Origin of the sequence: Neobacillus kokaensis (assembly GCF_014656545.1) — a bacterium.
Taxonomy (GTDB): domain Bacteria; phylum Bacillota; class Bacilli; order Bacillales; family Cytobacillaceae; genus Neobacillus; species Neobacillus kokaensis.
Genome location: NZ_BNDS01000012.1, coordinates 1 through 57,671, shown reverse-complemented (window position 1 = coordinate 57,671; position 57,671 = coordinate 1). Strand labels below are relative to the sequence as shown.

The 57,671-nt window shown below is 41.1% G+C and carries 45 protein-coding genes and 2 pseudogenes (1 of these 47 running past the window's edge); 7 read left to right on the top strand and 40 right to left on the bottom strand.

Going from position 1 to position 57,671, the window contains the following annotated elements; genetic code table 11:
• Positions 1-830, top strand: the 3' portion of a protein-coding gene (locus tag IE222_RS14740) for a sigma-54 interaction domain-containing protein (RefSeq protein WP_191274070.1). Its footprint begins 559 nt before the window's first position; the window shows 830 of its 1,389 coding nt (coding positions 560-1,389); its start codon lies beyond the left edge, outside the window; it ends in the stop codon at positions 828-830.
• Positions 831-897: 67 nt separating this feature from the next.
• On the opposite strand, the gene IE222_RS14735 is transcribed toward IE222_RS14740, so the two are convergent.
• The 12 genes from IE222_RS14735 to IE222_RS14680 form a co-directional block, all read right to left on the bottom strand.
• The gene (locus tag IE222_RS14735) at positions 898-1,350 is read right to left on the bottom strand and encodes an OsmC family protein (protein WP_191274068.1); all 453 of its coding nucleotides are present in this window, start codon (positions 1,348-1,350) and stop codon (positions 898-900) included.
• A 302-nt stretch (positions 1,351-1,652) separates the two neighbouring features.
• Positions 1,653-2,621, bottom strand: coding sequence for an ROK family glucokinase (locus tag IE222_RS14730; RefSeq protein ID WP_191274066.1), 969 nt, complete (start codon positions 2,619-2,621; stop codon positions 1,653-1,655).
• Positions 2,622-2,788: 167 nt separating this feature from the next.
• Positions 2,789-4,171 carry a M17 family metallopeptidase gene (locus IE222_RS14725; protein WP_191274064.1) on the bottom strand — a complete coding sequence of 461 codons (1,383 nt, stop codon included), beginning with the start codon at positions 4,169-4,171 and terminating at the stop codon, positions 2,789-2,791.
• A gap of 110 nt (positions 4,172-4,281) precedes the next feature.
• Positions 4,282-5,103, bottom strand: a complete 822-nt coding sequence (locus IE222_RS14720) for an ABC transporter ATP-binding protein (RefSeq protein ID WP_191274062.1) — start codon at positions 5,101-5,103, stop codon at positions 4,282-4,284.
• The gene (locus IE222_RS14715; protein ID WP_191274060.1) at positions 5,096-6,094 is read right to left on the bottom strand and encodes an ABC transporter ATP-binding protein; all 999 of its coding nucleotides are present in this window, start codon (positions 6,092-6,094) and stop codon (positions 5,096-5,098) included. The genes IE222_RS14720 and IE222_RS14715 overlap by 8 nt, the downstream gene beginning before the upstream one ends.
• 10 nt (positions 6,095-6,104) lie before the next feature.
• Positions 6,105-7,001 (bottom strand): ABC transporter permease, encoded by an 897-nt coding sequence (locus IE222_RS14710; RefSeq protein ID WP_191274058.1) that lies wholly within the window; start codon positions 6,999-7,001, stop codon positions 6,105-6,107.
• Positions 7,002-7,016: 15 nt separating this feature from the next.
• A complete protein-coding gene (locus tag IE222_RS14705) occupies positions 7,017-7,937 on the bottom strand; it encodes an ABC transporter permease (RefSeq protein ID WP_191274057.1) in 921 nt (306 codons plus the stop codon).
• A 79-nt stretch (positions 7,938-8,016) separates the two neighbouring features.
• Entirely contained in the window at positions 8,017-9,585 is a 1,569-nt protein-coding gene (locus IE222_RS14700; protein ID WP_223282718.1) for a glutathione ABC transporter substrate-binding protein, read from the bottom strand.
• A gap of 164 nt (positions 9,586-9,749) precedes the next feature.
• On the bottom strand, positions 9,750-10,742 hold the full coding sequence (locus tag IE222_RS14695; RefSeq protein ID WP_191274055.1) for an asparaginase: 993 nt from the start codon (positions 10,740-10,742) through the stop codon (positions 9,750-9,752).
• A 2-nt stretch (positions 10,743-10,744) separates the two neighbouring features.
• Entirely contained in the window at positions 10,745-11,911 is a 1,167-nt protein-coding gene (locus IE222_RS14690; RefSeq protein ID WP_191274054.1) for an ROK family transcriptional regulator, read from the bottom strand.
• Positions 11,912-12,355: 444 nt separating this feature from the next.
• Positions 12,356-13,768, bottom strand: coding sequence for a sulfatase family protein (locus IE222_RS14685; RefSeq protein ID WP_191274053.1), 1,413 nt, complete (start codon positions 13,766-13,768; stop codon positions 12,356-12,358).
• A gap of 193 nt (positions 13,769-13,961) precedes the next feature.
• The gene (locus tag IE222_RS14680) at positions 13,962-15,725 is read right to left on the bottom strand and encodes a Rieske (2Fe-2S) protein (RefSeq protein ID WP_191274052.1); all 1,764 of its coding nucleotides are present in this window, start codon (positions 15,723-15,725) and stop codon (positions 13,962-13,964) included.
• Between the two features lie 205 nt (positions 15,726-15,930).
• Here IE222_RS14680 and IE222_RS26405 point away from each other — a divergent pair, with 205 nt between their 5' ends.
• Entirely contained in the window at positions 15,931-16,068 is a 138-nt protein-coding gene (locus IE222_RS26405) for a hypothetical protein (RefSeq protein ID WP_223282717.1), read from the top strand.
• Positions 16,069-16,766: 698 nt separating this feature from the next.
• Here the strand turns inward: IE222_RS26405 and menC are convergent.
• From menC to IE222_RS14640, 7 genes are all read right to left on the bottom strand, one after another.
• Positions 16,767-17,873 carry an o-succinylbenzoate synthase gene (gene menC / locus IE222_RS14670; protein ID WP_191274050.1) on the bottom strand — a complete coding sequence of 369 codons (1,107 nt, stop codon included), beginning with the start codon at positions 17,871-17,873 and terminating at the stop codon, positions 16,767-16,769.
• Positions 17,874-17,915: 42 nt separating this feature from the next.
• Positions 17,916-19,064 carry a M20 peptidase aminoacylase family protein gene (locus IE222_RS14665; RefSeq protein WP_191274049.1) on the bottom strand — a complete coding sequence of 383 codons (1,149 nt, stop codon included), beginning with the start codon at positions 19,062-19,064 and terminating at the stop codon, positions 17,916-17,918.
• A gap of 138 nt (positions 19,065-19,202) precedes the next feature.
• The gene (locus IE222_RS14660) at positions 19,203-20,189 is read right to left on the bottom strand and encodes an ABC transporter ATP-binding protein (RefSeq protein WP_275671468.1); all 987 of its coding nucleotides are present in this window, start codon (positions 20,187-20,189) and stop codon (positions 19,203-19,205) included.
• Positions 20,170-21,183 (bottom strand): ABC transporter ATP-binding protein, encoded by a 1,014-nt coding sequence (locus IE222_RS14655; RefSeq protein ID WP_191274047.1) that lies wholly within the window; start codon positions 21,181-21,183, stop codon positions 20,170-20,172. Before IE222_RS14655 ends, IE222_RS14660 begins: the two co-directional genes overlap by 20 nt.
• A gap of 14 nt (positions 21,184-21,197) precedes the next feature.
• Positions 21,198-22,109 (bottom strand): ABC transporter permease, encoded by a 912-nt coding sequence (locus tag IE222_RS14650; RefSeq protein ID WP_370465055.1) that lies wholly within the window; start codon positions 22,107-22,109, stop codon positions 21,198-21,200.
• A gap of 10 nt (positions 22,110-22,119) precedes the next feature.
• Positions 22,120-23,070, bottom strand: a complete 951-nt coding sequence (locus IE222_RS14645) for an ABC transporter permease (protein ID WP_191274043.1) — start codon at positions 23,068-23,070, stop codon at positions 22,120-22,122.
• A 28-nt stretch (positions 23,071-23,098) separates the two neighbouring features.
• Positions 23,099-24,670: an ABC transporter substrate-binding protein gene (locus tag IE222_RS14640; protein ID WP_191274041.1), complete on the bottom strand. Its 1,572-nt coding sequence runs from the start codon at positions 24,668-24,670 to the stop codon at positions 23,099-23,101.
• A 320-nt stretch (positions 24,671-24,990) separates the two neighbouring features.
• On the opposite strand from IE222_RS14640, the gene IE222_RS14635 reads away from it, so the two are divergent.
• Entirely contained in the window at positions 24,991-25,836 is an 846-nt protein-coding gene (locus IE222_RS14635) for a MurR/RpiR family transcriptional regulator (protein ID WP_191274039.1), read from the top strand.
• Between the two features lie 359 nt (positions 25,837-26,195).
• On the opposite strand, the pseudogene IE222_RS14630 reads toward IE222_RS14635, so the two are convergent.
• Positions 26,196-26,504: pseudogene (locus IE222_RS14630) on the bottom strand (Rieske (2Fe-2S) protein); the annotation flags it as partial.
• A 205-nt stretch (positions 26,505-26,709) separates the two neighbouring features.
• Between IE222_RS14630 and IE222_RS26400 the strand changes: the two are divergent.
• The gene (locus IE222_RS26400) at positions 26,710-26,847 is read left to right on the top strand and encodes a hypothetical protein (RefSeq protein ID WP_223282716.1); all 138 of its coding nucleotides are present in this window, start codon (positions 26,710-26,712) and stop codon (positions 26,845-26,847) included.
• Positions 26,848-27,543: 696 nt separating this feature from the next.
• On the opposite strand, the gene IE222_RS14625 is transcribed toward IE222_RS26400, so the two are convergent.
• The 8 genes and pseudogenes from IE222_RS14625 to IE222_RS14590 form a co-directional block, all read right to left on the bottom strand.
• Complete coding sequence (locus IE222_RS14625) at positions 27,544-28,605, bottom strand: ketopantoate reductase family protein (protein ID WP_191274037.1); 1,062 nt, start codon at positions 28,603-28,605, stop codon at positions 27,544-27,546.
• 351 nt (positions 28,606-28,956) lie between these two features.
• A complete protein-coding gene (locus IE222_RS14620; protein ID WP_191274035.1) occupies positions 28,957-30,138 on the bottom strand; it encodes a M20 family metallopeptidase in 1,182 nt (393 codons plus the stop codon).
• Positions 30,139-30,151: 13 nt separating this feature from the next.
• Entirely contained in the window at positions 30,152-30,937 is a 786-nt protein-coding gene (locus tag IE222_RS14615) for a polysaccharide deacetylase family protein (protein ID WP_191274033.1), read from the bottom strand.
• 66 nt (positions 30,938-31,003) lie between these two features.
• On the bottom strand, positions 31,004-32,410 hold the full coding sequence (locus tag IE222_RS14610; RefSeq protein WP_191274031.1) for a sodium/glutamate symporter: 1,407 nt from the start codon (positions 32,408-32,410) through the stop codon (positions 31,004-31,006).
• 361 nt (positions 32,411-32,771) lie between these two features.
• Positions 32,772-33,671 (bottom strand): LysR family transcriptional regulator, encoded by a 900-nt coding sequence (locus IE222_RS14605; protein ID WP_223282724.1) that lies wholly within the window; start codon positions 33,669-33,671, stop codon positions 32,772-32,774.
• A gap of 136 nt (positions 33,672-33,807) precedes the next feature.
• Positions 33,808-34,035 (bottom strand): annotated as a pseudogene (locus tag IE222_RS14600) (transposase); the annotation flags it as partial.
• A gap of 580 nt (positions 34,036-34,615) precedes the next feature.
• Positions 34,616-35,932, bottom strand: coding sequence for an alpha-L-fucosidase (locus IE222_RS14595; protein WP_191274027.1), 1,317 nt, complete (start codon positions 35,930-35,932; stop codon positions 34,616-34,618).
• Positions 35,933-36,089: 157 nt separating this feature from the next.
• On the bottom strand, positions 36,090-36,965 hold the full coding sequence (locus IE222_RS14590) for a helix-turn-helix transcriptional regulator (RefSeq protein WP_191274025.1): 876 nt from the start codon (positions 36,963-36,965) through the stop codon (positions 36,090-36,092).
• A gap of 577 nt (positions 36,966-37,542) precedes the next feature.
• Between IE222_RS14590 and hutH the strand changes: the two genes are divergently transcribed.
• Positions 37,543-39,060: a histidine ammonia-lyase gene (hutH, locus tag IE222_RS14585; protein ID WP_191274023.1), complete on the top strand. Its 1,518-nt coding sequence runs from the start codon at positions 37,543-37,545 to the stop codon at positions 39,058-39,060.
• 150 nt (positions 39,061-39,210) lie between these two features.
• Positions 39,211-40,680: an amino acid permease gene (locus tag IE222_RS14580; protein WP_191274021.1), complete on the top strand. Its 1,470-nt coding sequence runs from the start codon at positions 39,211-39,213 to the stop codon at positions 40,678-40,680.
• Between the two features lie 158 nt (positions 40,681-40,838).
• Here IE222_RS14580 and adhE read toward each other — a convergent pair whose 3' ends face one another.
• From adhE to IE222_RS14530, 10 genes are all read right to left on the bottom strand, one after another.
• Positions 40,839-43,427: a bifunctional acetaldehyde-CoA/alcohol dehydrogenase gene (gene adhE / locus IE222_RS14575; RefSeq protein WP_191274020.1), complete on the bottom strand. Its 2,589-nt coding sequence runs from the start codon at positions 43,425-43,427 to the stop codon at positions 40,839-40,841.
• 227 nt (positions 43,428-43,654) lie between these two features.
• A complete protein-coding gene (locus IE222_RS14570) occupies positions 43,655-43,882 on the bottom strand; it encodes a hypothetical protein (RefSeq protein WP_191274018.1) in 228 nt (75 codons plus the stop codon).
• A 311-nt stretch (positions 43,883-44,193) separates the two neighbouring features.
• Entirely contained in the window at positions 44,194-45,117 is a 924-nt protein-coding gene (locus IE222_RS14565) for an aminopeptidase (RefSeq protein ID WP_191274017.1), read from the bottom strand.
• Positions 45,118-45,202: 85 nt separating this feature from the next.
• Complete coding sequence (locus IE222_RS14560; protein WP_191274016.1) at positions 45,203-45,967, bottom strand: IclR family transcriptional regulator; 765 nt, start codon at positions 45,965-45,967, stop codon at positions 45,203-45,205.
• A gap of 108 nt (positions 45,968-46,075) precedes the next feature.
• On the bottom strand, positions 46,076-47,347 hold the full coding sequence (locus IE222_RS14555) for a M20 family metallopeptidase (RefSeq protein WP_370465054.1): 1,272 nt from the start codon (positions 47,345-47,347) through the stop codon (positions 46,076-46,078).
• The gene (locus tag IE222_RS14550; RefSeq protein ID WP_191274014.1) at positions 47,344-48,294 is read right to left on the bottom strand and encodes a DUF1177 domain-containing protein; all 951 of its coding nucleotides are present in this window, start codon (positions 48,292-48,294) and stop codon (positions 47,344-47,346) included. The genes IE222_RS14555 and IE222_RS14550 overlap by 4 nt, the downstream gene beginning before the upstream one ends.
• A 13-nt stretch (positions 48,295-48,307) precedes the next feature.
• Positions 48,308-49,285: an ABC transporter ATP-binding protein gene (locus IE222_RS14545; protein WP_191274013.1), complete on the bottom strand. Its 978-nt coding sequence runs from the start codon at positions 49,283-49,285 to the stop codon at positions 48,308-48,310.
• Positions 49,260-50,291 carry an ABC transporter ATP-binding protein gene (locus tag IE222_RS14540; RefSeq protein WP_191274012.1) on the bottom strand — a complete coding sequence of 344 codons (1,032 nt, stop codon included), beginning with the start codon at positions 50,289-50,291 and terminating at the stop codon, positions 49,260-49,262. Before IE222_RS14540 ends, IE222_RS14545 begins: the two co-directional genes overlap by 26 nt.
• 20 nt (positions 50,292-50,311) lie before the next feature.
• Positions 50,312-51,202, bottom strand: coding sequence for an ABC transporter permease (locus tag IE222_RS14535; protein ID WP_223282715.1), 891 nt, complete (start codon positions 51,200-51,202; stop codon positions 50,312-50,314).
• A gap of 3 nt (positions 51,203-51,205) precedes the next feature.
• Positions 51,206-52,168, bottom strand: a complete 963-nt coding sequence (locus IE222_RS14530) for an ABC transporter permease (protein ID WP_127489106.1) — start codon at positions 52,166-52,168, stop codon at positions 51,206-51,208.
• A gap of 246 nt (positions 52,169-52,414) precedes the next feature.
• On the opposite strand from IE222_RS14530, the gene IE222_RS14525 reads away from it, so the two are divergent.
• Complete coding sequence (locus tag IE222_RS14525; protein ID WP_191274011.1) at positions 52,415-54,013, top strand: ABC transporter substrate-binding protein; 1,599 nt, start codon at positions 52,415-52,417, stop codon at positions 54,011-54,013.
• Between the two features lie 267 nt (positions 54,014-54,280).
• On the opposite strand, the gene IE222_RS14520 is transcribed toward IE222_RS14525, so the two are convergent.
• Entirely contained in the window at positions 54,281-55,714 is a 1,434-nt protein-coding gene (locus tag IE222_RS14520) for an aldehyde dehydrogenase family protein (RefSeq protein ID WP_191274009.1), read from the bottom strand.
• 19 nt (positions 55,715-55,733) lie between these two features.
• Positions 55,734-57,368 carry an acetolactate synthase large subunit gene (locus tag IE222_RS14515; protein ID WP_191274007.1) on the bottom strand — a complete coding sequence of 545 codons (1,635 nt, stop codon included), beginning with the start codon at positions 57,366-57,368 and terminating at the stop codon, positions 55,734-55,736.
• Positions 57,369-57,671: the final 303 nt, after the last annotated feature.

The following is a 57,671-nucleotide window of genomic DNA, read 5'->3' as shown; positions in this document are numbered from 1 at the left end:
CAGGGAAAAGTTTATTAGCAGAATATATTCATAGCACAAGTATTGTAAGTAAGGGCCCTTTCATCGAACTAAACTGTGCGTCCATTCCAGAAAGTTTATTTGAAAGTGAATTATTTGGATATGAGGAGGGGGCTTTTACGAACGCAAGAAGAAAAGGCAAGCCTGGATACTTTGAACTTGCGAATAAAGGTACATTGTTTTTAGATGAGATTGCTGATTTACCGATTAATTTACAGCCAAAATTATTGAAAGTACTGCAAGATGGAATCATCCAGCGAGTTGGGGGAACAAGTTCGAAAAAAGTAAATGTTCGTCTTATTGCCGCAACGAATCAGTCCTTCGATGAATTAATGAATAATAAATTATTCCGCCCCGATCTTTTTTATCGTTTGAATGTCATTCCGATCACCATTCCACCCTTAAGAGAACGAATGGAGGATTTAGATTTATTAGTAGAACACTTTATCGAAAAATTACAAGAACGAACAGGGAAGTATATTTCAACCTGTACGGAAGAATACAGGAAGCTCCTATCTTCTTATCACTGGCCGGGAAATCTGCGTGAACTTGAAAATGTAATTGAATATAGTATGAATATAGAAACCGAAACAAGATTAACCCAAAATTCACTTCCTGCTTATCTGTTGACTAAGCAGCTTAGCAAGCCAAACGTGGAAACTAGACTATGTGAGGCTGAAAGAGAAATCATTATTCAAAAACTTCAGCATTACGGAAATAGCTACAACGGAAAGCAACTGGCAGCAAAAGATTTAGGAATCAGCATTCGCACATTATACAGAAAAATGGACAAACTTCATATTCGTTCATAACTTGGAGAAAAAGGGTCAGTCCCCCGGCACTTTAATGCAACGGGGGACTGACCCTTTTTCCCTCTATTTATTTTTTATACCAGTTTGTTTCGATGCTGACGCCTGCATCTTTTATTAAATTATAGACAGGGCATCTTTTTTCCACTTCTTGTTTTAGCTCCTCAATTCGTAAATCTTGCTCATCCGTTGTGATAATTACGTCAAAATTGACAGTTTGAAAATGTGGTGAAACCCCTTCTACTCCCATCAACCCTTGTAAATCGAGTGTACCTTCATTTTTAAACTCAACATCTTGATAAGAAAAATTCTTTTCTTTAGCAATAAACGCAATCATAACAGAAGTACAGCTGGACAATGCTCCTAAAACATATTCAACAGGGTTTGGCCCTTCATCTGTCCCACCTAGATTTTTCGGTTCATCCACGATGAATTCCGAGAAATTTCTAACTGAAATAGAAGTTTTCAAACCTTCTTCCCACTTCCCGCTAGTTCTCACTTTTAACAATTGTTGAGTTTTCATATCGGCACCTTCAATTCATAGTATTTTTATAGGTTTAATTATAATATAAAGATTCAAAATTGTAAATCTAATAATAATTTCCTTAAGTGGGGGCCTAACCGCAAATTTCTGAAGCGAATCGCTAGCCCCCTTTGTTTAAACGAAAAAGACACAACTAGTTGCAGCTTGTCGTGTCTTCTCCTTATTAACAATTCGTTCATTTGGGGTATTCCTATTAACATTCCGATGCTATCGGTAAAAATCAACGCCTGATTTTGCCCAATCAGATCCCCCAATTTTTTCCACGTAAGTTACGGCAGGCTCTAGACTGCGGCTTCCTGATAGACTGCCTTTCTTATTAAATAAGCAGCCCCAATTATTCCGGCATCGTTCCCTAAACTGGCCAGCTCAATTTTTGTATTGTCTCCAATCCATTCAATCGCGTGTTTCTTGAAAGAGGCCCTAATCCCTTTTAAAAAGTCATCACCGGCCTTTGACACGCCTCCACCAATTAAGATCTTAGCAGGGTTCACAATGGTTGCGACATTAGCCAATGCCAATCCTAACTCATCATTCAATTGTTGGATGATCCGCATACTGTGTACGTGTCCTTCTTTGGCTAAATCAAAAACATCTTTGGCTGTCAAACGGCCTTCTTTCTTATAGAGCATTGCCAAACTGCCGGCTGGTTCCTGTTCCACAACCATCATAGCTTCCCGCACGATTCCTGTTGCGGATGCAACGGTTTCCAAGCACCCTCTTCTGCCACAATTACAAGGATGTCCATTAGGATTCACGACAAAGTGACCAATTTCCCCAGCCAAACCTTTATGACCATGCAGGATTTTTCCATCGGTAATAACTCCGCTTCCGATCCCTGTTCCTAATGTGACAACAATCGTATCATCCTGTTTCTCAGCATCTCTCCAGTACTCCCCAAGTGCGGCAGTATTCGCATCATTTTCCACATGAATAGGGAGATTGGTTATCTCTTCAAAAAGTTTTTTTAATTCATAGTTTTTCCAGCCGATATTAACAGCTCCCAACACTTTCCCTTGTGTGCCATCAACTACCCCTGGAACGCCTATTCCGATACCCAGAATGGAATGTTCAAGCTCGAAGGCTGTTACGTTTTGTTGAATGGATGTCCATATGTCATGTATAATATGTCGTCCCTGATCTTGTTTATTGGTCTCAATTTCCCACTTGGATAAAATTTCTCCATTTAAATTAATGATTCCGATTTTGACATACGTTCCACCAATGTCAATTCCGATTATTTTTTGCTCCATGCTGTCCATCCTTTAAAATATAATAGTTGGTTCATTATTAAAACAGGCAGCTGCCACAAAGTCCCGGCAATAGTTCTTGTAAATCAAATCCATATAGGTATAAAAATAACTCCAGGTCTAATGATAGCTGAAGTTATTTTCCCGCTATTTAAATTCTACGATCACATTTATGATTGAGCCGCTTCCGATTTGACCATTTCGAACAACAGCCGGACACCAAAGCCAGATGCGCCTGGTACATAATAGCCCTGTTCACGCCATGGCCGAACCGTATTCGCCATATCGATATGAACCCACTTTATTTCTTTTTCTACAAATTGCTTTAAAAATAAAGCAGCCGTAATCGACCCGCCATATGGCGAGCTGCTCATATTATTGAAATCTCCACAATCGCTTTTCAAATAATGTAAATAATCATCAAACACCGGCATTGGCCAAACATAGTCACCTGTTTGATCGCCCAGCTGCTTATAATGCCACAAGTCCGCTTCCGCATTACTGAATACTCCAGCCGCTTTCAAACCGAGGGCACTTCCGATACTTCCTGTTAATGTGGCAATATCGACAATGGTTTTTGCCCCAAGTAATTGCGCATAAAGTATTCCATCTGCCAAAATCAAACGTCCTTCAGCATCTGTATTTCCGACTTCTACATGCAGTCCATTACGATATCGAATGACATCTGAGGGCAAAAATGCATTTCCATCCGCAAGGTTTTCCACCAGCGGCAAAATCGCCACAACATTGGCGGCTGTGTTGGAGTCAGCCAGCAGCTTCATCGCACCTGCTACCGCAGCCGAGCCGCCCATATCCATTTTCATTTCGCCAATATCTTTACCGGTCTTGACATTGGTTCCTCCAGAATCAAAGGTAACGCCTTTCCCAACTAAAGCGATTTTTTCTTTACTAGCATCACGAGCCAGCGTCAGGACAACAAGCTTTGCCGGTTCACTGCTTCCTTTAGCAACTGTGTGGATCCCGGCAAATTCATTACTTACTAATTCGTTACCGTCAATCACTTGAACGGATACATCTGTTTCATGAAACTCTTGCTTTAGCCGTTCAGCATATGTAGTGGGTGTTAATTTATTGGCCGGTTCATTACATAAATCCCTGGCAAGATTGACCGCATTTGCCCTGATACGTGCTGCATGATCATATTCTCTTAAACGCTCATCTTCCCATTGCATGGTTAACTGATTAGATGTCGCAGTTCTTTTATAAGAGGAAAATTGATATTCAGCCAAATACCAGCCTTCCATAAAACTGCTAATGACCTGCCCAAGCTCCGGATTCCCTGCCCGATCCATGATCAATGAGAACTCTGCCGAAACAGCTGCATCTTTAGCATTATTCAGGTTTTTTCGGGAAATGCCGCCCAAAAAGCGAATATCCTCCCATGTGAGAGAATCTTGACCGATTCCAATGTATACAATCAATTCCTCTCCTTTTGGGATCAGCTGCACTTTACCAAATTCAGTGCAGGATTTCTCTTCAAAATAAACGATGTCATCATTTGCTTCATGAATCGGTACGATGTTAATATGCATGTTCCTTCTCCTCACTTGCATCCTATATGACAAGCAATTCAGCCATCTAAATCGAGTCAGGCTGCTTCTATTTATATAGTCATTTATCAATCTATTAGTGGGTCACAATCCTACGTCAGTTGTTTTCTTCTTGCTTTCGGAATCATTTGCGGAATGGAGGACAACAGTGTTTTGGTATAATCATGCTGTGGATTGTTAAAAATTTCTTCCTTCGTTCCCATTTCCACCAAATCCCCAAAATACATGACACCGACCCGGTCACTAATATGTTCCACCACACTTAAATCATGAGAAATAAATAAGTAGGTCAAATTATATTCTTCCTGTAAATCTTTCATTAAATTTAGGATTTGCGATTGAATAGATACATCAAGCGCTGAAACAGGCTCGTCGGCAATGATTAATTCCGGCTGCAAAATCAACGCACGCGCAATCCCAATCCGCTGCCGCTGCCCGCCGCTAAATTCATGCGGATATTTATTCAAATGGAATCTACTGATCCCGCATTTATCCAGAAGGTCTTCTACCCGCTTATCCTTTTCTCTTGAAGACATGTTCTTAAAGTGAATATCGAGAGGTTCTCTTAAAATATCCTTTATTTTCATCCTTGGGCTTAAGGAAGCATAAGGGTCCTGGAAAACCATTTGCATTTTTTGCCGATATTTTTTCCACTCCTGCTTACTTGCGTTAGCCAAGTCTTTTCCGTTAAAAATAATCGATCCGGAATCTACCTGAATAAGTCCATTGAGCAGCCGGCCTGTCGTTGATTTCCCGCAGCCCGATTCACCAACAAGTCCCAATGTTTCCCCTTTTTTAATATGAAAGGAGATGCCGTTTACCGCCTTTACGTACTTTTTCTCTTCAAACCAGCCTGTCTTGATCGGGAAATGCTTCTTTATGTTTTTTGCTTCTATTAAAATCTCATCACGCATTTAGCATTTCCTCCTTTTTCTTGACCTCTTCATCCAATAACCAGCATCTAGCTGAATGATTGCCATCTGCCATCAACTCTGGTTCTTTTTCATGACAAATCGGCATCGCTACAGGACATCTTGGCGCAAACTTGCAGCCCTTCGGCATATTGTTCGGGTTTGGAACGGTACCTGTAATGGAGTTCAGCCGGTCTTTTTTCGAACCGATTTTCGGCGCTGATTCCATCAAGCCTTTTGTATAAGGGTGTTTCGGATTTTCGAACAAATCAACAGCACTTGCTTCCTCGACGATTCTCCCGGCATACATCACAATGACACGATCACAGATTTCGGCTACCACACCAAGATCATGCGTAATCAGTAAAATACCCATATTTGTTTTTTCTTGAATTTCTTCCATCAATTTCAGAATTTGCGCCTGTATGGTTACATCCAACGCAGTTGTCGGCTCATCGGCAATAAGTAAAGAAGGGTTACATGAGATTTGCATCGCAATAATAACTCTTTGCCTCATACCGCCGGAAAGTTGATGTGGATAGTCTTCCATCACTTGCTCCGCCCGCGGGATGCCAACTAATTTTAGTTTTTCAATCGCATACTGATGTGCCTCTTTTTTGGACATTCCCAAGTGAAGCATGATGGTTTCCCGCATCTGCTTACCGATTGTCAATACAGGATTTAGGGCTGTCATCGGTTCCTGGAAAATCATCGACAATTCCTTTCCGCGGTATTTCGTCATTTTCTTTTCAGGAAACGTTAATAGATTTTCCCCTTTATATAAAATTTCGCCATCCGCAATTTTGCCGCGTGTATCATGGAATAGACGCATGATCGATAAAGATGTGACACTTTTTCCGCTGCCTGATTCACCAACTAATCCGACAATTTCACCTTGATTGACGTGAAAGCTGATACCATGTACGACCGGCAAGAATCCATTTTCAGTCTGAAAGCCTGTTTTAAGATTTTTTACTTGTAGTAAATCTGACATATAGACCCTCCTAGTCTTTCATTTTCGGATCGAGCATTTCTCGCAATCCATCACCTAATAGATTAAAAGCCAAAACAGTTAAGAAAATAACTAAGCCAGGGAAAAATACTAAATGAAAGGCGGTACCAATATAATCTCTTGAAACGCTTAACATAGCACCCCAGTCAGGTGAAGAAGGCTCTGCACCCAAACCTAAAAAGCTCAAACTTGCTGCTGCCAGAATGGCAGTCCCAACATTCATTGTGTAATAAACGATAATAGTCGGTAATGTCTCCGGAAACACATGTTTAAACATAATCCGCAGCCTGCTCGCCCCAAGTGATTCCTCCGCTTCAACGAAAAGCATTTCCTTCACTTCCAACGTTGCCCCGCGGACAATCCTTGCAAACGAAGGAACACTGAAAAAGGCAACCGCTATAATCACATTATTTAAACCAGGTCCTAAAATAGCAACAATCCCAATGGCCAAAATCAATTCAGGGAACGCAAAGAGCACGTCACAAATACGCATAATCAATTTATCGACCCATTTGCCAAAAAATCCACTGATCAACCCTAAAATACTCCCAACAATCGCACCGAGTGTAACGGCAGAAACACTGACTGAAAGCGAGATTCTTGCCCCTGCGATGATTCGGCTTAAAATATCACGTCCATATTCATCCGTTCCAAACCAATGACTGGCAGAAGGCGTCTCCAGAACACTATTATAATCAGGTTTTGCTGCATCAAAAGGTGTAACAAATGGACCGATGATGGCCATAATAAACAAGAACAAGACAAAGTAGAATGAAATAACCGCAGGCTTTTTTCGACGAAACAACCGCCAAAATTGAAGGAAGCGATGATCACTTTTCGTCTTGATTGGCTCTATATTTAAAGCAGTTTCTGTTTGTAGATTGCTCATAATCATCTTCCCTCCTTACTCATACCGGATTTTTGGATTCAAATAGCTATACACAACATCAATAATCATATTCACGACAATAAACTGACAGGCGAATAATAAAATTTCAGCCTGAACGACCGGATAATCACGGAATTGAATGGAATCAATTAATAAAGTTCCAAGACCCGGAAAACTAAATACCGTCTCAACTACAACGGAACCGCCAAGTAAAAAGCCAAACTGCAGCCCGGCAACAGTAACAACCGGAATTAAGGAGTTCTTTAAGGCATGTCCAAAAATAATCTGGCGGCTGCCCAATCCTTTTGCACGCCCCATACGGATATAATCCTGTTTCATACTCTCCACAAGAGATGAGCGCGTAAACCTGGCAATCATGGCCATAATCCCCGCTCCTAAAGCGAAAGAAGGCATAATGTAGCTGCTCCAGCCTTCCGCTCCTCCTGTTGGAAACATACCGAGCTGTACAGAAAATAATTGAATCAGAACAAGACCCACCCAAAAGTTTGGAAGTGAAATGCCCGATACAGCCGTAAACATCCCCAGATGGTCCGGCCATTTATTTCGAAATACCGCAGAAACGACTCCAATTAAGATACCGACTACAAGTGCCCAAATAATACTTAAAAAAGTTAAACCCAAGGTTGGCATAATCCGATCACCAATCAATTGACTAACCGGCGCACCTGATTTTACTGAATAACCCATATTCCCAGTCAGCAGGTCCTTTAAATAAATAAAATACTGCTCATATAATGGCTTATCCAGCCCCAAACTTACTCTTGCCATCTCCACTTCTTCCGCAGTTGCCTCTTTCCCGGCTAAAAGCCGTGCCGGATCACCAGGTATAATGTGAATAAACATGAAGACAATAAATGAAACAACAAGGAGTAATGGGATAAGACTAACAAGACGTTTTACAAGATATTGCCACAAAAGAAACACACCTCCAATGTATGAAGAAAGGGCCTACACCGATAAGCCCTTTCTTTGGTTGTTGATATTAAAAAATGACCTATTTCAATTGTGCTTTTGAAATATTGATAACTCCGTCCGGAGCAACATAGACACCTTCTAAATTATTTGCGTGTGCTGCCAAGTTAACATCTGAAGCTAGGAAAATCCAAGGTGCCTCTTCAAATACAGTACGTTGAATCTCATGATAGATTTTTTCCTGCTCTTTAGGATCTGCTGTTGCATTTGCTTCTTTAATCCAGTTTGTAACTTTTTCATTATTATAGTAAGCAGTGTTTGCGCCATTTGGCGGGTAGTACTCATTGCTGAACAAACCGCGGGTTGCGCCGTCAGCATCACCTGATGAAGGCGACCAGCTCACATACCACATTTGGACCTTTGCATCCTCCGGTTTTGCCGGTGTGTAAATCTCATCTGACAAAGTTCCTTCTTCCATCGATTTAATCTTCACGTCGATGCCGATTTGAGCTAATTGCTGCTTAATGAATTGCATTCCTTTAACAGATTCAGAACTTGTATTTCCCCAAATCTCTGCTTTAAAGCCGTTTTCATAACCTGCTTCTTTCAACAGTTCTTTTGCCTTTTTAACGTCAAATTCATATGCTTTCTGTTTTGCATAATATTGTGTTTCTGGAGCCATTGTTGAATCAAGAACATGTCCATACCCGTCTTTTACAACTTTAATATAGGCTTCTTTGTTAACAGCCAGGTTCATCGCTTGACGAACTTTTAAATCTTTGTATTGATCCATAAATGTGTTAATGGATACATATCGCACAATGGTGGATGGTGATTCTTCAATCGTTACATCCTTACTATTTTTAAATTGTTTTACATTTTGCTGCGGCATTGGGTAAACAAAATCAGCTTCACCTGTTTTTAACATAGCGACACGGGAGCCATTTTCCGGAATTGGGCTGAATTTCACTTTTTCTACGTTTGTTTGATCCCCGCCCCAGTAATCGGCATATTTTTCAACTTCAAGCGTCTTACCTTGTTTCCACTCAACAAATTTGAATGTACCTGTTCCGACAGGATTTGCTTCAATATATTTTGTTCCTTTTTCAATTGCCTTCGGGCTGATCATCGGTACCATCCCGAACTTATTAATCATGGCACTAAAAGGTTCTTTCAGTTTAAAGGCAACCTCATAATCACCAATAATCTCCATCGAGTCCACAAATTTAAAACTGCGTTTCGCACTTAAATTATTTGCATCATCCATAATACGATCGAAGTTAGCTTTTACTGCCTCCGCGTTAAACTGCTCTCCGTCATGGAATTTGACACCTTGACGCAATTTAAACGTATAGGTTAATCCATCTTTGCTAATATCGTATGACTCAGCCAAAGCTGGAATAATTTGCATGTCTTTATCAAAACCAACCAAACCCTCGTACATAGAACGGATTCCAATGATGGAAACTGTATCTCCTGCATTATGCGGATCCAACGTGATAAAGTTTTGGTCAATCGCGACGGTCAGTTCCTTGTCACCTGTTGCTTTTGTTTTTCCTGATGTACCAGTTGAACCTGCGTTGTCACTGCTGCACGCTGCACTAAATAATGCAAGCGTCAGTATAAGTACTAAAACGGCAAATTTTCTCATATTATTCTCCCTTTTCATGTTGTTTTTTTATTTATGGTATTGAAGACTTGCAAATGCGAAGACTCACCATATTCCCATTCCATCTTTGACACCGCTTGATGCTGCACGTTGAAATAGCATGCAGTGTTTTTGTCCATTACAGCAGCAAGGTGCACTCTAGCATTTTATAAGTAGATTTTTGTTTCACCCACAACGATTCCATCATCATTCTTAATAGTTTGTGGTTTCAATTGCAGCAAACCTTGAATCGTTTCTTCATTTTCGTAATTTAGTTTTTTAAGGATTTCTGCCACTAATAATGGCCATATCAATTCAGTCCCGCTTAGGACCTTCAATGCAATGCTGATTTTTTCCTTTCTTAAAGCAAGGCAATAAACCCCTTGAGCGCCGCCTTTTGCAATGATATTTTTATCCTTTAATAGGACACTGCAGATAAAATCATGCGAAGCAATAATGTCAGGGTGGGCATTCATGATGTCACCGATATGTATGACGGCCTCTCTGGCAGCCTGATCCCTTATCAATTCAGGTGTGACAAACTTCAAATAAGAGAGGGCCATATTCTTAAGCGGCACGGCATGAACAGGCACGCCGCAGCCATCTGTTCCCGATTTGATTTCATCGATAGGGACTTCCGATAATTCCGATAAATAATGCAGGATCTCTTGCTGTAATGGATGATCCAGCCGCTCGTACCCCTCCTCACTCAAACCTTTCACCTTTGTATAGCCCAAGAATCCCAGATGCTTTCCAGCACAATTATGGAGTAATCTTCGTTTTGGTTTTTTCGCCAGGATGTATTCCATCTTTGGTGCATCGTTTAAAGGATAGCTGCTTGCACAAACTAAATGATCTTCCGCAACACCAAGTTTTTCTTTTACACGAATAAGTGCTTCCTCATGGTATTTCTCCCCTCTTTGAGAAGCCATGAATAGTGCTGCTTCCTCGTCGGTGAGATTGTATCTGTCGATAATATCGGTTGTGAAAACGGGGATTGCCTGAATGGGCTTCATAGCCGATCTGTAAAAAATCGGCTGGCTGATATCCCCTTTTTGATAAATAACCTCTTTGTTTTCATTGACAATACATATAACACCTTGATGTACATTTTCTAATTGATGATTTCTGAATTCCTCTGCAATCACAGAATATTCCACGTCTATGCACCACCCTTAAAATTCAAACTTTTAATTAACTTCCGCTGCACGCTAAGCGCTGCGCCTTTTACAACACCCATCTCTTTCACTTGAGTAACATGTAAATCATAAGAATAGGATTCCGGGAACCAAGTGCTGTTTGAATGTTTCTCTATGACCAATTCCGCTATTTCCGGGTGTTCTTCTATTAAACTGCCTGATAAATATACCGCGTCTGGATTAAAGGCACAGACAACATTTTTGATGGCAAGACCCGCATAGGTAGCTGCCTTGTCCAGGATATTGACGGCCCATTTCTCTTTACTCTTGTACGCCGCTGCCAACTCTTCCATACTATCCATTGGTCGTGTTTTAGATGCTTCATCAAGTAAAAAGTCAATAGCAATGTATGTTTGCAAGCAGCCAAAATTACCGCATGGACAATAGGCACCGTAAGGATCCAGGGTCATATGGCCAATCTCACCTGACATATTATTAGCACCGCGATAAATCTCGCCATCTGTGATAAGAGCTGAGCCCACGCCTGTACCAAACCCAAGCATCACGACGTTCTTGTAAGGAAGAGACGCACTCACATATTCTGCTAAGGCTTTTAACTTTAACTCATTATCAATAAAAACTTCCAAATCTAGTTTTTGTTCTAGTATTTGTTTAAGAGGAACATTCCTCCAGTTAAACTGTGCCGAGAACTCCACGGTACCTTTTTCATTGTCTATTAACCCCGGCAGACCTATACAAACACCAGCAATACGATCTTTCCCAATTTGTTGTTCACTGATCAAATCATTTATCATCTGCCCGATAAACTCTACCACATCTTCATAATGATCTGTTTTTGTGTGAAACGAGCGTACGGTGATGAACTCGCCTATCAGATTCATCAAGCCAATCCGAACAACTCCTACATCAATTTCGACCCCAACAAATATAACGGAATGCTCATTAGCCATAAAATAGGTAGCTTTTCGTCCCACTTCATCTGTTTCCAAATACACCTCTTTGATAAGCTGTTCGTCTTGTAGTGAGGCAACAATTCGGGAAGCGGATGTTGGACTCATAGCCATATGTTTAGCAATCTCAGCTCTCGAGATTGGTCCATTTCGAATGATATATTCTAGAACCAAACTCTGATTCTGCTTCTTTAAAAAATACTGATCTTTAACTCTCATTTTTACCTTCCTTACACCATGTAATTAATAAACAAGAAATTCAGCTTAATTTCGACATAATCAACCGTTTTCCACTAACATTCATCCATGTTTATTGATTAATATTTGTTTAATTTCTCCCATGATGTTAATTAAATTATAATTTGAACTGTTTCCGCAGTCAAGAATATTTCCTTGAGTCTAAATAGTCAGTAGATTTATAAAATAGAATACAACGGCCATATTGGTACTAATCTAAGATTTCTACCTAGAACCCATTGCCTAGATAGACCAGGATAGTCCTGTTGTAAAGGCAACAATGGAACAAAATACAAGTGTCGTCAATAAAAGGAACTTCGGGGAAATAAATTAATAGGGTCAGTCTCTCGTCAACTTCATACAACGAGGGACTGACCCCACTAGCAATAGCTATTTCTATTTTCCATGACCATCGTTCATTTCAGATTACTCGGCATTATCCCCGCTATTAATGATATCAATCAATTCACGTGTTAAGCTTTGAACAATGTCAGGATGCTGAATGTACAGATTATGTTTTTCTTCTATGTCATTGCGGACATTGTATAACTGTCCAGGGCTGTGGTCCGGTATATACTCCCCTTGGGTTGGGATGCCAATCAATGTGGTATCCAGCTGATGCTTTTGAAAACCACCCGAGCCCCTACCAAGAATAAGCTTCCAGTCACCAGAGCGAACAGAAAACATCCCTGTAATAGAATGATGGACAGCTAGTTTTCGGTTGGAGGCGTCTCCCTTCAAGACCGGCAGCATTGAGATCGTATCTTCTGCGGTATGTTCCGGAAGCGGATCTCCCATCATTTCTTCGCATGTGCCCAGCAAATCTGTCAGGCAGATTAATTCCGTGGTAACGGTTCCCGCCTTAATGACCTCTGGCCAGGCGGCAATGAACGGAACCCGGTGGCCCCCCTCCCAAATATCCGCTTTCTGCCCGCGAAGGTCACCAGCAGGCTGGTGCCCGTGTATTGTTATTTCATCCGGGCTTGGATGCGGCCCATTATCGCTTGTAAAAATAAATAACGTATTCTCCCAGATACCAAGCCGTTTCAACGTTTCCGTCAGCTGGCCAATCGTCCAGTCGAGCTCTAGAATCAAATCCCCGCGCGGTCCGATTCCACTCTTGTCTTTAAAGGGAGCGGCAGGTGCCCAAGGCGTATGGGGACCGGTTACAGGGAAATATAAAAAGAACGGATCGTCTTTCTTGTTTTCGACATGACTCTCAATGAAATGAATCGCCTTTTCCGTTAAGGTTTGATTGACGACTTCATCCTTCCAGCCCGGAACCATTAGCCCGCTTCTTCCCCGCTGACTAAAGTCCTTTGGTGCTTTTTCAACCGAAGGAATACCGACTGTCCGGTCATTCTCGATAAAACAATATGGCGGCATATCAAGTGAAGCGGAAATACCGTAGTAATAATCAAAGCCCAATTTATCGGGGCCTCCCTTAATTGGTGAAGCATAATTCACTGTTCCATCGGATTTGTCCCAGCCTAGGCCAAGATGCCACTTGCCAATACAGGCAGTCGCATAGCCATGCTGCTTCAAATAGGCCGGAACGGTAAGGCGGTCTTCCTCAATCAACGGCTCCGAATAGCCCCATAAGACTCCTTCCTTCAAGCGGGTTCTCCAGCTGTATCTGCCCGTCAGGACACTATATCTTGTCGGCGTACAAACCGCCGATGGAGCATGAGCATCCTCGAATCGTATGCCTTCTCTTGCCAGTTGGTCTGTATTGGGCGTTTCAAATTTATCCGCACCATAGCAGCTTAAATCACCAAAACCTAAATCATCCGCAAGTACATATACAATATTCGGTCTATGACTAACCCTCTCACTCATCTTACTTGTTCCTCCCCTATTCTCTAATCAGCGCTAATTCGCCGACACCTTCCTATTAGTACCTACATCAGGACCCCAGTATGTACAAACATCGGCAAATACTTGGGCAGTATTTGCCAATAAGTAAATTTCCTATCAATCTAAAAACCTATCAATCTTCGACAATATTCGGGGCGTGACAGGCACGCCAATGCTATTCATCCTCAAACAACTTCTCCCCCCGATGCAGTCGCATGGCAATCCGTGCAGTATGCGGCATTTCCCTGGCTGTCGGGGCATGGCCTGCTAAATAACGTGTGGCTGCAATAATCAATGTTTCCTGTGCATGTCTAGCAAGCTCCGATTCTTCTCTTTCCCAATGATTGTGTTCCACCATCGCCGCTTCAAACATTTGGAATGAATGGAACTCTGCATCCTCTCTTAATAAAGCGTGTCCGAGCGTATTAAAGAGATCACGTTTATCACCGCCGCGTGCCAGGTAATTCACTACCCAACGCGCTGATTCTGCAACCTGCTGTTGTTTATCCAGCATCTCCAGTAATTCAGAAGTTTTTTGCGGTTCTGCTTCTACATCCTTTGGCTCCGGTCTTCGTGCAGACGGTATATTAAGGAACCGGTCAAGATAGACACTCATCGCACCATGAAAGACAGCCCGAGTCAATTCAGGTGTCATCGAACGACGTAACGATTCATGTACCGCATGCGCGTGAGTAAACGTATGAAGGACGGTAATCCAATCACTGAAATCATTTTGAACGTGGAAACGGGCGATCCTTTCAACCGCCGCCAAAGCCACGAGCTGAGCCAACCGGGCGGGGGCGACTCCACTTTTAAGCGCATCCAGCATCATCTTTACCGTTTTCAAAGCATCATCTGATAAAATTTGCTCTACCAATGCTGCTTCATCAACCGCAGCGTTCCCTTGTGATGAGGCAGCCGCAAGAATACCAGGTAACTCTTGGAAAGCGTCCATTAATGGCTGGACCAAGTTCACAGGTGATTGCCAGCTATGCGCTTCTTCACTGCGGGAAACATTACCGATACCAGGCAGCAATGATGATAATACATATGGTCGGTGCTCTAAACCAATCTGATCCAGTACCTCGAATGCTTTGTTATGAAAATCTAGCGAATGCCCGGTATCCACATAAAAATGATCCGTGATCGCTGTCAGCATCATGTCTGCAAGCTGCTCGTTCGAGAAGCCTAATTCAATCGCAGTCAAGAGCACTCGTTCAGCTCCACGCGAATCACGAACCTCTACACAACGACGATACCATTCGGATAATTGCTTAAATGACTGGGCATTTTCTTTATCAGAGACAGGCAGTGCCCCAAGTAAAAAGCGTGTTCCCATCCCAGAACTTTCTCGCGCAACATGAACAAGACCTTGAAACAACGCTAAAATCTGACCGGTTTTATCCAATTTAGGCAAGACATTCGTCATGGCTGTTAAAATCGTTAATCCAGAACGCCAGCCGCTTTGACGATGGGTCGTTCCGAATTCGATACCGACCTTTGCAATCTTAGTCGCTGGAAAACCAGCTTCCATCAATCCGACTACGGCTTTGGCGATGACCAGACTCAAATTTTGTTCAAGCCCTTCACGTAACCGCTGCTTTAATTTTTCGATTGTTACTTTATTAACAGGTACAGGGTGGACCCAAACCTCATCTTCCTTAATCTCGACAGGATAGGCAGAAACATCATCTGCCCACGGATCCAATGTCCCCCCGCTTTTCACATCAAAGCGAGCATGATGCCAATGACAGGTTAAGATTCCGTCACAAATACTTCCTGTATGAAGGGGGAAACCCATATGCGGACAACGGTTATCTACCGCGTAAACCTGGTTTTCATGAACGAACACTGCAATAGCATGACTTGCCCCTTTTATAACCCTTACACCTTCATCTTCAAGCGTCTTTAAAGAACCCGCATGAATCAACTCTGACAAACGGATCACTCTCCCAATAATAAAATTCAATGGACCTAGAGGCTGCACAAAGATTGTTCCTACTACTATATATTATTGATAGAATGTAAGAATCCTTCAAAAGTGGGGACTTTTCTCATTTAAAAGTCTGAAAAACTATTAGAAAAACAAAACACATGAATTATTGAAAAACTAGCTGCAATAGTACCTGGAGAAGGTCTAATAAATGGGGAGATTGGAGAGGTTAGTTTTTCCTTATATGAAGATGAAAGATGTAAGGCGGGAATTATCAGCTGTTATGACTATCATGATGATGGGGCCTGATTCTTCCCAAGCAGCTCATGAAACCAAGGGCTTCGGGTAAAATCAGGGGCTCATTCTGACCGACCAGCCCCTGAAACCAAGCACTTCGGGTAAAATCAAGCGCTGATTCTGACCGACCAGCTCATGAAACCATAGGCTTCGGGTAAAATCAGGGGCTCATTCTGACCGACCAGCTCATAAAAGCAAGGCTTCGGGTAAAATCAGCACCCTATTTTGCCCGGCCAACTCCTGAAACCAAAGCGGCGGTAACCGGCCGCACCCACAATATTCAGTTGCAACTTCACTTTAAACATCAGGGAAATTCGAGCAATGCACAGGAACCATTAAATCACCCCGCTTTCCCCCTATTCGGACCGTACGTGCGGTAGAGTAACCAGCGTGTAACTACCGTAGGGATGAACATTATCATAGAAACAACCTGCAAAAATAACCATATTAAAAAATATCATTCTCTTGACTGTATCTATGCTACATTCATCAAAAATAGGAATATAAATTTAGTGGGAATTTGGAAAGAAAAAATGTGGAATAAACAGAAATGGTATAAATCTCAAAAAAAATTATTTGGAAATTACTACACCCCCATTCTATCACTTTCTATCAAAAAGATGAGTTCTGTTCTTTTAGGAGAAGGCCACCAAGGTAGTGACCTTCCATACTTAACCAAGGTTAGCAGTAAAATTGAGCTATTGTCGAATTCTTTAGGTGTCCATTTATTAGGGGCTTGTCCGCACCGAATTAATATACTTTAGAGCTTAATAGATATTTATCTACAACATCTTGTCGCAGTTTATAACCGATTCCTGGTTCTTTTGGAACAGTGACGATTCCTGGTTTGCTGAGGACAACATCAGGTTCGATAATATCCTCGGCCCAGTATTTTTTAGATGCTGAGGTATCCCCCGGAATGGTGAAATTAGACAAAGAGGCAACCGCAATATTATGTGCACGGCCAATTCCTGATTCGAGCATTCCGCCACACCAGACAGGGATTCCTTTTTCTTGGCAGAGATCATGTATTTTTTTGGCCTGCGTCAAACCACCAACCCGGCCAATTTTTATATTAATTATTTTACAGCTTCCAAGCTCAATCGCCTTTCTAGCATCTTCCAAGGAATGAATGCTTTCATCTAAACAAATGGGAGTTTCTAACTCGCGTTGGAGTTTCGAATGGTCCACAATGTCATCATGCGCGAGTGGCTGTTCAATCATGATTAATTTGTACTGATCCAACTGTTTAAGCGTTTCTAAATCCGCCAGTGTATAAGCAGAGTTAGCATCCGCCATAAGCGGGATATCATAGCCAAATCGCTCACGAACTGCTTTAACACGTTCCACATCTACACCCGGTTTTATTTTTATTTTGATCTTCTTATAGCCTTCCTCTAGAAATCCTTCAACCTTCTTTAAAAGACCTTCCACGGTTGGCTCAATTCCTATACTGACCCCAACCTCAATTTCTTCCTTATTTCCACCCAATGCCTTCGAAAGGGAAATCCCGTTTTGCTTAGCATATAAATCCCAAATGGCACTTTCGATTCCTGACTTTGCCATATTGTTTTTACGGATCCAAGAGAAAATAGTTGAGAAATCTTCCGGTGTATCCAATTCAGTTTCTAACAGCTTAGGAATAATAAATTGTTCCGCAACATGTAACGCAGAATCAATTGTTTCTTCATTATATACCGGCGCATCCATTGCCACGCATTCCGCATAACCGACATGACCCTCTCCAAAAACACTAACCAAAACAAATTCACGGGCAGTTACTGTGCCAAAACTAGTTTGGAATGACGATAGAAGAGGCATTTTTAATCGGTCAAATTTCACTTTTTCAATTTTCAATGATGGTTCCTCCTTTAATAAATGAATTCCGTACTTTCTCTACTATTCAACTTTCAATCCATTCTTTTCAAACGTTATAAGAATAGCCCTTGTTAAAATTTCAATCCCTGTTAATAATGCCCCGCGGTCAAACGTCATTTTTGGGTGGTGCAGACCAGGGACCAGTCCACAGCCAAGTCCAAGCATAGTGGCCTTAACTTGTGGCCGTTTCACCGTATAAAAATGAAAGTCCTCTCCTCCTGCGGTCACACTTGGCGGTAATAAATTTTCCTCACCGAGCACCTGTTTAATCGATTCAGCCATTACCGCCTGTGCCTCTTCATTGACTTCTGCAGCGACCACATTGGATTCATATTTATAAGTAATCTCGATTTGATACAAATTGGAGATACCGCGTATGGTCTCCTCTACTTTTTTAGTCAGCTGTGTCATTACCTTATTTGACTGTGCACGAAGGTCGAGGCTGAACTCCGCAGACCCTGGGATAATATTGCTGCTTTCTCCCCCTGCAAAAAACTTAGTCATCTTCACCGAATATGGAACTAAAGGGTCTAGGTGAATCCTATTTAAATGCTGAACTAGCGCTGCACCAACCTCTATCGCATTTGTTCCAAGATGCGGCCTACCACCATGACAGTCTTCGCCGAGAATTTTACCAGCTATAGATACCCCAGCACCATGTACAATAGCAGGAACCGCTTTCCCATTTTTCACTTCCATCTCTGGCCGCAAATGGACGCCATATAAATAATCCACATCATCAATGACCTTTTTTTCAACCATCTTTAAGGCACCATTACCTTTTTCCTCCGCCGGCTGGAAAATAAACTTAACTTTCCCTGGCAGCTTTACATTCATATTTTTCAGCGTCATTAACACACCTAGTGCAAGTGTCATATGGGCATCATGACCACAGGAATGATTTGCCTGCCACGCTCCATCTACTTCTTGCCATAAAGCGTCCATATCTGAGCGTAGACCTACTGTTAAAGTTCCCTCACCGATTTCCGCGACCACACCCGGGCAGTCGTCAAAAGTTGTAACTGAATTGGCCCCCAGTCTGCGAAGTATCCCCGCAACATATTGGGTAGTTTTTACCTCTTTCCAGCTTACTTCCGGATGTTGATGTAGATGCTCAAAAATATCATAGATTTGAGATTTAAGATCGCACACGTCAATTGTTTGAGTCATGATTAAATCTCCTTTTTTACTAATTTGACAGTTTACCAGCGGTTCTTGGTTATTTACCGGCAACTTGCTTTCAGCCAGTCCTAGCTATTTCGAATAAATTTCTGTACCACTTTTCTATTTTTATAAACAATCCTCGCCTTACACATATAGATGGCACGCAACTGCATGATTCTTTGCAACCATTTTTTTCACAGGAACTTTCTGTTTGCAAATCTCCGTTGCATGTGGACATCTCGGATGAAAAACACATCCAGAGGGAGGGTTAAGCGGTGAAGGGACTTCACCTTTTAACGTAATCCGTTCCCTTTTTACCGCTGGATTAGGTACCGGCACGGCCGATAGTAAAGCCTGGGTATAAGGGTGAAGCGGATTGCCATAAAGCTCATCAGTTTCTGCCTCCTCCACCAATTCGCCTAAATACATAACCCCAATCCGGTCCGATATATGACGGACCACACTTAAATCATGTGAAACGAATAAATACGATAATTTAAATTCCTCTTGTATTTCTTCTAAAAGATTAAGTACTTGTGATTGGATGGAAACATCAAGTGCCGAAACCGGCTCATCACAAATAATTAAATTCGGGTTTACCATTAAAGCACGGGCTAAACCAATTCGCTGTCTTTGCCCGCCGGAAAATTCGTGCGGATATCGATAATATTGCTCCGACTGAAAGCCAACTCGGTTGAGCATTTCCATAACTCGTTCCATGCGCTCTTTTTTGTTACCGATGTGATGAATTTTCAATGTTTCTTCTAAAATATGACCAATTCTTTTTCGTGGATTTAAGGAAGAATAAGGATCCTGGAACACCATTTGCATTTCCCGCCTTATGCTCATCAGTTCATTACCCTTTAATCTATAAATATCCTTCCCTCTATAGATTGCTTCTCCCTCAGTCGGTTCAACAAGCCTCATAATTGTTCTACCTGTTGTGCTTTTGCCGCATCCGGATTCTCCTACCAAGCCGAATGTTTCCCCTTCTTTCATCTCAAATGAAACATTGTTGACCGCTTTTACCTGCCCAGTCACATTACCTAACGAATTGGTAATCGGAAAATACTTTTTTAAGTTTCTTACCTGCAAGAGTGGTTTTTCTTCATTAGCTGCTAGTATTGACATAGTGACCCTCCCCTGTGCCGATAATTTCTTTGAAATGCCAGCATCGAACCTTATGACCACTTTCTTCCTCGATCAGTTCTGGCATCTGCTCTATGCACTTCTGGCTGGCAAATTCACATCTGGGTGCAAATCGACAACCTTTTGGAACTTGATGCAACGTTGGAACCTTCCCCTCTATGACATGCAATTTCTCAAGACGGTCCCCAGTTAACTTCGGTATTGATTTTAACAATCCACGTGTATAAGGGTGACAAGGTGATTTAAAAAGCATTTCCACATTCGCTTCCTCAATGACCTGTCCCAAATACATAACCACTACCCTCGTACAAACTTCGGCAACAACACCTAGGTCATGGGTTATCATTACGGTTCCCATGTTGTAAGAAAGCTTTAATTCATTGATTAAATCAAGAATTTGAGCTTGGGTTGTAACATCAAGAGCAGTTGTCGGCTCATCAGCAATCAATAGTCTTGGTTGACAAGATAAAGCCATCGCAATCATCACGCGCTGTCTCATCCCTCCCGAAAGTTCATGTGGATATTCATGGACTCTTTTTTCAGGTGAAGGAATACCTGTTAAGCGCAGCATTTCAATCGCTCTTGAATAGGCCTCCTTTTTACTGCATTTTTGATGAAGCAGAATCGATTCAACAATCTGATTGCCCACCGAATAAACCGGATTTAATGAACTCATTGGGTCTTGGAAAATCATAGAAATATCATTTCCTCTAATTTCCTGCATCTTGGAAATAGAGAAATCTAATAGATTCTTACCTTTATAAAGAATTTCTCCCTCATATCGGGTCGACTTTTCGTCAAGCAGCCGTAAAATCGATTCGGCAGTCACGCTCTTTCCGCACCCAGATTCACCGACCACGCCAACCGTTTCCCCAGAATGTACTGTAAAAGAAACCCCATTGACTGCAGTCACTACTCCCCGTTCTGTTTGAAAATGAGTTTTTAAATTTTTTAATTCTAACAATTTTTCTTGCATTACTCCGCCCTCCATTATTTCTTCGCCTTATTATTATGAGGGTCTAATAAATCTCGCAAGCCATCTCCAAAAAGGTTAAGGCCCAATACCGTAAGCATAATCGCTACACCAGGGAACACTGTCATCCACCAGGCATTAAATATAACCATTTTTCCATCGTAAAGGAGATTTCCCCAACTTGGCGCCGGAGCCGGAATACCTGCTCCTAAAAAACTAAGGGCAGCCTCCGTAATAATAGAATCAGCAAAGATAAATGTCGCTTGAACTACCAATGGGGAAATCACGTTAGGGGCAATATTAGACCAGATAATTCTTAAAGAACTGGCCCCCTGTGACCTTAGTGCCTCAATATATGTCTGTTCTTTAATGACTAGTGCAGCGGAACGGACTGTTCTCGCAACATAGGGTGTAAAAACAATACTCAGCGCAATAATGACATTCTCAACCCGAGGTCCTAATGCAGCCATAATAGCAATGGCCAATAAAATTGCAGGGAATGCCATTAACCCATCACATACACGCATCAAGATATTATCCAATGAACGGAAATATGCGGCGTATAGCCCAATCATCATTCCAAAAATTGATGTAATGAGCGCAACAGAAAAACCAACCCCTATTGAGACCTTTGCGCCGTGAACCACTCTGCTAAGCAAATCACGTCCATAGTTATCCGTTCCGAAGAGATATTCCGCACCAGGCGCAATAAGCCTCTTTTTAGCGTCCAACTCATATGGATCATGAGAGGTTAGCAGCGGTCCGACAAGAGTAAACAAAAGAATAAACGAAATTATAATACATCCTGTAAGCGCTAATTTATTTGAAAAAAACCGCCGAAACAATAGTTCACGCCGCTCTTTTTTTATATGGTGTTTAACAGTTAATAATTCTAGTTCTTGGTTAACAGGTGATGGTTGCACATTTATCGCCTCCTTCCTATTTCCTGCTTAAACGCACTCGCGGGTCAATCACACCGTATAAAAGGTCAATGATAAGATTAATCATGACATAGCTGATAGCCACTAACATGATTGTCCCCTGTATTACAGCAAAATCTCGTCGCTCCACGGAATTTACAATTAATTGTCCAATGCCAGGAATGTTAAAGACTGTTTCTACAACTGCGGCCCCAGCAACGAGAGTACCAAAAGTCTGTCCAATTACTGTTAAGATGGGGATAAACGCATTTCTTAGTGCATGCTTATAAACAATCATCTTTTCTTTAACCCCTTTGGAGCGGGCCGTTTTAATATAATTCGCATTTAAAATATCCAGCATCGATGACCGCGTCATCCTAGCAATCAAGGCAGCTTGCATTGCACCTAAGGCAATCGCAGGCAATACAAGGTATCTGAGATGAAGAAACACTCCATTACTTAATGGTTTATAACCGGCTACCGGCAGCCATTTCAGCTCCACTGCAAATAATAAAATTAGGAATAATCCTAACAAAAAGCTCGGTACTGAAATTCCTACTAAAGATAAACCCATGAATGACTGATCGACAACCGAACCTCTCCTTCGAGCTGCAATCACTCCAAGCGGAATTGCCAATATAATGGCAAAAACTTGAGCTAAAACCGCTAAAGAAAAAGTCGGCCCTAAATGTGATACAAACGCTTCGAGTACAGACTCACTCATGAAGTACGAATACCCTAAATCACCTTGCACTATACCAATGAACCAATTTGCAAATTGTTGGTATAGAGGGAGGTTTAGGCCGAGCTGTTCACGAAGCTCGGCTACCTCTCTAGGACTGGCTTCTGGACCCAATATTACAGACGCCGGGTCACCGGGTGTCATATGGATAATTAGAAATACAACAACGGATACAACCATTAATACAGGAATCAACGATAGGAGCCGTTTTAAAATATATCCTTTCAAAGTCTCACCACTCCCTCTATAAAACTAGCTATTTTTTCTCAATATTCCAAAGGATAATTCCTTGTAAGAAGCCCATACCCTCGATGTTAGAACGAGTTGTGGTAATTGTAGTCTTATTTCCAAACTTAATAATTGGTAAATAGTTATAGAACTCCTCTTGAAGCTGTGCGAAGTATTCTTTTGCTTCTTCCTGTGAAGCTGCTTTGTTGATTTTGTCTAACAGATCATCCATTTTTGGGTCATTTGTCCAGCCCGGCCACTCACTGGCGGAATTTAAAAATTCATATTTTGCTGGTATTGGCTCCGTTGGGAAACCAGTGACAAAAATATCATAAGCATTTGCATCGCCGCGCTTTTGAAGGAGTGTCGGCCAATCATACACATCTAGCTTAACTTTCATGCCAAGCTTCTGAAGCTGCTGCTGAACAACAACAGCTGCATTGTAATGGTCTTCATAATCTCTGCTAGCCAAGATAACGATTTCCTGGCCGTTGTATCCAGCTTCTTTCAATAATTTCTTCGCTTTCTCACTATCCCTCTGATTATATTGATCTTTACCAACCTCGCTATACCAATCCGCTTGGTCCTTGATCATGAGACCATGTTCCAATTCATAGAAATTTCCATTCGAAAACGCAGCCATTAGAATCTCTTCTTCATCCAAAGCAGCATTTACAGCTTGACGTGCTTTTACATCTTTAAAGAATCTTGCTTTCTTATTAAACACAACACCATTAAAGCCATTGTGGTATACGTGATTTTTTACATCCTCATTTGCTTCTAATTGTTCCGCATTATCAAACGGAATCGCATTGGCCACATCATATTCACCAGTTTGGATTCCTGCTAATCTAGTTGAGGCATCCGTTACAAATTGGAAGTATATATCATCCAGAAAAGCCTCTTTTTTACCCGCTAAGCCGCTGCTCTCTGTAGTAAGAGATTGATATTCTTTAAACTTTTCTAGGTGAACATATTGGTCTGTTTTCCATTCGACAAATTTATAAGGGCCGGTTCCGATAAACTCAGCTAAACCTTTCTCTGTTGCCCCTTCAACTACTTCCTTCGGTGTAATAACTGCAGCCTGTCCTGGGTCAGCCAGCATGGCTAAAGCAGTAGTTAGACGTTCCGGCATTTCCAATATCACCGCATTATTACCGCTTGCTTTGAAAGTTGCCTTGGTAAAAAAGGACTTACCTAGAGTGGTAACGGCTATCCAACGATTCATGGAGGCAACAACGTCGTCTACCGTCATTTCTTTGCCATTGTGGAACTTAATCCCTTTTCTTAGTTCAAAAGTGATGGTTTTTCCATCTTCACTTACTTCATACTTTTCAGCTAGCATAGGCTCGACTTCAAAATTTTGATTAAAGGTAACAAGGGATTCAAAGACATGCCTTGTAATATCACGTGTTGCAACGGCTGTAGTCAAAAGTGGATCTAGTGTTGGTGGCTGCGCATTGTATGCAACTTGGAGTTCCCCGCCTGCTGCCTTTTTCCCACTCTCAGATGTCTTTGAATCGGTCTTATCCGCGCCCGAACATCCGATGATTGAAAAAGCTAGAACCAACACCAAGAAAAATAAACTTACCTTCTTCATTTACCATTTCCCCCTTATAGATTAGTAACTTTGGTTCCTCTCTTAAAAAAGCATATTCTTCATGTTCTTTAGTTCAGTAAAGTTTATACTTCATCATCAAAAATATGAAGTTTATACTTTTAATTGAATTTATCATATATTCTGTCTATTCACAATAATTTTTCTCCACTTTTTCTAATAATTTCTTATTATTAAAAATGATATTGTAAGAATAAGATTATTTTGATAATGTAAAATAAAAAACTTCAATAATTATAAAAAGAAGTATTCGCTTCACTTTAATCTTATTAGTTTTATAATTGTCAGGGAGTTGACAGGAAATGATTACTTTTAAAGATAGAATTAAATTAAAATATCCTACTCTCTCTTCCGGCCAAAAAAAGGTTGGAAAATATGTCCTTGATTATCCACAGGCATTGGCCATGAAATCGGCGAGCCAATTAGGACAAGATGTTGGAGTAAGCGAGACCACTATTATTCGTTTTTGTTATGCACTAGAGTACAGCGGATATAGTGAATTGCAAGCGGAGATAAGACAATTTCTAATTTTTGAAAAAAGCAGTTTTCAAGACTATCAAGCCATGAAGGCAGGAGAGGCAAATCAGCCTAACTTTTTCTTTCAAAACATGCAACGAGACCAGGGTCATATTCAGAAAATCATCGAGCAAATTAATGAAGAGGATCTATACCGGGCAGCAAAAAAAATCTACGATTCCGATAATATCTTAGTGGCTGGGGTTAGGACCTCATTCGCCGTTGCCCACTGGTTATCATTTGCACTTAATATCGTTAGGGGCAATGCACACTTAGTACAACCGGGAGTTGACGACATCAACTTCTTATTTTCCAAGATTAACAATCAAAGTATATTTGTTGCCATCACGTTCCACCGCTATTCATCCATGACACTCGACCTGGCAAAGTTGGCAAAAAAACAAGGGGCCTATATTATTGGTATTACAGATTCAGTTCTCTCTCCCCTCGAGGAATTTGCCGATACATTGCTGCCAATTAATCTATCCTCGACATCCACCCTTGACACTGGTCCTGCCGTGTTATCGCTAATCAATGCTATCGTCGCCGGCGTTGCTGTCATTGACAAAGATTCCTTCGAACGTAGAAGAGAGGCTTACGAAAAATTTAACCCTGGGGAGTTTCTTATATAAAAGAACGGGAATGAGTTGTCGTAGCGCAACTAATCATTAACATATAAGGAATGGAACACAGCAATCCACAATCTCCTTTTAAATAACAAAAAGAAAAAACTCGCCAAAATGCTTGGCGAGTTTTTGTATTGTAAATTAGTGTCCTATGTCATGAAACAACAGAACTTCTTTAAGTTTCACCATTCCAGCATCTGAGCCGAGAAGTCGTCCTGCTCTGGTGCCGATTTATTCACCATTATAGGCGGGTAGTTTGCCATTAACCTGAACGTGATGAATGCATGCAGGTTTGACTTTCATTTCCTTCTAAAACCTAACAAACTTCGACAAATTTCGGGGCGTGACAGGCACACCTATTTAACAGGTACAGGGTGGACCCAAACCTCATCTTCCTTAATCTCGACAGGATAGGCAGAAACATCATCTGCCCACGGATCCAATGTCCCCCCGCTTTTCACATCAAAGCGAGCATGGTGCCAATGACAGGTTAAGATTCCGTCACAAATGCTTCCTGTGTGAAGGGGGAAACCCATATGCGGACAACGGTTATCTACCGCGTAAACCTGGTTTTCATGAACAAACACTGCAATAGCATGACTTGCCCCTTTTATAACCCTTACACCTTCATCTCCAAGTGTCTTCAAAGAACCCGCATGAATCAATTCTAACAAACGGATCACTCTCCCAATAATAAAATTCAATGAACCTAAAGGCTGCACAAAGATGTTTCCTCCTACTATATATTATCGATAGAATGTAAGAATCCTTTAAAAGTGGGGACTTTTCTCATTTAAAAGTCTGGAAAACTATTAGAAAAACAAAACACATGAATTATTGAAAAACTAGCTGCAATAGTACCTGGAGAAGGTCTAATAAATGGGGAGATTGGAGAGGTTAGTTTTTCCTTATATGAAGATGAAAGATGTAAGGCGGGAATTATCAGCTGTTATGACTATCATGATGATTGGGCCGGATTCTTCCCAAGCAGCTCATGAAACCAAGCACTTCGGGTAAAATCAAGCGCTGATTCTGACCGACCAGCTCATGAAACCATGGTCTTCGGGTAAAATCAGCGGCGCATTCTGACCGACCAGCTCATGAAACCATGGTCTTCGGGTAAAATCAAGGGCGGATTTTGACCGACCGGCTCATGAAACCATGGTCTTCGGGTAAAATCAGGGGCGCATTCTGACCGACCAGCCCCTGAAACCAAGCACTTCGGGTAAAATCAAGCGCTGATTCTGACCGGCCAGCTCATGAAACCATAGGCTTCGGGTAAAATCAGGGGCTCATTCTGACCGACCAGCTCATAAAAGCAAGGCTTCGGGTAAAATCAGCGACCTATTCTGACCGGCCAGCCCCCGAAACCAAGCACTTCGGGTAAAATCAACGCCCTATTTTGCCCGGCCAACTCCTAAAACCAAGCACTTCAGGAAAAATTAGCGCACTATTTTGCCCGGCCAACTCCTGAAACCCCAAGCGGTGGTAAAAATGAGCACTTGATTTTGCCCGTCAGTTCCTGATTTCGAAGTCATCGGTAAAAATTAACGCTTTTGGAAGGCACCATTAATCAACAAAGGCTGCTACCCTTATCGGAAAACCGGTTGCATCTCTTAAAACCCTTTGACAGTAAGTAATTTGGCATTTTCAAATAAACGTTTGTTTAGTGGAGTGACTTAAGAATTTTGCCGAATGGCTTTATTTACTTTATTAATTATCCAATTCCTTACAGGCGCCCGAACATGAATATAGACTTCTTAACTCATCGATATTCCCCCAAGACATCTGACGCTTTCCTTCTTCAATCTCTATAATCATACTCAAGACCTTTTGTATCAATGGAGTTTGAACCCCAACTTCATCACCCAATTCAATGACAGGATGTAAATAAAAAGGAACCTCTGTTTTTCGCTTGTGGATAGCAAGGTCGCGCCAGAACCCTGTTTTTACTTTCTTATAAGTTCGAAGACGTTGAATATGTTTGTCTAACTGCCGATGTACCTCATCCCAATCTCTATCTCTATTATTGTTTGAAAATATGATTGACGGTTCCCAATCATCAAATCCCATTGGTTGAATATTTAACTTATCGGCTACTCTTAATGTTTCAGAGGCTAATTCTACCAACCATTCTCTGTTTTCCATCGGATCGATTACATCTGCTATTTTTTCATCAACTAAGGCTGTTGCAATCAAAACGGATGCATAAGATAATTTCCCCCATAAATATCCCCATATATTATCTGTGATTTTTGCCTGCCCCCAATGCTGTAATACCCTATGTATTTCCTTTAACCGTGAGGAGACCGATCCGTCCAGCTCTCCGATGTATAAACTCCCCACACCTCCGTACTTAATATACCCAGGTGATATATAATCAGCAAAAAGATTAACAAAACACCCAATCGTCCTTTTTTGCCCAACTAAAGAAGAAATAATATTTTCACAAAGACCGTTCTGCAATGAAACAACAGCGGATGTATCGTGCAGTTTATCCATGACTTGAAGAACTGCTTCCTCTGTATCCTGGGCTTTAACTGCTAGGAATACAACATCCAAAGGCTCCCTTGAAGCAAGTAGTTCAACTACTGTCATAGCTTTTACAGGAACTGTAAACACCTCATCGACGGCCTCTATTCTTAACCCGGATTGTTTCATCGCGTTTACATGGTCCCTCGCAATATCAACAAATGTAACATTCTCGCCTGCCCTGGCGAGATACGCTCCAATTACTCCCCCAATCGCTCCTGCCCCTATAACCGTTATCTTCATTTGTTCCATCCTTTCCAGATTTAAAGCCCTAGGTTACATATACCAGGTAAATCAACCTTTTCTCCAAATGCAAAAGCATATTTCTTTTTCCGTTCCATGTTTATGGCAAAAGTTCTTGATTCTAATATAAGGAGGAATATGGTCTTCTGACCATATTCCCAACATAATTCCCCTAATTCTCCCCGTAGGCTCTACTGTCATTTCCAAAAATCAGTCCTGCCCTACAAATAGCTTTTGAAGTATAAGTAAAATCTCAGTTTATTAGGAACAAATCTAATAGTCCGCCAGGTATTGCCACATAGGAACCTATTGATATGATTTTTTGAAATAAAGCCTTTTATCTGGATTGGATTAAAGAGGCTTGGCAAGTTTTCCTCTCTCATTCCCCCATTGATTGGAAGTTAAGATGATACTGGCTGCTAGCATTTTTATTCTAGGGAGAAAGGATTTTAGTAACATATATTCGTCTTTACTATGCCATTTACCCCCAATAGGGCCCATTCCACAAATAGTTGGAATACCTAACGATGCCGTGAAACCTGCATCTGCTGCCCCTCTTTCTTTTTTCTCAGTTATTGATATATCGAACTGTTTGGCTGCTTTCCGAACAATGTCATAAAGCTTAACAACTCCTTCATGTCGTTCCATTGGTAAAATGCCCAAACCACCCTCCAGACTTGCTTTTGTCCCTGGAACATAGCTGGTGTTGATTACCTCCCTGATATCAGCCAATAAAGACTCAAAATCATCAAGTGTCCAAAAACCTATATGAATCGACCCTTTGGCTTCTGGTGCTACAACATTTGAATTACTGCCTCCTGTCACTGTTCCTACATTAATTGTTCGTCCCTTTTCTAAATCCATCAGTTTTCTTAATTCAATAATTTTATAGGCCAGCTCATCAATAGCACTAATTCCTTCCTCAATAAATACACCAGCATGCGCTGCTTTACCTTCTATTTCAAAATGCAAGTGGGCCGACCCTTTTCTAGCAGTAACTACAGACCCATCAGGCCGTCCTGATTCCAAATTAAAAACGGCTAAGGCTCCCTTTGCCCTTTCCTCAATCACTTTTCTTGAAACTGGGGAACCGCACTCCTCATCCGGAGTAATTAAAAGCTCAATATCACAAAGTTCCTCTTTAAATGGACGAATAGCTGCAGCGGCATAAATCATACTGACAAGTCCTGCCTTCATATCAGAAACCCCTGGCCCATAGGCATAAGTACCATCCTCATAATAAGGGCGTTTCTTTACTGTTCCAACGGCATGAGGTGTATCCCGGTGCCCCAGCAACAGAATTTTGCCAGGCTTAGACCCCTTTAGTGTGGCAATGATAAAATCACCGTATTTTTCATTCGATTGTTCAACATAAGAGATGTCAAAGGAATCTAGACTTTGGCAAAGTACCTTTCCTACACGATTAACTGATTCTTTATCGTGTGAATAACTGTCCATATTCACAATGGTTTTAAGCAATTCAAAGATTTCGTTTTCTTTAGAATCAATAAAATTAGCAATCTGTTTAATCATATCTCTAACCTCGTTATTTCATAGCTTCCTTAGTGTATTTGGCTAATTTTTCACACGTAGTGAATTCAACACCAGGGTGATCCAAAATAAATTTAATAAATTCCTCTAGATACTGAACCCGATGAGCCCTTCCAATCATTTGGGGATGAAATGTTAGTACCACAGATTTCCCTTCTTCATATAGTGCTGAAAATTCGTCCTTCCAGGTGTTAAAGACAGCTTCCGTTGGCTGTATAACTCGTCCGGGTACTTTAGGATGAAATAGAAAGAACGGAGCATCATCCATTAACCAGTGAACGGGTAGTTCGACAATGCCGTTTGAATGAATATACGGTTGATCGTCATCCATCATATTAGAGGAATATTTAAAATCAAATTCCTTTAGGTAATCCATTGTTCTAGGACTGAATTCCCACGCCGGTGAACGGTAGCCCATTGGTTTTCTTCCCGTTAGTTCTGTAATTCTATCAATCCCTACTTGCAGGATTTCCCTTTCTTTCTCTTCGGTAAGCGTATCTGGATATTCATGCAGATAACCATGGTGGCCAATTTCATGCCCAGCCTCTACAATTTCTTTTATATTGGATTCGTACTGTTCAATAATCCAGCCTGGTACGAAAAATGTAGCTTCAATTGAATATTTTTGTAAAAGCCGCAGTATTCTAGGTAATCCCACTCTTGGTCCGTAAGTTCCATGGGATAAAGCAACTGGCCTTTGCCAATTATTAGGATCCCTTGAAGTCCAGAGCGTTTCTCCATCAACATCAAATGTTAACGAAACAAAGACTTTTTTCTCCATAAATGATTTCCCTCCTTTTTTTATATGCTTTAAACAAGTGCTAAGTATTATTACTATCGAGCAGTTTTAATTCCTTGGAACTGGCTGATCAGACAATGGTTTGGACTCAGAACTCCCCATCATCGAAAATGTTTTTGGACCCCATAGTTTACATACTTTTAATAGAATCATATAGATGACAATAGATCCTGTATAGAATAATACCGATCTCCCCACACTCCATTCCCAAATAATCGGTGCAAATCCGAGAAAGATTTGCAGGAGAGTAACCGGCAGAAGTGAGTTATAAATCGCAATCTCAAGAATTGGGGGGGTACTGAATCTTGGATCTACAATACGTAATAGCAATAGTGAATTAGGCACCTGTCCAGTCACTAATCCATAAAACGAAATACTTCGTTCAAAATCATAATTACTGCCGACGCGCTGCCCTAGATAGAAACAAACAACCGTTGTCACGATCCCGCCAATTAAAGTGATGATGATAATAGGCAAAACATATCCCTGAATTGATCTAAATGAGACAGACATGAAGGAGGCAACCACCATAAAGTCTACTGTCCAGCCTGTGATAGATTTTTGAAGACCTGGTGAAAAGAAATGATCAATCCTTGCTATTTTAGCCGTTTTTGAAAAAATCGTCCCCCACAGAATCCCGAATATAAATAACGATCCTCCAACAAAGGTGGCAATCTTAGGAGGTAAAATTTGAATTAACCCATTCAACGAGTAATAGGCAACTAAATAAACAACACCTATTACAGCCAGGTGGAATGTAAGCGTCTCAATATTTGAAGAGTGGAACGTTAAATCTCCTACCCGCTCCCTTTTTTCTTTCGGGAGAACTCCTTTTAATAACTCTTCTGATAATTTTTCAGACTTGGAAGCTATTCCTTTTCGAATTCCCCATCTAGCTAAAGGAATTCCAACAAAGGTAGCAATCATGTAACCAACAACGGCAAATGTGATTGCGATAGAAGCAGCATTTGAAAAGCCATAATCTTCTGCAACCGTTCCATACGTAATAGCTTGACCAGTACCCATAGCAAAACCAAAGGGTAATAGAATTCCATACTTAGGGTCCAGAGAATGTCCAAATAAATTGATTCCATTAATCGAGACTATCCCAATCAAAGCTTGTAAATTGACCATTAACCCCCATGCCAGAGCAAACCATAATACTCCTTTTGTTACCACCTTACTAGTACGGTTACTTGAATTTAAACCGTTACTTCCCTCAGATGTGGTTAACCCAATGGATATAAACGAGATTATAAATAACTGTGAAACAAATGTTTGTAATAATGGGATTGAAACCTGAATAACCCCTGTATTAATCAATATAAACCCTATTACTCCGCCAATGGCCGAGCTAGGTATTAACATATTTTGAAAGAATGAAACTTTATATCTTAAGATAATTCCAATCACAAGCATGAAAGATAACCAGCCAAATCCTATTAATAACTCCATCTACTGCACCTCCCGATTTTTTCCTTACATTGTTTATCCTAAGTAAAGGCACCCTGCTATCCATCCGAAAATATATTATCCATTTAAGGAACTTTCACCTCCCTATAATATTCTGAACTCTAGATGTTAACGCTTCCACCCATTGGTTTAATCGATTGTTACATAGATTGAAATATTCTGATAATTGTTTGTTTCATTATAACGGTTATTTTTTAAAATAAAAAATATATATTTAAATTAATGTTTATACATTATATATATAAAGGAACCCATCCTTATTCTTTTTGGTTACAACTATAATAAAAAGCACACCATCATAAAGATGTGTGCTTCGATCATGAGTTAATCCTATTTTTCTACACTAAAAGCTGCTGTTCAACTCTTCAATTACTTCTTTTGTAATCTCAAGGAATTGTTCTGTAGCTGCTTTTTTTACACTATCTTTCAATGTGACTAAATTCAAGTTTGTATACAGAGAAGGGTTTTTTAAGCTAACAAGGGGTGGTAAAATAAAATCGTTCTGTTTTGAAAATAACATGGGGGTAAAAGCTATGCCTAAACCCTTTTTCACCATATTTAACATTGGCAGTGTTTCCGTCCCCCAGTAAATGATATTGGGTTTAAATCCATTCGTTTGGCAGCCCTCGATGATCATATCCGAAATTCCATAGCCTAATGTTGTATATTGCATTAAAAAATTTTCATTTGCCAACTCGATTAAATCAATTGATTGTTTAGCTGCTAATGGGTGATTAGGAGGCAGTGCCACTAGAATTGGCTCTATGAGCAGAGCCGTAGTATATAAATCTTCCTTATTAAAGACATTCCGTATAATTCCAATATCCATCTTGTAATTACGTAATTGTTCTAAGACATATGCGCTATTTCCTTCCATTACATGGACGGTAATTTGAATACCTCTTTCTATCATTCTTTCAACTACTAAAGGAATAATAGATAAATTTGCTATAGTGGAACAACCTATTGTCACATGACCGCGCTTGCCGTCCTGATGTTCATGCAATTCTTGAATAATCGCCTCAGTAGACGTAATGAGCTCTTTTCCTTTTTCATACAACAACGACCCAGAAGAAGTTAAATTTAACCGCTTCCCCTTTCGCTCAAATAACTGTAAGCCTAATTCTTCTTCAAACTTTTTGATTAAAATGCTTAGCGGCGGTTGTGTCATATTCAAGGCAATGGCAGCTTTAGAAAGTGTGCCGTTTTCAACAACGGCCATAAAGTATTTCAACTTTTGCATATCCACTTTTTTCACCCCCTACTCATTTATTTTATCATGTCTTGTATAAATACCCTTGGATAAAAAAAGACAAAGGAACAAAATAAATCGTTCCTTTGTTGACTACACGTTTAGCTTTACTTGGATTTTATCTTAACACATGGCCAGTTAAACGGTATTTTGTATTATAGTAATTGACGTATCGTTTATTAATCAGCGACATTAGTTTGGATAATGAATTTTCCTCTGACATCATTTCAAGGTGATAATGATTATTCATTAAGCAATAGGAGGCCATTTCAAAAGGGAACTTTTCATGGATTTGATCGAGGATATGCAGGAATGCTTGAAAATCACTTGCATTACGGAACAGTGGATCAGATATTCAGAAACGCGCCTTGCATCTCACTTCTACTAAAATAGGAATCGTTGTTCTAAATCAAGTAACCAGCGAAAGGAAAATAAGCGGAGATTTTCCGGTTAGATGCAGATTGGTGGCCGTTTCGGGGTAAATAAGGGGAGATTTTCCGATTATGCAAAGGAAAACCCCCTATTTTCAGACTTTTCTAGTCAATAGGCAGAATCTCTCCGTCTATTTAAGCTTTTTTAATGATAATTTTTAATTAAGCGAAATTTTTCCGTTTATTTATCTCTCGGGTGCTTAACATGATCCCCCAACCGATAAGATCGGATCCTCTTGACTCCGGATGCGGGAATCAACATCTTTTTGTCGACCAGTTGAGAAAGTATTCTTTTTACCGTCTTGTCACTTAGCTTCAAATACTTCTCGACTTTTTTAGGCGATATGGCTTCCCCTTTACGAATCGCCAGCCGAAGCACTTTGACCTCATATTCTAGATGAAGATAACGGAAATGGTAAAATAATTCGAGGCGTGACAGGCACGCCAAAGAGAAGTGCTGCCAACACTTCTCCAAAAAAATCGGGCGATGCACAGGCACCTTTATTACTCGGTTTTCAAAAACAATTCCACAACCGGGACGGTCACATCCGGTTTTTGGACCGGCAATTCAATCGTGATGGAGCCAGGTTCAATTTCTGCGGTCATGTGTGTCACATGGATGTTCGGATTATGTTCCCTGAAAAAGAGTTCTGATCCGTCATGGAGAAACTGGGCGTATTCCACTTTGCCTGCAAGTCCTGGCAAATGAATGTGTTTGAACGGCCAGGAGAAAATATGTAAGTAAAGCCGGTTGCCTTTTTGGGTGTAACGGCAGTCAACAGGTGTGACAAAATCACTGTTCCTCGCGCCGTAAATGGATTGGGAATGGAGATCCATCCATTTGCCGATTGCATCAAGACGCTCTTTCGTCAGCGGTTCAATCTCTCCCCGTGCGTTCGGTCCGATGTTGAGCAGCAGGTTGCCGTCCTTAGAAACCGTATCAATCAGCATCTTGATCAGCATTTCACTCGATTTCCAATCTAAATTATCCCGATGATAGCCCCAGCTGCCATTCATCGCCTGGCAAGCTTCCCAAAGGACGGGATGACCCTCTTTCACCAATGGTTTGAGCGGCTGGTACTGTTCCGGCGTTTGGATGCCCCTGTGCAAATCAAGGCGGTCATTTAATATGATGTGCGGCTGGAGTTCCAAACACAATTTTTCCAGCTTTTCTGACTGCCAATCTTCTGCACCCTTTCCGACTGACCATCCCCAGTTTTCCTGTGGATACGAAAAGTCGAACCAGAGATAGTCCACTTTTCCGTAGTTGGTCAACAACTCCCGGACTTGGTTATGCAAGTATTCAACATACTTTGACATATCCCTGCCCGCAGCCGACTTTTTAAAATCCTCATCATTGCTTTGCGGGTGGGTTCCATCGACTGGGAACTCGGGATGATGCCAGTCGAGCAGTGAATGATAGAAGCCGACTTTCAGGCCTTCTGCTCTGAAAGCATCTACAATTTCCTTTAATAAATCACGCTTGGCGGGCGTATTGGTCACTTTGTAATCTGTGAAAGCCGTATCCCAAAGACAGAATCCGTCATGGTGTTTGGTTGTAATGACGAAATATTTGTATCCGGCCTTTTTGGCAGTGATCGCCCATTCCTTGGGATCAAAACGATCAGGATTGAATCGTTCGAAATACTTCCGATATGTGTCCGGATGAATGTTCTCCCATCGCATGACCCATTCGTGGCGCGCGGCATTGGAATACAAACCGAAATGGATGAATAAACCAAAACGGTCATGGATAAACCACTCCGGGTCTCCGTAATGATTCGGCCAATTTTTGCGTATTGCAGAATGGTCTGTTTTCATTTTTTACTGCCTCCTGTTTGTCGGATGGGACCCTTGGATCTCAGATTCCGCAACTGAATTTCTTCCTGTTGAATGAACAGAAAAATATCATTTATTTTGAATGTTGTATTTGCAATATTAGTGCCGCTTTCCATTGACAGCGGTTACTACTGGAGCCTTACAAAATATCGCTGTGCGCTTTTATAGCTTCGCTGTGATAAGCGATAAATTGGCTGGCGGTCATCCCGACATTCTGCTTGAAGGTGCGGCTGAAAGCGTGAATGCTTTGATACCCAACCTTTTCAGCGATATTTGTTAAAGAATCGCTATTTTCCAGCATAAGTTTTTTGGCTTGTTCCATTCTGAGCTGAGTCACATATTTATGGATCGTGATCCCGATTTCCTCTCTGAAAAGATAGGCGATATGGCTTGGTGAAAAACCGGCATGCCTGCTGATAGCCTCGATATCCAAACTGGAATTCTGGTAGTTTTCATGGATAAATTGCAGGCAGCTCTCCAAGATGATCCAACCCTTTTTCGGTACACCGGCTTTTTCGGCTCCGGTTTGCTGGCTCTCAAAAAAGAGAGATAACAGGTAAAGGGCATCTGCTTTCAATTTTAATGCGGAATGAAAATCAGTTTCCTGATGCACTTGGTACATGGATAAAAATAGATTCCTGATTTTCCTAGTTTGATCAGCTGTCCCATGGACAATCGGATGAACCCCAGCCAATTGCATTTCTTCGGCGGGTGGTTCCTGTCTCAATTCCCCCCGGCTTCGATGTTCATGATAGAACAGATCGAAATGGACAATATATTGGATCAGCGGCTCCGTAGAAATGGAACGGACAATATGGGACAGCAAAGGGTGCATCAAAACCAGATCCCCGGTTTGGACAATGTATTTTTGGCCATTTAGAATAAATTCTGCACTCCCTTGTTCAATGTAAGTAAGGACATGATCAAAATCAATCCATTCGCCGACAAGGGACACTGTCTTTAAAATCTTCACTTTGCGCACGAACGGAGAAATACGGTCAAAGGGAACAGGCATGGTTTCACCTCCTGTTATATTCGTTTAACTAAAAGAATGATAGGCGCATTTAAGTGAATTCTATCATTTCTCCGTTCAAAATAACCATTGTTCAACACTATCCTATAACGTAAATCAGAACCTGTCTTTAACCGTATCTATCTTTTTTTAACAAAAACAACGAAATTACCAGATACTAAGATTCATTAAATACTTTTAATAGAAATGAGTATGGGAATGTATACCATCAATATGAATAGGACCTATCATCGAAAAATGCACTTTCTTGACACCTCTTGAATCGACAAAATTCGGGTGGCACCTTTATTCATCCGACAAAATTCGGGCGATGACAGGCACGCTATTTAAAACATTCAGAAAATTCCATTGACAAATTTGTCCCCTATCGCATATGATAATTACCTAACCCATAGATTGATAGATTACGTTGAAAGGAATGATAACCCATGAGGCTGTTATTTAAAAGAATAGTTTCAGATTCAAAAATCGTTACAAAAGAGGCTGGACTCCAATTCTAATCAGAATCGGAATCCAGCCTCTTTCTTTATTTTAATAAAGTATTAGAGGAGTGGGGAACTTGATTACATTAACAGGTCAAAATTTAACGTTAGCTCAAATGAAGGAAATTTTATTCGAAAATCAGAAGGTGTCTGCTTCAGAAAAGAGTATGGAGGCTGCAAGAAAGAGCCGGGAAGCAGTTGAAAAAATCGTATCAGAATCAAAAGTCATCTATGGGATCACAACCGGGTTTGGAAAATTCAGCGATGTGCTCATTGACAAAGAAGATGTTGAAGACCTTCAGCTGAATTTAATTCGTTCACATGCTTGCGGAGTAGGCGAGCCGTTCCCAGAGGTTGTGGCAAAAGCAATGGTACTCCTTCGCGCTAACGCACTATTAAAAGGATTTTCCGGCATTAGACCGATTGTGATTGAAAAATTAATAGAGTTAGTCAACAAGAATATTATCCCTGTCATTCCGCAGCAAGGCTCTCTAGGAGCAAGTGGAGACTTAGCACCACTTTCCCATTTAGCATTAGTGTTAGTCGGTGAAGGAGAAGTATTTTATAAGGGAAATCGCATGAGCTCACTTGAAGCGTTCCAAAAAGAAGACATCAACCCAGTCACCCTTCAGGCAAAAGAAGGACTTGCCCTCATCAATGGAACGCAGGCAATGACAGCAATGGGTGTAATTGGATATCTAGAGGCAGAACAACTTGCATACCAAAGTGAGTTAATTTCCTCTATGACAATTGAAGGACTAAATGGAATCATCGATGCCTTTGCTGAAGAAGTTCATCTAGCACGAGGCTACAAGCAGCAAATCGATACAGCAGCACGAATCCGCAGCTATTTAAGTGACAGCTTATTGACTACTCAGCAGGGCGAGCTTCGGGTGCAGGATGCTTATTCACTGCGATGTATCCCGCAAGTTCATGGCGCCACATGGCAGGCACTTGATTATGTTAAAGAAAAGTTAGAAATTGAGATGAATGCTGCAACAGATAATCCGTTAATTTTTGATGACGGTGAAACCGTAATCTCCGGCGGTAACTTCCATGGACAGCCAATTGCGTTTGCTATGGATTTTATGAAAATTGCAGTGGCGGAAATGGCCAATATTTCTGAAAGAAGGATTGAAAGATTAATCAATCCACAGTTAAATGACTTACCGCCATTTTTAAGCCCTCAGCAAGGCTTGCAATCTGGGGCGATGATCATGCAATATGTTGCAGCAGCGCTTGTTTCTGAAAACAAAACGCTGGCACATCCGGCAAGTGTCGATTCGATTCCTTCATCTGCGAATCAGGAGGACCATGTGAGCATGGGAACCATTGGTTCAAGGCATGCTTATCAAATCATTCAAAATACAAGAAGAGTCCTAGCCATCGAATTCATTTGTGCGATGCAGGCAGTTGAATATCGAGGGGTCAAAAAAATGGCAACCCAAACAAAGAGACTTTTTGATGCAGGAAGAGAACTTGTTCCTTCGATTAAAAAGGACCGTATCTTCTCTAAAGATATTGAAAGAGCAACAGAAGGTCTTAAAACAATGAATCTAGCAAAATTAATTCAGCCATTGGACAAAGTAAAATAATTTCATCTAGGTCAAAGCGAATCGGAAAAGAAGACATACTTACCAACAGAGTAGAAAGCGGATTCATTTTTTAAGACGACCATGATATTCGGATCACTCTCTTTTGGATACCAAATAAGATAAATGAGGTGTTTTATGCAAAATACAGCAATGAAAAAACAAACTCAACAAACACATCCAGGAGAACAACATGAACACTTAGAGAGAAAATTAAAAACAAGGCACCTCTCCATGATTGCTATTGGCGGCACGATCGGAACGGGTCTGTTTTTAGCCAGTGGTACGACCATCCATGATGCTGGTCCAGGGGGAGCAATTGCCGCCTATCTTATTGCAGGGATTATGGTATATTTCCTCATGACAAGTCTAGCGGAGATGGCTGCCTATATACCTATTTCAGGTTCCTTTAGTACCTATACATCAAGATTTGTTGACCCCGCCCTAGGGTTTGCAGTCGGCTGGAATTATTGGTATAACAACGCCATTATTCTTGCTCTTGAATTATCAGCCTCTTCATTGATTATGAAATATTGGCTGCCCGATATTCCGGGCATTGTCTGGAGTGCCACTTTTCTCGCCATTATTTTTGGTCTAAATGTTTTATCCGTCAAAGGGTATGGTGAATCAGAATTTTGGTTTTCCATTATCAAGGTTGTCACCATCTTGATTTTTATAGTTGTCGGATTGCTGATGATCTTTGGAATTATGAAAGGGCATACAGGCGGATTTGGAAACCTTACAAGAGGAGAAGCGCCATTTAAGGGTGGCCTTTTATCCATTTTTAGTGTCTTTATGGTGGTGGGCTTTGCCTTTCAAGGAACGGAAATGGTTGGGGTAGCCGCAGGTGAAAGTGAAAACCCTGAAAAAAATATTCCGAAAGCGATTAAGCAAATCTTTTGGCGAATTCTTTTGTTCTATATTATATCAATTTTTGTGATCGGATGTTTAATTAGCTATAATGATCCGAATTTATTAAGCTCCGATCTTGAAAACATTGCGGTAAGCCCATTTACTCTTGTATTTCAAAATGCTGGGCTGGCATTTGCTGCAGCTGCGATGAATGCGGTTATTCTTACTTCTGTTTTATCCGCAGGAAACTCATCATTATATGTTGGTTCACGTGTTCTGTGGGTATTGGCGGAAGAAGGTAAAGCACCAGCATTCCTGAAAAAAGTAAATAAAGGGGGCGTCCCGGTTAACGCCATATATGCGACGACTTTTGTAGGAATGCTTTGCTTCCTAACCTCCCTTTTCGGGGATGGAACCGTTTATTCATGGTTATTAAATGCTGCTGGTTTAGCCGGGTATCTCTCTTGGTTAAGTATTTCTGTTACACACTACCGATTCCGAAAAGCCTTTATCGCTCAAGGAAAGGACTTTAACGAGCTTCCCTATTTCGCACGGTGGTTCCCATTGGGTCCCATTTTGGCGACTTTATTATGTTTAGTAGCGATGCTTGGGACAAATTACGGGGCATTCATTGGTGATAAAATTGACTGGTACGGAATTTTAGTTTCCTATATTGGACTGCCTTTATTCTTACTTGGGTTTTTAAGCTACAAAATTGTAAAAAGGCCAAAGATAGTTCCATTAAAGGAGGCCGATTTCAGCCGGGAATAGGTTTATCTTCCCACAACGTATTAGACATAATCGGACGGTGCCAGGCACCATTAATCAATTTTGAAACAGGCCAACCGTAAAATGATTACGATTGGCCTGTTTATTAATGTTACAGCTTCACTTGAATCATCGACAAAATTCGGGCGGTACCAGGCACATCAAAAAGCCTGACGATAAATTTCAGCTAGTTCAGTTACTAATGGCAGCTTTGGATTCGCGGTTGTACACTGGTCTTCGAATGCGCGTTCCGCAAGATAGTCGACTTTGCTTTCAAACTCTTCTCTGTCAACATGATTGGCTTCAATACTCATTGGAATATCAAGTTCTTGTGCCAGGTTAATAATGGCTTGGATTAAGCTCTCTACTCCCTCTTCGGTTGTGCGTGCCGGCAGGCCAAGTGTTCTGGCAATCTCTGCATATCGTTTGTCAGCCACAAAGTGATTATATTTTGGAAAAGCGGTAAACTTGGTTGGTCTTGTGGCATTATATCGGATGACGTGCGGCATCAAGATGGTATTTGCACGTCCGTGAGCGATATGGAACTCTGCCCCAAGTTTATGGGCAAGGCTGTGGTTGATCCCAAGGAATGCATTGGCAAATGCCATACCCGCTATCGTTGAGGCATTATGCACTTTTTCACGAGCAAGTTCGTCACCGCCATTACGGTAGGCTCTAGGCAAATATTCAAATACTAACTGGATTGCCTTCATTGCTAATCCATCCGTATAGTCATTCGCCATACAAGATACATACGCTTCAATGGCGTGAGTCAAAACGTCCATACCCGTGTCCGCCGTAATATGTTTTGGCACTGTCATGACGAACTGCGGATCAATAATCGCCACATCCGGTGTTAATTCATAATCGGCAAGCGGGTATTTGATGTTGGCTTCTTTATCGGTAATCACGGAGAATGATGTTACTTCTGAACCTGTTCCAGACGTTGTTGGAATCGCCACAAATTGTGCTCTTTCACCTAAACGAGGATATTTTACAATCCGTTTGCGGATATCCAAGAATTTCTGTTTCAGTCCGAAGAATTCCGTATCAGGATGTTCATAGAACAACCACATTCCTTTTGCCACATCCATTGCTGAGCCGCCGCCGAGTGCAATAATGACATCCGGCTGGAACTTAGCCATCATTTCTGCACCCTTCATGACGGTTTCAATGGATGGATCTGGCTCCACCTCTGAAAAAATTTCACAATGAACATAATCTGGACGCTTTCTTAAATAATAGAGAACGCGGTCAACATAGCCCAATTTCACCATACCAGGGTCTGTAACGATAAATGCTTTTGATACTTTAGGCATCTTAGCAAGATATTGTGTTGAATTCTTTTCAAAATAAATCTTAGATGGAACTTTAAACCACTGCATATTAACATTCCTTTTAGCGACTTTTTTGATATTGATCAAATGAACGGCACCCACGTTTGTAGAAACCGAGTTGCCTCCATAGGTTCCGCAGCCTAGAGTTAAGGATGGCATATACGCGTTATAAATATCACCGATTGCACCTTGTGAAGATGGCGCATTGACAATGATACGTCCTGCCTTCATTCGCAGCCCAAATTGTCTGATCGCATTTTGATCAGAAGTATGAATAACGGCAGAATGTCCTATTCCTCCAAAATTCAGCATTTCTTCTGCTCGGGTTAATCCTTCTTCGAAACTGCTAACCTTGTAGCAAGCTAAAACCGGGCTTAACTTTTCCCTGGATAGCGGGTACTGTGGGCCGACACCTTGAATTTCCGCAACAAGGATTTTTGTATGTTCAGGAACCGTGACTCCGGCCAATGCAGCGATAGCAGAAGCAGCCATACCGACGATCTTAGGATTAACTGCACATGAATGTTCGTTAATAACCAGTTTTTCAATCTTTTGTTTTTCTTCCTCGTTTAAGAAATAGCAGTTGTTTGCTAACATTTCCTGTTTCACATCGTTATAGATTTCCTGATCGATAATAACCGCTTGTTCAGAAGCACAAATCATACCATTGTCGAATGTCTTGGATAAAATTAAGTCGTTCACAGCCTGGTGCAAATTAGCAGATTTTTCGATATAACAAGGTACATTACCAGGGCCCACTCCAAGGGCAGGTTTTCCGGAGCTATACGCTGCTTTCACCATTCCTGCACCGCCGGTTGCGAGAATTAAAGCGATGTCATCATGATTCATCAGTGCTTGTGTTGCCTCTAGGGACGGTGTTTCAATCCACTGGATACAATTCTCTGGCGCCCCTGCTTTGACCGCTGCATCTCTAAGGACCCTTGCAGCCTGACTGCTGGATTTTTGAGCAGATGGGTGGAAAGCAAAAATAATTGGATTTCTGGTTTTTATTGAAATGAGTGCTTTAAACATTGTTGTGGAGGTTGGATTGGTAACGGGTGTTACACCAGCAATGACACCCACCGGTTCGGCAATTTCGATGATTCCTTCATGTTCGTTTTCGTTTATGATTCCAACCGTTTGATCGTATTTAATATTATGGTAGACATATTCAGTGGCAAACATATTTTTGATGATTTTATCTTCGTAAACGCCTCTCCCTGTTTCTTCAACCGCGAGCTTTGCCAACGGCATATGCTGGTCAAGTCCCGCTAAGGCCATTTCCTTCACAATAAGATTAATTTGTTCCTGATCAAAATCCCTGAATCCTTTCAATGCCTCAAGTCCATTTTTCACTAAGGTATCAATCGTTTCTTTACTATCCTGTTTCAATTCTTTTACTTCAACAGCCATTTGTTAACCCTCCATTGGTATCTATTTTTAAAGCAGCATTACTCCTATACCGGGTTTCTCGTAATCTTGTTGAGTGATTAAAATCTTAGCATGAAATGAATAAACAGAACTTCCTAAAAAGTGACCGAATCATGGCAATAATGTATCCAAATTGTTAATGCTGTGATTATTTACCTATTTGTTTGTGAATGTTTTCACATAAACATTTTTAAAAAAAGAGCATAACCTTATGCACAAACTGGATTTCTTGGGATTTTTTCAAAGGAAATATCGGTTAGGATTTTAGAAGACCTTTTGACAAAAACAACATAATTCACTGTCCATATATAGGCCGGGATTACTTCGTTCTCCTTAAACAGCATTGCCTCAAATTCATCCCCCACCGCTTCTTCAAAAGCTTCTAATGTAAATGTTTCAGAATCAGTAGAGAAGTTGATCCATTCGCAAACCATCATGTTTATCACTCCTTCGTTCTTTCTGATTTCATTATAGCATGGGTTTTGAGAAATAATTTGTGAAATATTGAACAAACTTTAAACACTGACACTTGGGACTAGCCTAACAGGTGATTCCTCAATTGAATTGTTCTTTTTGGATCTCCTTTCCAAGAGTTGAATCGACAAAATTCGGGGCGTGACAGGCACGCGAAAGAGAAGTGCTGCCAACACTCCTCCGCGTAACTGCTACAAGTCAAATCTTCAACAAAATGCGGGCGGTGCAAGTGGCACCTGATTTACCGCGTTAATACTTTATCTTAGTGGACCGTCTAAACAATTCGTTCTCCATCAATGAACACAATTGGTTCTTTGATGACACAATCAATATGAACGCCAGCTTCTGTTTGGCCGCCAAAGGATTTGTTGCTTCCAAATGCAATATGAACGGTCCCAAAGACCTTTTCATCCTCTAATACGTTACCGGTTAACCGGGCTTTTTTGTTTGTACCAATTCCAAACTCAGCAATGGTACGGCCTTCCCCGTCGCCTAAAAGTTCCAGCAGTTGTTTGCCTTTTTCACCGCTTGCTGCTGCTAATTTTCCGTTTTCAACATGTAAAGTTACGGGTTCATTTAAGACACCAATTCCTGAAATAGAGCCGTCAATGGTGATTGTGCCATTTGCCGAATCCTCAAGCGGCGCAATATAGCTTTCCCCTGATGGAAGATTTCCGGATTCACCCTTTTCCCGGAACACACCAGTACTTGGAATCGCCTTTCTCCCTTTAATCGTGAAGAATAACTTGTCATTTCCTTTTCTAATTTCTACCTGTTCACCATTTCCAAGGATTTCACAATACTTTGCTGTCAGCCTCTCCACTTCCGAATAGTCAGCCGTAATGGCACCTTCTTCAAGCATATCTAAAGTCAGTCCAGGCATGGTGGCAATTCGTGAACCGCCTTTAGCAGCTTCTTTTCTTGCCTTTGTATGTGTAAGCGAGTGTTTTGTGATACAAAAAACAACATCAGCGGAGCGCATGGCCTCACTGACGATACGAGGAGGTTCCTCTCCCGACTTTGACCTAGTGGCCATTTCCATTAATACCGTTTCATTTCCTAATTCTGTCCCTGCTGCTTGGAAAATCTCGGCTATGTCCAATAGTTCCGAATCCGTTACAATTAAAACCTGCTCATCTTTTCTCACATACAAATTCTGTTGGAGAACAGATTTAGCTACATCTATGTATTTTTGCATCTGTAACTCTCCTCTTAGATTATAAATACTAGGAGGCCGTAAGCCCTTGCAGAATTTTGCAGTTGCCTTTTGGCCACCTATATAATTAAAGCCGTATCTTTAATTGATATTTTTCAATCATATCGGCTAATTCATCCCTAGCCTTTTTTAAAATAGGAATCGATTCGTTTATTTTCTTTTGCGACATTCGATAATTCGGTCCTGATACGGTTAACGAGCCAATGATTCGATCTTGTTGGAATAGTGGAACGGCGATCGCAATAATATCTGGGGTGAATTCTCCCTCGCTCATGGCCCAGCCATTCTCCCTTATCACCTGTAATTCCTCTCTTAACTCGTCCGAATTCGTCTTTGTTTTTTCCGTATATTGCTTTAATTCGTACGTATTTAAATAGTTTTCAATAAAATCATCTGGCATAAAGGCCAAAATACTGCGATAAGAAGCACCTACATATAAAGGCGCCCTGCTTCCTACTGATACTGAGAATTTCACCTTATTATCAGGTTCTATGGCTTCAAAGGTAACGGCCTGATCCTTATCTAGTAAGGTAAGAAAAACAGATTCACCCGTCTGTTTGAATAATTCCTCTAATACAGGGTGAATGATCTGTTTCAGATTTAAACTATTATACATATTCATCCCTAGTTCCCATGAGGCCAGGCCTAATGAATATTTCTTCGTTACTGGATCCTTCCGTATGAAACTATTAGATTCAAAGGTTTCAAGAATCCGATATATTTTTGCGTGATCCATTTTCATCTCTTGGGCAAGTTCCCTGCCTCCCCATTCCGGTCTGCTCCTTGTAAACATCCGAATAACCTTTAGTGAATCATCTAATGTCTTTAGCATATAATCCTCCCCCACCCAATCACAAAACTTGAGAATCCTAATCTATCATACCAAATTCTTAATAAATCTGGATGAAAATAGAAGGCCTCAAGTTTCTAAACGCTCATCTTATTTGGAATAGAGAAAATCAATCACAGCTGCAATATAGACTTTTGCGCAAGTAATGATTTGTTCCGTTTTTACTCTTTCGTTATATCCGTGAATAGTCGGTAAATAGGCCGGACCATATTGGAGTACTGGAATATCGTATTCTCTAAAATGTTTGGCATCACTGCTCGCCCATTGCATCACGCCATACGCTTCCTCATCTGTGACGAATGTAATATTATCAACAATCGCTTTACATACTGGATCATTGGCATCCGTATAATTTGCTTGACTTCTGAAACCGAAGCGGCGTAATTCATATCGAATTCCTAATTGATCCAATTTATCCGTTAGCATGGCTGTTACTTCCTCTTGCGTAATGCCAAACGGCAAACGGCAATCCACTTGAACTTTACAGCTTTCAGGAATGACATTTGATTTTGTACCGCCTTCAATAGTGCCAATATTTACGGTGATTTTTTCAAATACATCGATGTATTTCAATCGTTCAGTCTCTACTTCCCGCATGTATCGGTGGGTTACCTCGATTAACGGTTTAACACTTTCCGGAATTTCAATGGTTAAATCCCATAATTTCTGAACCTCAATTAGTGCTTTTACCATATCACTGATGGCATTTTGACCAGCCAACGGAGATAAGCTTCCATGTCCCGGCTCGCCAAATACTTCAAGCTCAAACCAGTATGAACCTTTTTGACCAATCGTTGGGTTTCTTGGTGAAGACGGCTCTGCGATTAAACAGCCATCCCCTTTTACGAGGCCCTTTTCTAAAAGCCATGGGACCCCAAATTCACCGCCAGTTTCTTCATCCGGAACAATGACAAGTGATAAGCTTCCAGGGAGCTCAATATTCAAACGCTTTAAAATCGTTGTGGCAAAAATTAAACCTGAAAGCCCTGCCTTCATGTCACTTGCGCCTCTTCCAAGCATCCAGCCGTCTTTTATTTCCCCGCAAAATGGGTCAAAGTCCCACTTCGAACGATCTCCCGCAGGAACAACATCGGTATGACCACAGAAAATCAGATTTTTTCCTTCGTTACGATTTCCCACTGTGGAGATTAGATTATACATTTTATCTGCTGACTCATGCCAGTCCACTGAAATGCCAAATTTACCTAAGTAATCGGCGATAAATTGGCTAATTTCCGTTGAATCACCAGGAGGGTTTTCGCTTGGGATTTTAATTAACGAACTGCATAGTTCCAGAAGCTCTTCTTTTCTTGATTCCACTTCATCTATTAATCTTTGTTTTAATTCGGTGGTATCCATTATTTCACAACCTCCTGGTTACCTTTAGTTTGTAAGTGAGTCATTTTTCCATATAGATTTTCTAAATGGTTGAATTCCTCCGCGTTGAAGAAAGAGCATTTGTTATCGCCGTACACTTTAGCCACTTCGATCACAAAGCGGACAACCTGCTCCACGTCAGTTAAATGAGTGGCACCCGTACCACATCCGGCAACAGTTGTTTGAGTTGTAATCGCCACGCCAACAACTGGACTAGACGTTGCAACGGAAGGCTGAAGGATACTATTAATATGAAATACACCGTTTCCATATGGAGTGATATCCTGTGTGGTAATAGGCATGGTAACAGGAAGAATTCCGGTTGATTGTGTATAAACTTGTAACAGATCATCACTTACTTTTAAAATATAGCCTTCTTTTACAGTCGGAGTGAGGGCAAAACCTTTATGGTTCAGAATCATATTTCCTTTTGTTGTATCAATCGAAAGAATGGCATCCATTTCAGCCGTTACCTCGTGCTGATTCATAGTTAAAATATCGACTGGAGAATTCATAAATGGTACCGGGTCATGCGGTAAGGTTGGTGCAGTTGGACAAATATGGGTGGTAATGATGACATCCCCGTTCAATTGATCCCCTTTTTTGGTCATGTCCAATAATTTAGCCGCAGCTGATATAGCGGATAAAGCGCCATCTCCGTCGGAAACAAAACCTGTCATTTCAGGTCGAGCGCCGATTCCGCCAAGGCGTCCGATAATCCCTAATGTTGCCGCATCTCCGCCTTTTGACTTTCCATTTCTACCAGGGATGGTAATTTTAATAAAATCCGTTGAACCAAGTTCCCCTTTAACGGTTTCAACAACCACTTCACCTTCACCTTGAATTGTATCTAAATAGGCTTTAACCTCTTCCCCTGTTACGTATTGATTATCTAATAATTCATATAGCTCGATGACATGTTTAAAAGACATTTTTTCGTTCCTCCTATTGTTCGTTAAGTAAATGACATGATGCAATATGGCCATTCCCCGTATCGATTAACTGCGGTGCTTCCCTTTTACATCTGTCCATCGCAACCGGACAACGTTCGTGGAAATGACACCCCGATGGCGGGTTAATAGGGTTAGGCACAGAATCTTTTAAAATAATTCTTTCCTTCCGGTCGTGCGGATTTTCTTTTGGAATAGCAGATAATAACGCTTTTGTATACGGATGCTTTGGATCCTCATAAATTTCCTTATATGTTCCCATTTCCACGATTTTTCCTAAATACATCACTGCAATCCGGTCACACATGTATCGGACCACATTTAAATCATGGGAAATAAAAATATAGGTTAAATCAAATTCCCTTTGCAATTCTTTTAATAGATTAATAACCTGTGCCTGTACAGATACATCAAGGGCGGACACTGGTTCGTCACAAATGATAATGTCCGGATTCAGAACTAAGGCTCTGGCGATATTAATCCTTTGCCTTTGGCCGCCAGAAAATTCGTGCGGATATCGTTTGGCATGATACTGGCTTAAACCAACGACTTCCAACAATTCTTCTACTCGTTTCTTTTGTGATGTCTTGTCGCCAATACGATGAATCACCATGGGCTCTGCGATTAATTCCCCGATTGTTTTTCTCGGATCCAAAGAGGCATACGGATCCTGGAAAACCATTTGGATGGATTTTCTCGTTTCCCGGAGCTTTTTCCCATCCATCCCGATTAAATTTTCACCTTTAAATTGTACCGTCCCGCTTGAAGGTGTAATCAGCTGGTTCACTAAACGAGCCATGGTTGATTTTCCGCAGCCAGATTCTCCAACCACCCCTAGGGTTTCACCGCGATAAACATCAAAACTGACCCCATCGACAGCTTTCACGCTTAGTCTGGATTTTACAAAAGGAATGGGACTTTCCAAGGGGAAATGCTTCTTTAGTTCCCTAACTTGTAACAATGGCTCTGTCATGGGCTGTTTTCTCCTTTCTGTCTAAGCGGTTTTCCTTCGTTTGAAAATGACAGGCAGCATAATGGTTTTCTCCGACCTCTGTCATTTTAGGCTTGTTAGTAAAACAAACATCTTGTGCATAAGCACACCGGGCCGCAAACGGACACCCTGTTATCTCCTGCCTAAGATCCGGTGGACTGCCAGGGATGGTTGTCAATGGTTGATCCTCACTGACACTTTCCGTAATTTGCGAATCTAGAAGTCCCCATGTATACGGATGCTTCGGCTGATCATAGATTTCCTTAACCGTCCCATACTCGACGACATTTCCTGCATACATCACAAGCACCTTGTCGCACAGCTCCCATACTACCCCTAAATCATGGGTAATCATAATGATCGCTGTGTTAAATTCATCCTGCAGCCTTTTCATCAAATCTAATATTTGTGCCTGAACCGTCACATCCAGTGCGGTAGTAGGTTCGTCAGCTATAAGAAGCTTTGGATTACATGACAGGGCAATGGCAATCATCACACGCTGCCTCATTCCGCCGGAAAATTCATGGGGATACATATTAATTCTTTTTTCCGGTGCCGGGATTCCCACAAGCTTCAGCATTTCGATAGCTTTTTTCTTGGCTTCCTTTTTCGAAACCTTTTGGTGGGTTTTAATCGATTCGATAATTTGATCCCCTACAGTGAATACAGGGTTAAGACTCGTTAATGGATCCTGGAATATCATCGAAATTTCGTTTCCACGAATGGATTTCATTTCTTTTTCCGATAACTTCAACAGATCCTTTCCGTCAAAATGAATCGCTCCTCCGCTTATTTTTCCAGGCGGACTGGGAATAAGACGCAGCAAGGATGTGGCGGTAACGCTTTTGCCGGATCCTGATTCGCCTACAATCCCAATGTTTTCTCTTCTATTTAAGGTAAAACTGACTCCATTTACAGCTTTTGTAATCGCGGAGCCAGATTTAAATTGAACTTCTAAATTTTCAACTTTTAATAATTCCTCCGACATCTGTTACGCCTCCTTTGATGTTAGGCTTTCATTTTCGGGTCAAGAGCATCGCGCAGCCCGTCACCAAATAGATTAATTCCAACAACCGTAATCAATATGGCTAGACCAGGAATCGTGGCCATATGAGGATTTAAGACTAGAAAGTCCTTCCCATCCTGCAGCATACTTCCCCACGATGCAGTTGGAGGCTGTACTCCAAGCCCTAAGAAACTAAGTGAGGCCTCTGAAATAATTGCACCTGCGATACTCATCGTTGCATAAACAATTAATGGGGCAAAACTATTTGGCAATACATGATGGAAGATAATGCGGCTATGTTTAGCTCCTAAGGACCGCGTCACCTCGATATATTCCGAATGTTTAACACTTAATACCTGTCCACGTACTACTCTTGCAAACCCCGGAATATTCCCTACTCCAATCGCAATAATTACATTGACTAATCCTTGTCCAAGAACGCTCATCAAGGTAATGGCCAATAGGATAAAAGGGAAAGCAGAAAGCCCATCCATGAAACGCATAATGATAGAATCCCATTTTCCTCCAAAATATCCGGATATAACTCCTAGCAGTGTTCCAACTACGGCCCCAAATAGTACCGCCCCGATTCCAACCAGCATGGATATTCTCGCTCCATATACTAATCTGCTAAAAATATCACGGCCATAATTGTCTGTCCCTAGAATGTGTCCTTCTACGCCAATTCCTAAAAGCGACTTGGTTACATTCATTTTATTAGGAGGATACGTAGCAATGACAGGAGCAAATATTGCTGTTAAGATCAGCAGCAATATTACAAATAATCCAAAAGCCGCAAAACGATTGCGTATCAATTTCCTAAATAATGAGTGCTCATTTTTAGTTTTTACTTGAGTTTGTTCCAGTACGATTCCTTGCTGCCCTGTAGACATTACTTATGACCCTCCTTTGTTTGATGAATATTTAATTCTTGGGTTTACTACTTTATATAAAATATCGACTACTAGATTGACAACCACATAGATTAAGGCAATAAAGATAACCATATTTTGAACAACGACAAAGTCCCTTTTTCCAATTGCATCAATAATCAATAGTCCAATCCCAGGCCAACTGAAAATCGTTTCTGTTAATACCGCTCCTCCAAGCATGGACGAAACCTGAAGGCCTAATACCGTAAGAAGAGGTGTTAATGCATTTTTAAAAGCATGCTTACAAATGACAATAAACTCACTTAAACCTTTAGAACGAGCTGTTTTCACATAGTCCTGTGAGATAACCTCCAGCATACTTGAACGGGTAATTCTAGCAAACTGTGCAGTAGGAATCGTTGCGAGTGCAATACTTGGCAGGATTAAATGGCTGAAGAAATCACCAGCACCGGCTTCCATTGAACCCATACCTGTTGCTGGAAACCAGCCTAAATTCACACTAAAAAACAAGACGAGCATAATTCCAAGCCAGAAAATGGGCATCGAAACACCAATTAAAGAAAAAGTTGTAAAAAGATAATCAAAAATGGAATTTTGCTTTCTTGCTGCGATAATGCCCGCTGGGACCCCGATGACGATGGAAATGATTAAGGCACAAACCGCAAGAATCACAGTATTTGGAAAGCGTTCCAGAATTAAATCGATGACCGGTTTGTTATACGTTAAGGAGTTTCCAAGATCTCCTTGAAGTAAATTGCCTATATAATCAACAAATTGAATATATAGTGGTTGATTTAATCCCAGTTCCTCTGTCAAAGCTTTGATATCCGCCGCACTAGCTTGTGGACCAAGCATGACGGCTGCAGGATTCCCCGGCAGCAGACGAGTGATTAAAAAAACAATGATAGCAACTATTAATAAAGTAGGTATCATATTTAAAATTCTACCAACAATGTACTTACCCATTTTCCTCCTCCTTTTTATTCAATATTCGAATCAATGATTCACTATTTGAATAGTGACAATTTTATCATTCCATTTTTTATTTGTAAATATGGTTATATTGTAAATTTTTTAGCTTTTTATATATTTCAAAAAATTATTTACATTATCTTAAAGGTTATGGTAAATTAAATAATAATTCAAATATTGAATTAACGATTCATTATATGAATCAACTTTAAGTTATAACTTTACAGGAGGTTTATTTTTATGAAGAAATTCAAGCAATACCTGTTCATCCTTGTATTGATAACAGCAGTTTTCGCGATCAGTGCCTGCAGCAGTTCGGACTCCAAAAAAGGTTCGGATGGACAAGCTGCTAATAACGAACCAAAAAGCGGGGGTACATTGAATGTCGGCCTTTCTTCCAACCCCAACACACTGGATCCTATTAAATATACTGGTGCATATGAGTCGCAAATTATGCGTTCTATTGGGAATACACTCATTGTTTATAACAAGGATTTAAGTGATTTCAAACCATCCTTGGCCACAGAGTGGAAAGCCTCTGACGATTTAAAATCCTATACATTCAAGTTAAGAGAAGATGTTTATTTCCAACCAGGGAAATACCAAGATGGCAGACAAATGACGGCAGAGGATGTTAAATATAGCCTAGAGCGTTCTGCTAAAGAATCTGCATTAAGCCGTTTATCCGGTGTTGACTCTGTAGAAGTTACGGGGAAATTTGAGGTTACAATTCATATGCCAAAACCAAATGCTTCCCTATTAGCCATGCTTACAGACCCAGGAAATATCATTATTCCGAAAGAAGAAGTAGATGGATGGGGAGATCAATTCGGCGCTCATTTAGTCGGAACTGGCCCATTCCAACTTAAAGACTGGCAAACAGATCAAAAAGTAAATTTAGTCCGCAATGATAAATATTGGGGTGAAAAGCCTTATCTTGATGGTGTTACCTTTAAAATTATTAAAGATCCAAACATGATGACAAACGCTCTTCGTTCTGGCGATGTCGATATAGCTACAGATATTAAAGGTCAAAATCGTAAAGTTATTGAAACAGATAAGAATTTAACCCTTTTATCCAAACCAGGACTTTCATTAACCTATCTTGATTTAAACAATATGAGTGGACCTACTGCAGATCCAAAAGTAAGGGAAGCAATCTATAAGGCTACAAATGTTGAGGAAATTGTGAAAGGTGTCAGCCAATGGGGAGGCGCATCCGTTTCCTATGCTCCACTTCCAAAGGAATCATGGGGATACAGCAAAGATTTGGAAAAGCTTAAGCCTCAATATGATCCTAAAGAAGCTAAGAAGCTTTTAGCTGAAACAAAATATGCAAAAGGTTTTAAAACAGAGCTTTATGTATTAGAATCTCGTGTTCCATATGCAACGATTTTCCAAAACCAAATGAAGGAAAATTTAAATATTGATGTGGATGTTAAAGTAACAGAATGGGGCACGCTAAGCGAGCTTGCAGCCAAAGGAAATGCACCAATGTATATCGGAGGCTGGTCATGGTATCCGGATCCATACTTCTTCCTAAATAAAACGTTCCATTCCGACCAAATTGGTTCCCTTGGTAATGGAAAAGGCTACAAAAACCCTGAAGTAGATGCCTTATTAAACAAAGCCCTAACCGAAACCGTTGATCAAAAAGAAAGAGCTGCCTTATACCAAGAAGCTATTAAACTGATTATGAAGGATTATCCACGTATTGAATTTGATAATCTTGATCAAACAGCTGCAATTAGTCAAAACGTCCAAGGATTCGATATCCCTGCAGACGGTTCTATTAATATTGTTAACCCAAATGGTACAAACGTTTGGTTGAATAAATAAACCTGATTATGATGTAAAAAGGGGCTGACTCTATTTTAGGGTCAGTCCCTTACTACTTATGGTTTATCCCATACAATATGTACAAAATAACGACTGTTGGCTATTTTTAAAATTTCCTTAGAAAAATTAAAACGGAAGCACTTTGCCTCCGTTCTAATCATACTTTCGGGTAGTGTCAGTGGTTCTACTCTCTGGAACATCCGCTTTTTCATTTGGACGGGGAGAATTGGACAAAGGGGCACGATGCCTGTCCCTTTGCCCCACTTATCAATGTTCATTTAATTTAAAACTAATAAATTTTTGCTCCATCATTTCATGCATGGCATATTTAATCCCTTCTCTGCCGACACCGCTGTCTTTCCAGCCTCCATAAGGCATGTTGTCAATCCGAAAGGTTGGAATGTCATTGATAATGACTCCGCCCGTCTCTAAGCGCTGCGCTGCATAAAAAGCCCGCTCAATACTTGGTGTAAAGATTCCTGAATTCAATCCGTAACGGGAGTCGTTAGCATCATTTATGGCTTCATCCAACGTATCAAACGGGAAAATACAAACGATTGGGCCAAATATTTCAGAACGGAACACTTTTGAATCACGGTTTACATTTGTTAAAACGGTCGGTGCCATGATATTCCCTTCGACAGTCCCCCCGCACTCAATCTTTGCCCCTTCTTTCACCGCTTCCTCAAGCCAGCTCTGAAGCCGATCCAACGATTTTTTTGAAATGACGGCTGTAATATTTGTTTGTTCATCAAGCGGTGAACCGATAACAAGCTCTTTGGTTCTCTTGATGAATCGATTTAAATATTCTTGATATAGCGATTGATGAACATAAATTCGCTGAATCGAAATACACACTTGTCCATTGTAGGAGAAAGACCCCATCACACTGGGCTCAATTACTTTTTCAAGGTCGGCACCTTCATCAATAATCAACGGGGAATTGGATCCCAGTTCGAGCGTAAGTTTACGAAACCCTGCCTGCTGTTGAATAATATGCCCGACTTCCACACTTCCTGTAAAGGTCACATTTTTCACATAAGGATGGCCTGTTAGGGTTTTACTTAGAACCTCGCCTTTACCCGGAATAATGTTAAGCACTCCATCCGGCAGCCCGGCCTCCTGAAAAATTTCTGCAAGTAACAAGGAACTTAATGGTGTTTGTTCGGCAGGCTTTAAGACAATCGAATTCCCTGCCGCGATGGCTGGACCGACCTTATGGGCGACAAGATTAAATGGAAAATTAAATGGAGTAATAGCCGTAACGACGCCAATCGGCGTATGAATCGTAAATCCAAAGCGGTTTTCCCCGCCTTTGGCTGCATCCATTGGAATTTGTTCACCATAATTACTCTTTGCTGCTTCAGCCGCAAATTGATAAGTTTGAACCGTACGGCTGATTTCCTCACGGGCATTTCGAATGGATTTAGCTCCCTCAAGTGCTATGATTTTCGCACATTCCTCACCATGTTGTTCAATAATGTCGGCAGCTTTTGCTAAAATTTCTGCACGGGCATGTGCCGGATGGGATTTGAATGTTTGAAACGCTTCATGTGCATTCGTTATAGCAAGTTCGGCATCAGCCGGTTCCGCCTGTCCGATTTCGGCCAATTCCTCATCCGTGTGGGGATTATACAATGGTTCATATGTCTTTGCTTCCTGCCACTGACCGCCAATCCATAATGGCCATTTTTTCTTCATGCAGCATTCCTCCTGTCTTCTATATTCTACAAATGTAATCCCCAAGTGTTTTTGACAGTTTGACGTTTTCTGAATAATCGACATCCACATCAATTAAAACAATCTCCTGACTTGCAATAGCCTTCTCTAAAGCAGGTAACAAGTCATCAGAATGGCTTACTTTTACTCCCTTCACACCGAAACTTTTAGCAAAATCCAAAAAGTCCGGATCGGTAAAAGCAATATCACTTGAGCGATTAAATTTATTGAGTTGTTTCCACTCAATTAAACCAAATTTCGAATCATGGAAAATGACAATCACAAATGCCAGTCCGAGGCGTTTTGCTGTTGCCAGTTCGACACCATTCATGAGAAAACCGCCATCCCCTGTAACCGCAATGACCGGTTTTTCAGGATGTGCCAGTTTTGCCGCGATCGCACCCGGCACGGCAATTCCCATCGATGCCCATCCATTTGAGATAATCGTATGATTAGGCTTTTCCGGCTGATAAAGACGCGCAATCCACATTTTATGCGCCCCCACATCGGAAATGATGATGGCTTCGCCTTTCTCCGCTTTTTTGATATCAGCAATGATTCTTTGCGGTTTAACAGGACTTCCAGACAGTTCATCGGATGCATGAAGTTTTTCAACCAGCTGCGCTTTTAATGTTTGAATTTCCGGCGAAAGCTCTTTTCGCTCGACTAGAGGATTTAATGCTGCGATCCCCTCTTTTACATTACCGACCAGCTCTGCAGCCAATGGATAGTAGGCATCCACTTCAGCAGGCAGACTATCAATATGAATAATCGGATTCATTGCTTCATCGTTCCAATATTTAGGTAAATACTCGACAAAATCATATCCCGCAGTAATAATAAGATCAGCTTGGTCAAATCCACAAAGTACATAATCCTTCGCCTGCATACCAACCGTATAAAGGGTTAATGGATGGTTGGAAGGCAAAACGCCTTTGGCCATGAACGTATTAACAACTGGAATATTCTTGGCTTCAGCAAATTCCCTTAATGCATCTGTCGCTCCATCACGAAAGACGCCATTTCCAGCTAAAATGATCGGTTTTTTTGCACGGTTAATGACCTCAGCAGCCTTTTGGATGGCGCTTTTTGCAGGACTCGAAGCTGGTATAGGTGTGACCGGAAGCGGCGTCCCCTCTGTTTCAGACATCGCAATATCTTCAGGGAGCTCAATATGAACAGCACCAGGCTTTTCAAGGACTGCTTGTTTAAAAGCCTTCCGGACGATTTCAGGTATTGTATGGGCTACCCGAATTTGCTGATTCCATTTTGTTACTTTCTCAAAAACCCCAATAATATCGACATATTGGTGGGATTCCTTATGTATACGTTCAAGGCCGGCCTGGCCCGTGATCGCGACCACTGGTGCATGATCTAGATAGGCGTCCCCTATCCCCGTCAGTAAATTGGTTGCTCCTGGCCCAAGTGTAGCAAGGCAAACACCGGGTTTTCCTGTCAGGCGCCCGAAAACATCCGCCATAAAAGCTGCCGCCTGTTCATGATGAACAAGAATCAATTCAATATCTGAACCATTCAGCGACTCAACAAAATCAGTATTTTCCTCACCAGGGATTCCAAATATATACTTAACACCCTCATTTTCTAAACATTTCACAAACAAATCCGAAGCCTTCAAATCTGATCCCCCAATCTATTTACTTATGCACAATGCTTATTGATAGTTTTTTCTTTGCACTGGAGAATTATGTATGGAACAGAAGGACGGGTGGCGTGTCTCACTAGTACAACATCAACTAGGACTCGCGCCAGTCCTCTTGTCCCACTGCAAATGTATACCAAAAAAGCAGAATATTAGAGAGGAGGTGGAGTTCAAACGATAAAAATGAGCGCTTTATCGATCCAGCGGGCAATGAGAGATTCCTTCCTTTAACCTTTTTCATAGTGTTTCCCTTTTTTAGGCAATGGAGCACGCTTCCTT

Bases quoted from the DNA above. Each gene is read 5' to 3' on its own strand.
- IE222_RS14620 (WP_191274035.1), bottom strand. From the start codon at position 30,138: ATGATTAAACAGATTGCTAATTTTATTGATTCTAAAGAAAACGAAATC.
- adhE (WP_191274020.1), bottom strand. From the start codon at position 43,427: ATGGCTGTTGAAGTAAAAGAATTGAAACAGGATAGTAAAGAAACGATT.
- IE222_RS14655 (WP_191274047.1), bottom strand. From the start codon at position 21,183: ATGCAAGAAAAATTGTTAGAATTAAAAAATTTAAAAACTCATTTTCAA.
- IE222_RS14690 (WP_191274054.1), bottom strand. From the start codon at position 11,911: ATGAGAGTTAAAGATCAGTATTTTTTAAAGAAGCAGAATCAGAGTTTG.
- IE222_RS14580 (WP_191274021.1), top strand. From the start codon at position 39,211: ATGAAAAAACAAACTCAACAAACACATCCAGGAGAACAACATGAACAC.
- IE222_RS14550 (WP_191274014.1), bottom strand. From the start codon at position 48,294: ATGTCTTTTAAACATGTCATCGAGCTATATGAATTATTAGATAATCAA.
- IE222_RS14610 (WP_191274031.1), bottom strand. From the start codon at position 32,410: ATGGAGTTATTAATAGGATTTGGCTGGTTATCTTTCATGCTTGTGATT.
- IE222_RS14615 (WP_191274033.1), bottom strand. From the start codon at position 30,937: ATGGAGAAAAAAGTCTTTGTTTCGTTAACATTTGATGTTGATGGAGAA.
- IE222_RS14545 (WP_191274013.1), bottom strand. From the start codon at position 49,285: ATGACAGAGCCATTGTTACAAGTTAGGGAACTAAAGAAGCATTTCCCC.
- IE222_RS14730 (WP_191274066.1), bottom strand. From the start codon at position 2,621: ATGGAGCAAAAAATAATCGGAATTGACATTGGTGGAACGTATGTCAAA.
- IE222_RS14540 (WP_191274012.1), bottom strand. From the start codon at position 50,291: ATGTCGGAGGAATTATTAAAAGTTGAAAATTTAGAAGTTCAATTTAAA.
- IE222_RS14640 (WP_191274041.1), bottom strand. From the start codon at position 24,670: ATGAAGAAGGTAAGTTTATTTTTCTTGGTGTTGGTTCTAGCTTTTTCA.
- IE222_RS14590 (WP_191274025.1), bottom strand. From the start codon at position 36,965: ATGCCTGTTCCCTTTGACCGTATTTCTCCGTTCGTGCGCAAAGTGAAG.
- IE222_RS14685 (WP_191274053.1), bottom strand. From the start codon at position 13,768: ATGAGTGAGAGGGTTAGTCATAGACCGAATATTGTATATGTACTTGCG.
- IE222_RS14520 (WP_191274009.1), bottom strand. From the start codon at position 55,714: ATGAAGAAAAAATGGCCATTATGGATTGGCGGTCAGTGGCAGGAAGCA.
- IE222_RS14720 (WP_191274062.1), bottom strand. From the start codon at position 5,103: ATGCGTGATGAGATTTTAATAGAAGCAAAAAACATAAAGAAGCATTTC.
- IE222_RS14735 (WP_191274068.1), bottom strand. From the start codon at position 1,350: ATGAAAACTCAACAATTGTTAAAAGTGAGAACTAGCGGGAAGTGGGAA.
- IE222_RS14560 (WP_191274016.1), bottom strand. From the start codon at position 45,967: ATGCTAAAGACATTAGATGATTCACTAAAGGTTATTCGGATGTTTACA.
- IE222_RS14535 (WP_223282715.1), bottom strand. From the start codon at position 51,202: ATGTCTACAGGGCAGCAAGGAATCGTACTGGAACAAACTCAAGTAAAA.
- IE222_RS14625 (WP_191274037.1), bottom strand. From the start codon at position 28,605: ATGAAGATAACGGTTATAGGGGCAGGAGCGATTGGGGGAGTAATTGGA.
- IE222_RS14700 (WP_223282718.1), bottom strand. From the start codon at position 9,585: ATGAGAAAATTTGCCGTTTTAGTACTTATACTGACGCTTGCATTATTT.
- IE222_RS14565 (WP_191274017.1), bottom strand. From the start codon at position 45,117: ATGCAAAAATACATAGATGTAGCTAAATCTGTTCTCCAACAGAATTTG.
- IE222_RS14525 (WP_191274011.1), top strand. From the start codon at position 52,415: ATGAAGAAATTCAAGCAATACCTGTTCATCCTTGTATTGATAACAGCA.
- IE222_RS26400 (WP_223282716.1), top strand. From the start codon at position 26,710: ATGGGGAGATTGGAGAGGTTAGTTTTTCCTTATATGAAGATGAAAGAT.
- IE222_RS14530 (WP_127489106.1), bottom strand. From the start codon at position 52,168: ATGGGTAAGTACATTGTTGGTAGAATTTTAAATATGATACCTACTTTA.
- IE222_RS14595 (WP_191274027.1), bottom strand. From the start codon at position 35,932: ATGAAAACAGACCATTCTGCAATACGCAAAAATTGGCCGAATCATTAC.
- IE222_RS14710 (WP_191274058.1), bottom strand. From the start codon at position 7,001: ATGAGCAATCTACAAACAGAAACTGCTTTAAATATAGAGCCAATCAAG.
- IE222_RS14715 (WP_191274060.1), bottom strand. From the start codon at position 6,094: ATGTCAGATTTACTACAAGTAAAAAATCTTAAAACAGGCTTTCAGACT.
- IE222_RS14635 (WP_191274039.1), top strand. From the start codon at position 24,991: ATGATTACTTTTAAAGATAGAATTAAATTAAAATATCCTACTCTCTCT.
- IE222_RS14725 (WP_191274064.1), bottom strand. From the start codon at position 4,171: ATGCATATTAACATCGTACCGATTCATGAAGCAAATGATGACATCGTT.
- IE222_RS14665 (WP_191274049.1), bottom strand. From the start codon at position 19,064: ATGACTCAAACAATTGACGTGTGCGATCTTAAATCTCAAATCTATGAT.
- IE222_RS26405 (WP_223282717.1), top strand. From the start codon at position 15,931: ATGGGGAGATTGGAGAGGTTAGTTTTTCCTTATATGAAGATGAAAGAT.
- IE222_RS14570 (WP_191274018.1), bottom strand. From the start codon at position 43,882: ATGATGGTTTGCGAATGGATCAACTTCTCTACTGATTCTGAAACATTT.
- IE222_RS14660 (WP_275671468.1), bottom strand. From the start codon at position 20,189: ATGTCAATACTAGCAGCTAATGAAGAAAAACCACTCTTGCAGGTAAGA.
- IE222_RS14605 (WP_223282724.1), bottom strand. From the start codon at position 33,671: ATGCAAAAGTTGAAATACTTTATGGCCGTTGTTGAAAACGGCACACTT.